Raw genomic sequence first — 57,671 nt, forward strand, 5'->3', positions numbered from 1 at the left:
GTAAAAATCAGTGCGAAAGATGTAAAGGTGTTTTACGGCGACAATGAAGCGCTGCATGGCATTAGCATGGATGTGTATCAGAACGAAGTGATCTCTTTTATCGGCCCGTCAGGTTGCGGTAAATCAACCTTTTTACGCTGTATGAACCGAATGAATGACACGATAGAGCATTGTCGCGTCACCGGCAGTATTACACTGGATGGCCGCGATATTCATGAACCATCACTGGATGTGGTGCAATTACGTGCTCAGGTTGGCATGGTGTTTCAAAAGCCTAACCCGTTTCCAAAGTCGATTTATGAAAACATTGCGTATGGTCCTAAGCTGCATGGTCTGGCTGAACGCAAAGCAGATTTGGATGACATCGTAGAATCCAGCCTGCGTCGCGCTGGCTTGTGGAATGAAGTTAAAGATCGCTTAGATCAGCCCGGTACCGGTTTATCCGGTGGTCAGCAGCAACGTCTTTGTATCGCCCGCAGTATCGCCGTCAGCCCTGAAGTTATCCTGATGGATGAACCCTGTTCTGCGCTTGATCCTATTGCTACATCGATTATTGAAGAGCTGATAGACGAGCTTAAGCAGAATTTTACTATCGTTATTGTCACGCACAATATGCAACAGGCTGCCCGCGTATCAGACCGTACAGCGTTTTTCCATTTGGGCAATCTTATCGAGATTGGTAACACCAATGATCTGTTTACTAACCCACAGCAAAAACGCACTGAAGACTATATTACCGGTCGTTACGGCTAATTACTTATTGCCAAAGCTTAAGATTATTTCAGGAGACTGGCGTTATGCCAAATAGCAAAATCGGCGGCCATTATTCACAGGCTTATGATGAAGAGTTGCAACAAGCAGTCGTGCGGTTGCTGCAAATGGCTGCGCTGGCTCAGCAGCAGCTTGATGATGCCATGGCAGCGTTTATTGGCGCTGACACTGAACTGGCGCAGCAGGTTAAAGATTTCGACCGCAAGGTAAATAACTTTGAAGTAGATATCAGCGAGCACTGTCTGGATATCCTGGCCCGGCGTCAACCTGCAGCCAGCGACCTGCGCTTAGTGTTGTCTGTACTTAAAGCGATAAACGATGTAGAGCGTATCGGTGATTTGGCTAAACGTATTGCCAAGGCTCTGCTGAAAGAAGAGCAGGGCAACCGGCCGCAGCAATCCCAGCTGGATGAAATTGCGGTTATGGGACAGAAAGTGCGCTTAATGTTACAGCGTGCTTTAGCCGCGTTTGAGCAAATTGATGCTGAAAACGCCTTAGCTGTGCTACGCGAAGATAAAGCCATAGATGATGATTATGCCCGCATTATGCAGCATAACCTTAGCATGATGATGAATGATGCCCGGCAAATCGCCATCAGCTTGCAGATCTCAAATGTGGCTAAAGCACTGGAACGTGTCGGTGACCATGCGCGCAATATTTGTGAGCACACGATTTTCCTCAGTAAAGGCCGTAATGTTGCCCATCTTAGTGATGCCGAGTTGCAGCAAGTGGTCGATAAAAAGCGCGATTAACGCTGCTGGATCTCAGGAAAAAGGAGCTATGGCTCCTTTTTTTCTTTTTGGGCTGGCTATCTTGGCAATTTGATAAATACTTTTCCAAGTAGAACAGTTGCTTAGCTGGGCGAGTCATAAAAACATCATTTTAAGGTCATGAAATTGCCATATTGTCATTTTAGTGTCATAAATCAGTCATACTATGGCGGCGTCAAAAACAGCCAAGCCGGTTGCTGTAACATCAAGTACCGGCCTTAATTCAGGTGCAGAAAATGAAGAAAACGACAGTAGTATTAGCGGTGGCACTGGCTGCCGGTACCACAATGGTGCAGGCAAAAGAGCTGGAAGTATACGGTAAAATTAACGTGTCGGCGCAGTACAGCGATGAAGGTGAAGGCAGCTTCACTGAATTGAAAAGTAATGCTTCACGTTTCGGCCTGAAAGGCGATTATGCGCTCGAAGATGGTTTAACGGTGGTATACCAGCTGGAGTGGGAAGTTGACCCATCTGATGAAGCTAACGAAAAGAACATCAAGTCACGTAATCAATATTTGGGTTTAGCAGGCGCTTTCGGTGAAGTGCGGCTTGGACGACATGATACTGCACTGAAGATGTCACAAGGTAAGATTGACCTTTTCAGTGATTATGAAGGCGATATTAAAGTGCTGTGGAAAGGTGAAAACCGTACCAGCAATTCGGTCAGCTATTTTTCACCGTCTTTCTCTGGCTTTAGTGCTCAGGTAACCTATATCGCAGAAGATGATCCGGAAGCAGAAGACGGCATCTCGGCCGCGTTGTTATACGGTGATGAAAACCTGAAAGACAGTACAGTATATGCTGCAGTGGCTTATGATGCTGATGTAGCAGGTTATGACACCGTGCGTGCCAGTGCACAGGTTAAAGTGTCTGGTTTTAAGCTTGGTGCCATGTATCAGACACAGGAAGCAACAGATACCGGCCTTGAGCGCGATGGTTATCTGTTAAGCGTTGCCTACCCTGTTGGTAAGTTTGAACTGAAAGGTCAGTATCAGGCGATGGAAGATGATAATGGTTTCAGCGCCGGTGCGGACTACAAGCTTGGCAAAAATACCAAGTTATTTGCCTGGTACTCCAGTTTTGACTTCGATACTGCTTTAGATAAGGATTACCTGGCAGTAGGTCTGGAACATAAATTCTAAACGTTCTATTAGATACCCTGTAAAAAAGCCGGTTAACCATACCGGCTTTTTTTATTAGCGACAATCTCCGTTGTGTCACGTCCGTTTTTGTTACCTTTGCAGTACATCTTCGTCAATCTGTACAAAAAAAGATCTGTCAGATGCATTGACGTTTGCCTCGTTGTAAATTAGCTTTATGAAAGCGCTTACATAAGGTGATGTCGACCGCTTAATCGAACATCACGCTAAACACAGACACAAACGGGGCAAAGAGTATGAAAACAACAGCAAAGCTGGCTACTGTAGCCTGCGCTGTGATGCTGGCATCTGCATTACAGGGATGCGGCGGCAGTGCAGAAACAAAATCCAATTTCGACGACATAGATGTATCCCAACCGGTAACAGACTGGGTAATGGTGTGGAACGATGAGTTCGACGGCTCCACAATAAACAGCAACAAGTGGAACTATGAAATCAATTGTACGGGTGGCGGTAATAACGAAAAACAATGCTACACCGACAATGCTGAAAATGCCTTTATCAAAGATGGCGTGCTTAACATCGTGGCGTTGCCTGCCGCAGAAGGGGCAGAAAAGCCCTATACTTCCGCCCGTCTGACAACTCAGAACAAAGCAGATTTTAAATACGGCCGTTTTGAAATGCGTGCCAAACTACCCTACGGCCAGGGCAGCTGGCCAGCGTTCTGGATGATGCCGACAGACAGTGTGTATGGCGGTTGGCCACGCTCTGGCGAAATTGACATTATGGAGGCTGTTAACCTCAAAGTGGTTGGCGAAGACGGTGTTGCCGAAGCCAATGTGCACGGCACGCTGCACTATGGCCGTGAGTGGCCTAACAATGCCAGCTCAGGCAAAGCTTATCCGCTACCTGAAGGGATGAACCCGGCAGATGACTTTCATACCTATGCGGTTGAATGGCAGGAAGGCGAAATCCGCTGGTATGTAGATGGCTACCTGTTTGCCACCCAGCGTCAGTCAAAAGTACGTTACAACAGCAGAGGCGAGGCTGTGGGCCTGTCACACCGCGGTTGGTTTGCTGAATACTTTAATCAGTCCAGCGGCGAGCTTGAGGTGCATTGGGATGCCGCGCCTTTTGATCAGGAATTTTTTATGATCCTGAATTTAGCTGTAGGCGGCGATTGGCCAGAGAACGTTAACAATCTGGGTATCGATGCCGCTGCTTTTGCCGACGGCCAGCGCTTTGAGATTGATTACGTTAGAGTGTATGAATGCGCCGCTAATCCGTCAACGGGTAAAGGGTGTGAGACAGTGCGTCCGGGCTATGAAGATGAAGCTGACGCTCTCGTAATTGGTGTTGCGCCTATTCCTTCACCGCCATCTACCGGTATTCCACAAAACCTGACCATCTTCGGTGGTACGCCGAACCCGGACTGGGCAGCTTGGGATTGTTGCGGCGGTACTACCCCGGCGCTGGTAGTGGATGCAGAACGCGGCGATGTATACGAGTTTAGTGTTGCGGCTACGCCTACCGTAAATGGCTTTGTCAGCCGCAGTGAGTTCCTGACTGACCCCTCGGGTCAGGCAAAACCTTTTGACGCTTCACCAATCATTGAAAGCGGCAGTATCAGCTTTGATATGCAGGTGGTGTCAATGCCAAACAATGCTGCCGCTGCCTGGTTGTTTAAGGTAGAAAGTGCGGGCGCCTCTACGGCAGTTGAAATGCCGTTGTCGGCCAGTGCTGAAGGCGTATCACCGGCAAGTGGTCTGTGGCAAACCTATACCTTCCCGCTACAAATGCTGGCAGATGCCGGCCTGGACGTATCGGCTATTGATGTGGTGATGATCTTCCCGGCCTGGGGCTCAGGTGAAGGTGCAGTTTACCGTGTTGATAATGTAAAAATCAGTGCGGAAATTAGCTATCCAGAACTGGTTTTATTTGCTGACCAGCAAAATACTGACTGGCCAATGTGGGATTGCTGTGGTGGCACAACGCCTACAGAGCAAACTGACGACGCCGGTCATGGCACTGTGGCTGAATTTAGTATTGGCGCTACACCAACGGTAATGGGTTTTAATACCCGCAGTGCAGTGGGTGGCAGTGACAAACCTTTTGATGCCACGGCTATTTTGGAAGAGGGTGTGGTTCAGTTTGAAATGAAGGTAGTCAGTATGCCTTCTACGCCTAATGCTGCCTGGTTATTCAAGATAGAAGCCGATAACGCAGCCTCTGCGGTTGAGCTGAATTTAACTGAGAGCCTGGAAGGGCTGGCACCGGTAGCAGGCCAATGGCAAACCTATACTTTCCCACTTGCCAGTCTGGCCGCTGCTGGTCTGGATGTTTCGGCTATTGATGTGGTGATGATTTTCCCTGCCTGGGGCTCCGGTGAGGGTGCCGTCTACCGGGTAGACAATGCCCGTATTTATTTGCCGGGTGCAAATCAGGGGCCCGGCCTGACATTATTCGCCAGCGAAGCTGCGCAGGACTGGAGTATCTGGGACTGTTGTGGCGGAACAACACCGAGCGTTGAGCAGGATGATGATCAGCATGGTGCCACTGCGCAATTCATTATAGGCGCCACACCTACGGTAATGGGGCTGTTAGCTGACGACAATGTGTACTTCGATGCCTCAGCTTTGCTTGCTGGCGGAGTGGTTCGATTTGAGATGAAAGTTATTTCGGCACCGAATGACGCTGCTGCAACCTGGCTATTCAAAATCGAAGGGAATGATGCTGCGAGTGCTGTTGAATTACCGCTCAGCGCCAGTGCGGAAGGGCATACCCCTGTCGTAGGGCAATGGCAGACTTATACCTTTAGCTTACAGGACTTGTTTGACGCTGGTCTGGATATCAGTGCCATCGATGTATTGATGGTGTTTCCGGCCTGGGGAACGGGTAATGGCGCGGTTTACCGCTTAGACAATGTGGTGATTACGCAGCCGTAATCCGGTTGATCCTTTCAGGCATAAAGGCGCCGGGTGACTGCACCCGGCCGGAAATAACGAATAAAGCTCAGTAGGTCATTATGAAAAACGTAACTTTTACTAAAAGCCGCCTGGCTACCGCTATCGCCGTATTAATGGCAAGTTCACTGGTACAGGCGCAGGACACAAATATTGCAGATAACAGTGCCAGCGAAGAGATCGAAGTCATTCAAATCAGCGGTATCCGTGGCAGTTTAATCCGCTCAATGGATGTAAAACGCGATGCCAGTGGCGTCGTGGATGCTATCTCCGCCGAAGAAATGGGTAAATTCCCTGATACCAACCTGGCCGAGTCACTGCAGCGTATTACCGGTGTGTCGGTAAGCCGGTCTAACGGCGAAGGCAGCCAGATCACGGTTCGCGGTTTTGGTCCGGAATTTAACCTGATTACCTTAAACGGCCGGCAAATGCCGGGTACTGGTAACACCCGCTCGTATAACCTGGAAAACCTGGCGTCAGACGGTATTAGCGCAATTGAGGTGTATAAAACGGCCCGAGCTGAAAACCCAAGCGGTGGTTTAGGGGCGACTGTTAATATTATTACGGCTAAACCGCTGCAAAGCCCGGGCCTGCGGTACTCGGTATCTGCTAAAGGTATTTATGACTCGTCCAATGAGGAAGGTGACGACATCACGCCGGAGTTGTCTGCAATATTCAGTAATACGTTTGCTGATGAAAAGTTTGGTGTTGCAATTTCGGTATCACACCAGCAGCGGGATTTTCAGCGCCAGTATGCCAATATTCAGGGCTGGCAGGCGCAAACCAGCCTGCCTGTGCTTGATGCCGCCAACGTGATAGATGCGCGGCCGGAAGATGCCGAGGGGAACAAAATTGGTCCGGCGTTTTTTGCCAAAGATATGAACTACGGTATTGATGATGTAGAACGTGAGCGCAGCAATGGCCAGGTTACGTTGCAGTTTGCGCCGGTGGATAATTTTGTTGCCACCCTAGATTATACTGCTTCGCAAGCGACTACCGGTGTCAATACTATTGGCTGGGGGATCTGGAACGAGTTTGGCGGCAATATTAATGCGTACGAGTTGGATGAAAACGGCACTGCCGTTTATGCCGATATCAGCGGTAATGATGGCTCCTTCACTGTCAGTCGCAATACTACCGAAGTAACAGCACGCTCGGTAGGGTTAAATCTGGATTGGCAAGTTACGGAAGATTTTCACCTGAGCCTGGATTATCACGACTCGGATAACAAAACCGATAATGGCGCCGATAAGGGCCTCGGTAGTGATGGTCAGGTGATCATTGGCTCTGATCAGCTGGTCACGAAAATCTATGATTACCGCACCGGTGATATTCCGCAAGCTTCTATCCTGTGGCGTAACGGCACCAATGAGCTGACACCGGGTGAGATGGACTCTAACTTCAGCCAGTTTACTCACTCGCCGGGTAAGTCAGATATCAAGCAATTACAGCTCGATTCAACCTGGTATAACTCGGTATTTGATATTCCTCTGGCCAGCATTAAAGCCGGTGTGGCTTTTACCGACCAGACCATGGGCGGTCATAACGCCTGGAGCGGTCTGCGCGGTGGTGCCGGTTTTAGCCCCAGCTTTACCGAAATTTTCCCGGACAGCATGTTTACCCGCCACAGTACTGCCGGCTTTTTGGATGAGTTCAGTGGTGGCGGCCTGAATATGGCCTCGCCGTATTATTACACCTATAGTTTTGATGAAGCTGTGGCACGCCAGGCGGCTTATCTGACTGAGGGACTAATGGGGGCTGATGCCTATGTGGCGGATGCGTACTACGACGGCATAGACAGTGAAAGTTCGGTGCAGGAAGAAACGCTGAGTGTGTATTTGCAATCTGACTGGCAGTTTGACATTGGCCGTTTCCCGGCGCGGTTTAACGCCAGTGTGCGCTACGAAGAAACCGACGTCACCAGTACAGTACGTCAGACAGTGCCACAGCAGGTGGTATGGGCCTCAGCATCTGAGTGGATTACGCAGTACCTGCAAGGCGAAGATACCTTTTTAACCCTGACCGGTAAGCACGACGTACTGTTGCCGATGTTCGATTTTCGCATTGATCTGACCGACGATATCGTTGCGCGGGTGTCCTGGGGTAAAACTATTGCACGGGCACCGCTGGGCAATCTGGCCGGCGGGCGCAGTTTAAGCGGCAGCCCGAAAATTGGCTCCCGTACCGGCAGTGAGGGTAATACCAACCTGCAACCGTTTGAATCGACCAATTTAGATCTGAGCCTGGAGTATTACTATGCTGAGGGCAGCTATGCGTCAGTAGGTTATTTCAAAAAGGATGTGAAGAACTTTATTGCCAATGAAACGGTAGAGGCTCAGTTTGACGGCCTGCATGATATCTATCTGGGGCCGCGTTATCTTGAAGCCGAGCAGCAACTGATTGCCGCCGGAGATGCCAACCCTGATACCAGCGCCATTTATCAGCAGATGCTCGACAACGGCCACGGCAACGCAAACGGTGTTATAGAACCAACCGCCAATGATCCACTGATCACCTGGCTGGTTACCCGGCCTTACAACAGCAACGATAAGTCAGTCGATGGCTTTGAGGTTGCGGTGCAACATCTGTTTGGTGAAACCGGTTTTGGTGTAGGTGCTAATGCTACTTTTGTTGACGGTGATGTGAAGTTTGACGTTACCAGCCTTGAAGTGCAGTCACCGCTCAATGGTTTGGGTGATTCAGCTAACTTCCAGGCGTTTTATGAAAACCATGGCTTATCTGTCAAGGTAACCTATGCCTGGCGTGACAGTTATCTGATTGGTGTAGGGCAATCGCAGGGCTCGGCAGATGCACCGCCGCAGTTTGCCAAAACCTTTGGCCAGTGGGACATGAGCATAAATTACGACATCAACGACAACCTGACAGTGTTCTTTGAAGGCATTAACCTGAACAATGAAACCGAGCAGGGTTATGGCCGTTATGAGGAACAGTTCCTGTTTGCCCGCCAGTACGGTACACGCTATGCACTTGGTGTGCGTTACAGCTTTCAGTAAGCTGTTTTAGTTTGGTCAATAAAAAGGCCTGCCATGCGGCAGGCCTTTTCAATAGCAAAGCCGGTTTAGTATTTGTAAGAGAAGCTTAAGCTGTAGCTTTGGCCTTCCACACGTTTTTGCAGCACTTCGCCTTGCTGCAAAATCTCTACGTCTTCATCCAGCAGGTTTTTCAGGCCCAGTTTCACGGTCATGCTTTCCAGCGGGTTATAGCTGTAGGTAAAATCCAGTGAATTAAATGGCTGCTCGAAAGCGTCGTCTTTATTGTTGACGCCGGCAAAAGCGATACGTTTGCCAAACACGTTGTAGGTTAGCGTAGCATTGTGCTTGTTGTTGTCTGAGTCAAAGCCCAGCTGCAGGTTGGCGACATACTTAGAGTGGCCACTCAGGCTGCGTTTAAGATTTGTCAGGTTAGCCCCCGGAAAACGCTGGATAGTGATCTCAGACTCACTGACCGTCAGGTTACCGGCAACAAAGAAGTTGTCGGCAATGCTGCCAAACTCACCGCCGAACATATCCAGCTGCTGCAGAAACTCGGCTTCAGCACCATAGACTTTACCACTTTCGGCGTTACGGAATGACATCAGCAGGTTACCGTCAGAGCCGGACAATTCAACCGCTTCTATCGGGTTTTCCAGATCTTTGTAGAATACGCCGACACTGTAGTTACTGTTGTCGTAGTACCACTCTAAACGGGCATCAGCACTGTTAATATCGGTGCTTTGTAAGCCGGCAAAGCCTGTTACTTTAAAGTCGGTCAGCGGGTCAACGTATAATACCGGTGTCACTTCACGTAAGTCCGGGCGCACTACCGTCTGGCTGTAGCCAAAGCGGGCCTGCAGATCGTCGTTAATAAACCAGGTTAGTGATATTGCAGGGTAAAAGCCGTCTTCCAGTAATACTGAGTCAGTAATATCACCACTGATATCGCCATCAGCATTTAACGGCAGTGAAATCTGCTTAAAGTCTTCATAACGTACACCCAGGTTCAGGCGGAACTTGTAGTCGTAGTTCAGTTCAAGCGCGGCGTAACCGGCATCGATCATCTGGGCTGCCAGATAGTCATCAGCCTGGGTAGTGACGTTAGACACCTTAAAACGGTTGGCCGGGTTTAAAATATTCTCATCAGAGAAAATTTCCGAAAAACTGCCGGATAACTGCTGTAACGTATAGCCGACAGTATCAAAGTTAAACCGGTCGGTCTGCGCATCACGGCTGCGTTCAAAATAAGCGTAGCCGCCACTTAGCGTCATTTCAGCCTTGCCCAAAGTCAGCGGCAATTTGGCATTCCAGCTCAGGTTTTCGGTGTTGTCGTTCATGTCGCTGAAGCTGTAATTGACAGCATTCTGGTTACGACGCAGGAACGAAAAAACACTACCGTCGGCCTGAGTTTCGTTCAGATAACGAAACTCCACTTCACCCGGTGCATAACGGCGTGCTTTGGCATCGGTGTATTGCCAGTCAATCGCTAAATCCATTAAGAACGGAAAATTATGCCGGCCACGCACCTGATTGCTTAGCATGGTGCGTTCTTCATAGGTAATGTTGGTGTCAGTATTGGAACGGTTGTTCTCGTTAATCGTTTCGATACTGTCGCCGTTCTTAATTTTAATTTCGTCTTTAGTGTCACGCAGGTAAATAGTTGACGTTTCAATGCGGTGATCTACGCCAAGCTCTAAACCAAAGTTCAGCATGCCAGACAGTTTTACCTGATGCTCGGTACCTTTAATATCGTCATACCGGTTCAGCGGTACCAGGCTATCGCCTGATACAGAGTAATAGCGTTCCTGCTCTTCAATATTTTGCGTTGAACGGTCATAGCTGATGCCGGTCATCACACCGAAAACGACGTTTTGCGCCAGTTCAAAGCGGTTACCAAAGGATAGACTGCCATCAAAATCCGGCTTTACACTTTTGCGTTCAACATCGATGTCGCGGTTGAACGAGGTGCCCAGTTCGCGCACTATCGTTTCGGCCTGCGCCAGGTTACCGGCGTTGATGCCACCTAAAGCTTCGGCAATATTGATTGGCGTCAGCACACCATACTGTTGCTGCGCTGCAGCCAGTTCAGGTGAAATCCCACGCAGGCCATCGTCTTTACCGCGCCAGTCGTCACCGCCGCCAGCATAATCGTAGCCATCGTCACTGTTCAGGCTGTTGTAACCGACGCCTACTGACACATTAAAACTGCTTTGCAGTGGAATAGAGGTGGTGCGGATATTGACGTTACCGCCACCGAACGCTGCCGGTAGCTCTGGCGAATAGGCTTTTTGCACCACCAGGCTTTCAATAATACCCGCCGGAAACATATCCAGCGGAATAACATTACGTGTTGGGTCCGGGCTTGGAACCATGGCGCCGTTTAACAGTGTGCTGGAATAACGCTCACCTAAACCACGCACATAAATAAATTTATCTTTTACCAGCGTCAGACCGGTTACCCGGCGCAGTGCCGTTGCTGCGTTGCTGTCACCGGCACGGGAAATCTGTTCCATACCTAAAAGTTCGGCAACATAAGGTTGCTCACGGCGTTCTGCAGCTGCAGACGCGGCAGAGCTCATCAGACGGCCGGATACAGAAATACGTTCAACATCTTCTTCACTTTGTGCTGCCGGTTCTGTGGTGTCCTGCGCCAAAGCGCCAAAAGAAACCAGTGCGGTCGCCGTGCTAAGGGCCAGCAACACACTGCGGCCAACACGACTGAAATTAAACTTTTGCATGCTGCTCATCTGAACTTTGTCCTATCAGCTTAATTTTGTTACTTCTGCGTAGCGTTAAATGCCAGGCGGCACTTAACCTGATGGAATAAAAAAACACTGCCAGCAAGCACTGGCAGTGTTTAGCAGGTTTAGTCTTCTAAACCAACAGCCCAGCCTGCAGTCCAGTCATTACCTGGTTTTACTGCACCGACAAAGTCAACGGCGTCGAAGAAGCTGTCTACTGCTGTCATGTCTTTTGGCGCTGTTGCATCGATAGTAAAGATGCCATCCAACACGGCGGCCTGGTCTGCCGCTACGCTGTTGCCGGTCTGGCCCAGGAACCATTGCTCAGTCGTTGTGGTTGCGCTGACAGTGCCTTTGAAGGCTTCTGAACAGGCGATAACTGAGTTAGTCATGGTCAGTGAACCTGAGGCAGCTAAAGCACGAGACTCGTCAGATTCAATTTCCAGACACTCACCCATGCCAGCAGGGCCGGTGATAACAAAGTTAGCCAGTTGGGCATTGGTACCGGCGCGCAGTAACACACCTTCTGAATCGTCATCACCGTCGAAGGTGTTGCCGATAATGGTCATATTGGCAATAGTTGGGTTAGAAACCGGTGTCGCAGTGAAGTTGCCTGACTGGTTGTCGGCTTCGATACCACGGTTAGCCTTGGCACCATCAGCAGCATGTTTCACCAGTACGAACTGTAATTTACCGTTCCAGCCATCTGCCCAGTCAACTGAGTCATCGCCGTTAGCGGTTAATACAACGTTCTTACAGCTGATGCTACCGCCGAACATTTCGATACCGTCGTCCACGTTCTGGTGAACCTGGATATTGCTACATTTAGTGCCTGAACCTACACCAGCAAAAGTGATACCGTTCAGTTCATTGTCTGGCAACACTTCAAAACCAGCATGCTTTAGTACCACGTAGTTCAAGGTACCGCTGCTGTCAGCCGGGTTGTCACCACCGTAGTTGCCGGCGTCACCTTCTGCTGCTACCTGGCAGCTTGCTAAATCCGCTTGATTACATTTGTTTGATGGTGCTTTACCCAGTATTACCAGGCCACCCCACTGACCAGCAGCAGTTGGTGAACCAATAACATCCTGTACTGATGTCATCACGATAGGGTTAGCTGCAGTACCGTTAGCTTCAATTTTTGAACCGCGGGTTACTACCAGGAAATCAGCGCCTGATTTACCGAAAATACGTACGCCAGGCTGTACTGTTAAGGTTGCTGCAGTGGTGTTGTCCACACCAACACGTACACGGCCACTCAGTACATAGTCAGCACCGGCAGCCAATGTCACGTTAGTGGTGATGTCACCGGTCAGCTGGCAGTTTAAACGGCCGGTCAGGCTGTTAACTTCAGAGGTACCAGCAGGGCAGGCGGCTAAGTCGTCTTCCGGGTGAATACCAACAGTCCAGCCTTCGGTCCAGTCTGTAGTGCCGTCAAAAGCACCAATGTAATCTACGTTGTCAAACCATGGGTCAACGTTATTTGCGACATTGTAGCCATTACCCAGTGCCGGTGAATTGGGGGCTGGGATATAACCACCCAGCAGTGCATCACCGACGATATTGCCAGGCTGAGCACGGAACCATGCTTGTGCATCCAGGATAACGTTGTTGTTACCATCGACGCTGTTTTTAAACGGTTCAGCGCAGTCGATAATAGAGTTACGGAAGATAATTTCACCATTGCCAGCGTTGGTAACAGACTCATCGCTGTTAATCTCGAAACATTCGCCCATGCCAGCAGGGCCAGTGATCACAAAGTTATACAACTCTGCTGCGGTACCTGCGCGCAGTAATACGCCTTCAGAGTCATCTTCGCCGTCAAAGGTATTGCCGATAATGGTCATGTTAGCAATGCGCGGCTTTGACACCGGCAGTGCGGTAAAGTCGCTTGACTGGTTATCACCCTCAATACCACGGTTAGCTTTGGTATTGTTCGGGTTATGACGCACCAGCACGTGTTGTACGCGGCCAGTCCAGCCGTCTGCCCAGTCCAGAGAGTCGTCACGGTTGCCGGTTAATACTACGTGTTTCAGGTCAACAGTACCGCCGAAAAATTCTACACCGTCATCAAGGTTGTTATGTACCTGAATATAGTCGACAGTAGTGCCACGGCCTACACCGGCAAAGGTAATACCATTTAGCTCGTTATCAGGGATAACTTCAAAACCGGCATAACGTACCTGTACGTATTTTAAAGCACCGCTGCTGTCATCTTCATCAGCACCGCCGTATGGACCCGCTTCACCTTCGGCTTCTACCTGACAGTTAGCCAGATCAGCCTGATCACATTTATTAGTAGGCGCTTTACCCAGTAGTACCAGGCCGCCCCATTCTGCTGTTGACTCATCATCAGACAGACCAAGCATATCGTTTACAGATGTCATTACGATCGGCGCTGAAGCAGTACCTACTGCCTGAATTTTAGAGCCGCGGGCTACAACTAAATAGTCTGCGCCACTTTTACCAAACAGTGTGGTGCCTGGTTCGATGGTCAGTGTTGCGCTGTTAGCGTTATCGTTACCTACTGTGACCTTGCCATTTAATGACCAAACCACATCAGCAGTTAAGCGGGTATCAGCAGTAATGGTGCCGGTGATTTCACACACTGCTTTACTTACACCTGCCAGAGTTGAACCTTCAGTTGCAAATGCCGGGCAGCTGCTGGTTGGTGGAGGCGTACCGCCGCCATTATCACCGCCATCATTGCCATTACCGGCATTAACGACTAAGTCGCCACCACAGCCAGCCAGCATTAGTGCTGACGCTATTGCGCTTAGTTTTAACAGTTTGCGTAAAGCCATTACCATCTCTCCGTTGAGTTGTTATAGGTCGTGCCAATAAGTTGGGCGTACCCTACAACAGGGAAATGACGCTTTTATTACACTTAGATGGCTGTCACATAACGGTAATGGTCCAACCTGACTGCACTGGGGTTGCAGCGCTTTCTGTCAAAAAAAATTCATTTTAGTGTCATGTGTACTGGCAAAACTTAAGGTTTTAATTTGGTGAAGCTTGTTACTTATTTGTTTCTGTTTGCGTGGGGAGTCATCGGAGGGAATATTAACCTTACCTTTTCATAAAAATGTCATAAACTGCGGCAATACTATGCGCAGTAAATAGTTAGAGCAGCGCGGCAGCAACGCCGGCTTAAATCAGAGTGTGGTGGACGCTATGGCAAGAAAGATCCTGGTGGTGGAAGACGAAGCCCCGATTCGCGATATGTTGTGTTTTGTATTGGAGCAAAACGGTTATCAGGCGACAACGGCAGAAGATTATGATTCTGCTGTCAATGCGCTGATGGAACCCTATCCGGATTTGGTGTTGCTGGATTGGATGTTGCCGGGCGGCAGTGGCATTCAGGTAGCGAAGAAAATGAAGCAGCACGAGCTGACCCGTAATATTCCGATCATTATGATCACCGCCCGTGGTGAAGAAGAGGACAAAGTGCGTGGCCTGGAAGTTGGCGCGGACGATTACGTTACCAAACCATTCTCACCAAAGGAGCTGATGGCGCGCATTAAAGCCGTGATCCGCCGTGTCGCACCAACCAGCCTGGATGAGGTCATTGAAGTGCAGGGTCTGAAGCTTGACCCTGTTTCGCACCGGGTAATGGCATCTGATCAGGCACTGGATATGGGGCCAACCGAGTTTCGTTTGCTGCATTTCTTTATGACCCACCCAGAGCGTGTTTACAGCCGCGAACAGTTGCTGGATCATGTGTGGGGCACCAACGTGTATGTGGAAGACCGTACCGTCGATGTGCATATCCGCCGTTTGCGCAAAGCGATTTCTATCGCCGGGCATGATAGATTAGTGCAAACCGTACGGGGCTCAGGCTACCGTTTTTCAGCTAAGTAAGGTTAGTCGCCACTTCTATGCGTCAGCTGCTTTCAAAAAGGAAGGTGTACACCAGGCTCTTCCTTTTTTATTGTTTTATTGCTCTGGTGGGCCTTATTTCCAACAGCTTATTGCTGGCGCTGCTTATTTTCACCGTCGCGTTATTGCTCTGGCATTATCATCATTTATTTTTGATGGACAAATGGCTGTGGCGTGACCGTAAGTTGTCACCGCCAATAAGCGAGGGCATCTGGGGTCATCTGTTCGAAGGTGTTTACTACCTGCAGCGCCGTGACCGGCGTAAAAGACGCGAGCTGCGAAACGTGGTGCGGCGCTTTCGCGACGGCGCTGAAGCGTTACCGGAAGCCGTGGTCGTGTTGCGCGATGACTGGTCGATAATCTGGAGCAACAAGCTGGCGCAAATTCTGGTTGGGTTACATTGGCCGGCAGATGAAGGCCAGCGGCTGGATAACCTTATCCGGCACCCTGAATTCTTACAGTATCTTAAAACAGCAAAGTTTGAGTTACCCATTGAGCTGCCATCACCGGTCAATGATCAGCTAACGCTGGAATTTAATATCATGCCATACGGCATTGAGCAGTTTTTACTTATTGTGCGCGATGTCACCCAGCTAAAGCAGCTCGAGCAAATTCGTAAAGATTTTGTCGCGAACGTGTCGCATGAGCTGCGTACACCACTGACGGTACTGCAGGGTTATCTGGAAGTGATGGACGATGAACATCTGCCAGATAAGGCCATGTGGAAGAAGGCGCACAATGTAATGTTGGATCAGACCAAGCGGATGGATGCTTTAGTACAGCAGCTACTGACATTATCCCGCATTGAAGCCTCGGCCAGAGTACAGTTTGATGACGAGGTTGATGTACCGGCGATGCTGGCCAAACTGGAGCAGGAAGCACAGACCGTTAACCGTGATAAGCAGCACAGCATAGTGTTTGATATTGACCCGGAGTTAAAGGTGACCGGTGTTACTGAAGAGCTGCGTAGTGCTTTTTCCAATTTGGTGATTAATGCGATTAAATATACGCAAAACAATGGCGATATCCATGTCAGCTGGCAGCGACAGCATCAGAAAGCGGTATTTGCCGTCAACGACAATGGCCCGGGTATAGCACCACAGCATGTAAAGCGCTTAACCGAACGTTTCTACCGGGTAGATGAAGCCCGCGCCCGTAATACCGGGGGTACCGGCCTGGGGTTGGCCATCGTGAAGCATGTGCTGTCGCGTCATAACAGCCGGTTGATGATTTTCAGTGAACCGGGCAAGGGCAGTAGTTTCTCTTTTACACTGCCACCTGAGCTGGTGCTTGGCAACCGTAAACCAGCCAGAGCAAAAAAATAGTACGTGACAACTAAGATGCAGCGTTAACCGGAACGCCGGCTTTCAATGCTGCCCAGTGACGCTCTATCACCTTGTCTGCGGCCCTGCCCAATATATCCTGTTCCAACCCGTTTGCCTGACCGAGAAAGGTTTGCGCCAGCTCCCGGTCAGCCATCGCTGTAGCTACCAAGCTTGCCGCTTCGGCCACTGTCTGCGCGCCTTCGAAATAGCGCACGTGGTGGCTGTTATCGACAAGTAATTCGTCACTGTCATTACACCACTTGGTAAATACCCGTTTGGTCAGCTCTTGTGATCTGGCCTGAGGCCCGCCAAATACGATGTAAAAGGTATCTGTAGCCGCTTTGCGGTAGCGCTCGCAAATAACACCTAATTGCTTGTGCAAGTGTGTTACTTCATCGGTGGCGCTTAATGTAATCAATTTTGAAAACAGCGGTTGCAGTGCATCAGCATAGTGTTGGATATGCAGGTGAGTAACGCAATTTTGCTCGGCAACATTATTTAGCAGCTGACGAATGGCATTGAGCATATCTTGTCCTGCTGACGGCAGTGTCATGGCTTGTAGCTGCTGAAGGTAGTCCCGCAGTAGGGTAATTGCCTGTGGCAACGGCATATGCTGCAAACTATAACTCGCAGCCAGCGCACTGTGGGCCAGTGCTTTTAGCTGATGATAGTTATCACCGTTCACCGGATAATGTTTTATCTCACTGCCGCAGCAGCTTATCAAATCGCTGCCACTGCGGATAATCAGCAGCACCTCACCTGCAGTGATCTGCTGTTCAAAATAGTGCTTTCTTTTGGCATACAGCTGATAAAAATGCTGGTTAAGAGCCTGCAGTGGTGACAATACTGCTGGTGCGCCGGTATCTTCAGGTTGATTGCTCATTACATTGCCTGCGTATCAAGGTAAATGTTCACCACCGGTCACGCCTATCACTTCAGCGGTAACGTAACTTGACTCCTGCGACGCCAGATAAACGTAAGCCGGAGCGAGCTCTGCAGGTTGTCCCGGGCGGCCCAACGGTACGTGCTGGCCAAACTGCTGTAATTTTTCTGCCGGTTGGCCACCACTTTGCTGCAGTGGAGTCCAGATTGGACCAGGTGCTACCGCATTTACCCGAATGCCCTTGTTTATCAGCATTTTCGCCAGGCTTTTGGTAAAGCCGGTGATGGCACTTTTGCTAGAGGCATAGTCCAGTAAGCCAGCTGAGGGTTGGTAAGATTGAATTGATGTGGTGTTAATAATGCTGGCACCGGCAGGCATGTGCGGCACAGCAGCTTTACTCAACCAGAACATAGCAAATACGTTGGTCGCATAGGTTTTTTGGAACTGTTCGCTACTTAAATCGGCCAGTTCTGCAACAAATTGCTGTTTACCGGCGTTATTGACCAGAATATCAAGACCACCGAGTTTGTCTTTTGTCTGCTGCACCAGTGATTGGCAGAATTGCTCATCCGAAATATCCCCCTCAATCGCCCAGGCCTGAACATCAGCCTGTTTCAATTGCTCGAGTGCCGTTTCACCGTCCTGCCGTTCGCTGGGCAAATAATTAATGACCACATCTGCGCCTTCCCTGGCAAAAGCAATAGCCACAGCCCGGCCAATGCCCGAGTCACCGCCGGTGATCAATGCTTTACGTCCTTGCAATCTGCCACTGCCCTGATAACTGTCCTCACCATGGTCGGCACCGGGTGACAATTTTGCATCCAGCGCCGGGTCAGGTTGAGATTTGTCATAGTGGGTGTTGCCGGTGCTGTACTGAGTGCGGGGATCTTGCATACAAAACTGGTTACGCTTAGCCATTGCGCTTCTCCTTTTGCTGAAAAACAGTTATTTAGCAGCAAGCAGATTCTGTGCCTGTGTGACAACGTATACAGAAAGTTGAATGAAACCAAGTGTTAATAAGGGTTGTAGCAGTATGATTGGTCTTATTTCAGTTTGCAGACAATTAACAGGGTGAAGATTTTACCGCAGCTTCGGGTAAAACTTTCACCTGCAGTTGAAACTGTTAACGCGTTGTGCAGTAGTTTTTTCTAAAGCAATCGTTGTGATGATCATTCACCATGCCGCAGGCCTGCATATGGGCGTAGATAATGGTTGAGCCGACAAACTTAAAACCACGCTTTTTTAAATCTTTGCTCATGGCGTCAGACTCCGGGCTGGTGGCGCGGTAATCTGCCGGGCCGGCGATGCTGTTTTGTTGTGGGCTGCCGTTTACAAAACGCCACTGGTAGTTGCTGAAACTGCCAAACTCAGCCTGAATTTCCAGAAACCGGGCTGCGTTGTTAATCGCTGCCGCGATTTTCAGCCGGTTACGGATAATGCCGGGGTTTTGCATCAGCTCGGCCGCTTTTTGCTCATCAAAAGCAGCGACTTTTACCGGGTCGAAATTGGCAAAAGCAGCTCGATAGTTGTCGCGTTTTTTCAGCACCGTATACCAGCTGAGTCCGGCCTGAGCTGCTTCCAGCGTCAGAAACTCGAACAGCCGGTTATCATCATAAACCGGTACGCCCCATTCGGTATCGTGGTAGGCAACATAGTCCGGTTTGGTTAAATCTACCCAATGACAGCGGTGAGGTGTGTTCATTACTACTCCTTATTCCGTTGCCGGTGGTTTTGCCAGATAATCCAATGCCAGGCCGGTTAGTGCCCGCACGCCATTGACTAAAGCGTCTTCGTTCACATCAAACATCGGCGAATGGTTTGGCGCGACCTCGCTAAGTGCTTTGCCATCGGGAGAAATACCGAGGAAGAAAAATACCCCCGGGATTTGCTGCTGATAAAACGAGAAGTCTTCCGCGCCGGTAATAGGTTTTACCGATGCAACGCCTTTATCGCCAGCTGCCCATTTCAGGCTCGGCATCGCCCACTCTGTTAAAGCCGGGTCATTCCAGGTCACGGCGGCAAAGTTGTGTACATGAAATTCAGCTTCAGCACCACTGGCTTTGGCGATATGTTCACTGGTGTGCGCCATACGGTTGATCAGATCTTCGCGCATATCAGTGTCAAAAGTGCGGATCGTGCCTTCAAGCTTCACATCATCGGGAATAATATTCCAGCGAATACCACCGTGTACCTGGCCAAATGACACTACAGCCGGCGCTTTGGTGACATCAATCTGCCGCGCCGGTATCAGGTTAATCGCATTAATCAGCTGGCCGGTCACATTGATAGGGTCTATGCCACGCCATGGCGATGAGCCATGCACCTGCTTACCTTTTACTGTGATCTGAAAGCTGTCAGCGGCTGCCATAATACCTTCGGTCTTAACCTGTATCTGACCACTTTCGCCCGGCCAGACATGCAGGCCAAAAATCGCCGATGGCGCCGGGTTAGCAAATAAACCTTCGGCCAGCATCATCTTGGCACCGCCTTCTTCCCCCGCCGGTGGGCCTTCTTCGGCGGGCTGGAACACAAACATAATGGTACCGGCAATGTCGGCCTGCTGCTTTGCCAGTACTTCTGCTGCGCCCATTAACATAGCAACATGGGCGTCATGGCCACAGGCATGCATAACACCAGTTTGCTGGCCATTAAACTCGCTGACCACTTTAGAGGCGAACGGTAAGCCGGTTTGTTCGGTGACCGGCAGCGCATCCATATCCGCGCGTAGCGCCACCACAGGGCCGTCTTTGCCACCTTTTAAAATACCGACCACACCGGTATGCGCGATACCGGTGCGCACTTCCAGCCCTAGCTTTTCCAAGTGCGCGGCAACTTTTGCAGCAGTACGTACTTCGCGGTTCGACAGCTCCGGGTGCTGGTGTATGTCCCGGCGCCAGCTGATCACTTTAGGCATCACCTGCTCAATATGTTTACTCAGCTCCGGCCGCTGTTCTGCAGCAGTGTAAAAGGAGGTTAGCAGCGGTAATAAAACCAGACTTAACATAGACCTGCGCATAGTGACTCCATCTTGATAAGCGATGGCATTACCTTAAGCGCTCAGGCTGAAAAAGCCAAGCGCTTTGGCATTTATCGTGACGTTTACGCTAGCTTAATACAGTACTGCTGGCAGCCAGCTCAGGGCAATCGAGTACAAAGGCAATTTTCTTCAGCGCTTTTTGCTCTGCCGCCAGATCGGCAGCCAGCAAGCTTTGCTGGGTTAACCAGTCGCGGCCTAAATTCAGTTCCAGCGTCTGCATAGCGGCATTGGCAGTAAATTCCGGCAATAAATCATCGCGGCGCTTTTGGTTCAGCAGCACGGCCAGACGCAGCAAGACTAAAAGACACACCACCTGTGATAGCTGGTACAGGCTGAATACCGGCATGTCATCGAGCCGGATTTTACGGCGGTGAAACCGCACCAGCGTAGCGATAAGCTGCTGCTGTTCCTGGTTAAAACCAGGCAGGTTGGCGTTTTGCAGAATATAGGCTGAGTGCTTCTGCACCCCTGAGGAGTTAATGTGCAGGCCAACTTCGTAGAGTGTTGCGGCCCAGCCTAATAACATGGCGTCTTCATCATTAAGTTGCCACACGCTGCGTACCTGGCTGAACAGTTGCAGTGCGGTATTGCGCACCCGCTCGGCCTGCGCCATGTCCACATCATAGCGGCGCTGCATACTGGCGACGCTGTGTTCGCGGATATCCAGATGCTGCAGCCGGTCGCTCATTTCGTACAGCACGCCTTCGCGCAGCGCGGCATCAATGTATACCAGCTGGTCTATCTGCAATAAATTAAAGGCGGCAATCAAAATAGCCAGGCCGGAGCAAATCAGCAGTTTACGATCATCGGTTAAGCCTGGCAGATCAAGTTGGTAACTGTTTTCCTGCGCAACCAGATGATCTTTCAACGCCAACAGATGCGTCAGTTCCAACGCATTATTACTTAGCCCAAGGCCGATAATGATATCGCGAATGGTTTTAACGGTACCGGAGGTACCCACAGCCTGTTGCCAGCCTGCGGCTTTAAAGCTGCTGACAATCGGCTCCAGCTCCTGCTCTGCCTGCAAAATGGCGCGGGCAAAACGTTTTTCGCTGATACGTCCCTGCGCAAAGTGCTGCATCGCGTAACTGACACAGCCCATATTACGGCTGCTCAGGCGCAGCGGCTGTAGCCCCTCGCCAATGGCAAATTCGGTACTGCCACCGCCAATATCGATGACCAGCCGGCGGCCGCTGAAATGTTCGAAATGGGCCACACCCTGATAAATAAAACGGGCTTCTTCCTGGCCGGAAATCACTTCTATCGGAAACGGAAACACTGTTCTGGCACGGCGTAAAAATGTCGCGGCATTTTTCGCCCGCCGCAGCGTATAGGTAGCTATTACCCGCACCGATTGGGGGGCAAAGGGTTTAAGTGTATCGGCAAACTGGGCCAGTACGCTCAGACCGCGTTCGATGGCTTCTTCACTTAATACCAGCTGCTCGTTCAAGCCCTCGGCCAGCTGCACTTTTTGCTTTTCCCGGTGTAGTAGCTGAATGTCGCCATCTACCACCCGGGCAATCACCATATGGAAGGAGTTAGAACCCAGATCAACTGCAGCCATATAGGCTTGCTGATCGGGGCGCTCTGTATCATGTACCGTATCGTTCATTAAAGCCCGCTGTCGCTGTGCTGCCCTTGCTGGCGGGCAAAATACTCGTAGATCTGCTGCTGTGAGCGGATGCTGCGTTTATTGCCGCGTTTTACATAGGCGTTACTTTGTTTGGCATCAATAATACGTGCCTTTACATTGTCCCGCCACTGAATATCCAGCGTATCCAGCACTTGTTGCTTTAAGCGCACATCGTAAATCGGTACGCCCACTTCTACCCGTTGGTCAATATTGCGGGTCATCCAGTCGGCGGATGACAGATAAACATCAGTTTCGCCGCCGTTATGAAACACATAAATGCGGGCGTGTTCTAAAAAGCGGTCAAGCACCGAAATGATTTTGATGTTCTGGCTTTTACCGGCAACACCCGGCATCAGCGAGCACATGCCGCGCACGATAATACGAATTTTGACACCAGCCTGGCTGGCCCGGTACAGCAGATCGACAATTTGCTGGTCAACCAGATTATTCACTTTCAGGAAAATCTCGGCTTTGCGGCCACTAATAGCAAAATCAATTTCGCGTTGGATCAGTTGTATTAACCGTGGCCGGCTCCAGGTAGGGGAGACGATCAGATGGTTAAACTGATAGGGCCGGTAACTGTATTCAATAAACTCAAACACCTGACCAATTTCAGCAGTAATTTCCTGATGGCAGGTAAACAGGCTCATATCGGTATAAATGCGTGCGGTTTTCTCGTTAAAGTTACCGGTACCAATATGGCCATAGTGCATCAGCTTGCCTTTCTCCATCCGACTTATCAGACAAAGCTTGGAGTGTATTTTCAGCGTGGTTAAGCCAAACACTACCTGGATACCGGATTCGGTCATTTTACGCGCCCAGTTGATGTTATTTTCCTCATCAAAACGGGCTTTCAGTTCAACCACCACTGTGACTTTTTTACCGTTACGCACTGCATCAAGCAACGAGTGGATCACGCGGGAATGCTTGGCGACACGGTACATGGTCATTTTAATGTGGGTGACTTTAGGGTCGAACGACGCCTGGCGTACCCATTCGGTAAAATAGCCGAAGTTGTGGTAAGGGTAGTACAGCAAAATATCACCGGCCCGTATGGCATCAAAGCTGGTCGCGTACTGCTCAAACTCGGGGCTTTTCAGCGGCGGCAGCGTCGGGAACTCCAGGCTTTGATGGCCGATATTCGGAAAGCCGATAAAGTCTTTGAAGTTGCGGTAGCGGCTGCCGGGAATTAACGAATCTACCGAGCTGGTACCGAGCTGTTTGCTCAACACTTTTAGCATTTGCTCTGGCATGGCGGCATCATAAACCAGCCGCACCGGTTCAGATTTCAAGCGCTGGCGAATGCCTTTTGACATCTTATCAATCAGGCTTTGGTCCAGGGTATCGCTGATATTGTATTCCGCGTCACGGGTCAGTTTCAGCGAATACGCCTGAATAGCGTCAAACTCAAAGAAACCGGAGAATAAATCCGCTATACAATGCACTATTACATCGTCCAGCAGCAGGATCTGCCGGCGGTAATGGCCATTCTTCTTGCGGGTATTTAAATGCAGCGGTAATTCGATAAAGCGCGATAATTCATTGGTCGGTACCTGCACTATCGCATATTCCGGTTTATTGGCACCGGTCATTTCAACCATCAGATAAGTGGTGTTATCTTCCAGCGCCTTGGGCAGGCTGACCTCGTCGCCGGACAGGATCATCGGCGAAATATGTTTTAATACCTCATCTCGGAAGTAACTGCGTACCCAGCCAGATTGCAGCTCAGTCAGCTTAAAGTTATCAATCAGTTCAATATTGTGTTTGCGCAGTTCCAGCTGAATATCCAGATAGATGGCGTTAAAGCGGGCGCCCAGTTGTAATACGGTTTGCTGGATTTCATGCAGCAGGGCTTCGGCATCTTCCTGCTCGCTGCTCTGGTATTTTTTCAGCAGAATACGGCGTTTGACATCGGCTACCCGTACGCGGAAAAACTCGTCCATATTGTTGGAGTAAATACCGAGAAAACGCAGCCGCTCAATAGGTGGGTTACGTTCATCCGCGGCTTCCTGCAGCACACGGCCGTTAAACGCCAGCCAGCTCAGTTCACGCGGGTAAAGAGGAAATTCAGTGCCACTTGCGGCGTCGGTGTGTTCCATGGTCCAGCTCCCTGACTACAACTGGGGTTACTCTATGGCATTTTTATGACAGCAAGATGAATGCAGCCGCGAAGCGGCTGCAAAAAGATTTCAGATATCGGTTTCTATATCTACAACAATGTCAGTGGCGATGGCTTCCAGTGCTTTTACCACTTCATCACGGCTGACGGTTGATGGCAATTCAACAGTAGCAACGGCATTAAATAATGGTACGCCCCAGTTTGGCGCGCTTTGTTTACTGCTTTCAAAGTGCACTATATTTGTGCCTTTATGTTTAATCACGGACGACAACTCACGCACTATACCTGGCCTGTCATTGCCGGTAATGACGAATTTCAGGTGCTGCTGCTCATTCAGACTACTGGACATACCATGCTGAATGCGGATATCCAGCTCAGTAATTTGTTCCAAAGCACTGGTCAGGGCTGGCAGATCCTGCTCTGCGACTTCTATTTGCAGGATACCAGCGAAGTAACCTGCCAAATGACTCAGGTTGCTGGCCATCCAGTTACCATTATGTGAGCTGACAACGGTAGCCAGTTTCTCGACTAAACCAGCTTTATCTTTACCTATTATTGTAAGTACTAACTGCTTCATTCAATATCTTCCTGTCATACCTTAACAATGATTGTGGTTGTTATTGTCCCCAATTAAGACATAAAAAACGGATAACGCCATCAGAGTGTAGCCGCAGACGTTACATTTTTAAATGTATTGCCAACAATATATGTAAATTTAGTGATTTAGCGTTTGTCCGGTTTTTATACAGTGATGAAGTGCAATCGCAGCAAGACAAGAAAAATTAACTTTTAACTGCTGCCACGTTACTGGCACAGCCGGTCGCTTTCTGCCTATACTGAGCGCATAAGCAGTCGCTGGCTGACGAGGCTGGCAGAGTATTCACACTAATGGAGAGCGCAGTGGATAAGCTCAATTTAACAAAACATATTTCCAGTTCCTTCAATGAAGAAATTGATGAGGTTCGCAACCATGTTATGGCCATGGGCGGACTGATTGAGCAACAGTTGAATAATGCCTTGGCGGCAATAGCGACGGCAGATGCTGAGCTGGCGCAAAAGGTGATCGACACTGATTTAAAAGTCAACGACTGGGAGCTGCAGATAGACCGTGAATGCACCAGTATCATTGTTAAGCGCCAGCCGGCTGCCAGTGATTTACGCCTTATCATGGCGATTATGAAAACGATTGCTGATTTAGAGCGTATCGGCGATGAAACCCGTCGTATTGCCAGAGTTGCACTGGAGTCGTTTAACAGTGAACAGCAGGATTTACTGGTCAATCTGGATAATCTTGGCCACCATGTTGGCCAGATGTTGCATGACGTACTTGACGCCTTCGCCCGTATGGATATTGAAACGGCTTTACTGGTGCATAAAGAAGATAAGAAAGTTGACCGCGAATACGAAGCTATTACGCGTCAGTTGATGACCTATATGATTGAAGACCCGCGCTCAATTCCCAAAATCATGAATGTACTGTGGTCAGCCCGTTCTCTGGAGCGCATCGGTGATCGCTGCAAAAACCTGGCTGAGTATATTATCTTTTTTGTCAAAGGTAAGGTTGTGCGCCACAGCAGTGCCGAGAAACTGGAGCAAGAAGCACGTAGCTGATTTTCAAGTATTTTTACTGTACATCCGAAACGCCCTGACTAGACTTCAGTTCAGGGCGTTTTCATTCTGCATTCATTTTTCGTTTTTCTTGCGTTATGAATGCCGCTACAATGCGCGCCGACTACAGTCAAACCAACTAACGAGGCCAGGCTATGCCAGCTAGTACTTTTTTATCCGTGTTTGCTAAATCACCGATTAAGCCGATAGAGGAACATATCCGCAAGGTGCATCAGGCAAGCGAATTGTTGCTGCCGTTTTTCGATGCTGTATATCAGCAAAACTGGCAACTTGCTGCGGACGTACGCAAAAACATCGTGACGTTGGAAAAGGAAGCCGACAAATTAAAGCGCGAAATCCGCATTAACCTGCCACGTGGCCTGTTTCTGCCGGTAGACCGGACCGATATCCTGGAACTGGTCTCGCAGCAGGACAAAATCGCCAACAAAACCAAAGACATTACCGGCCGCGTTCTTGGCCGTGAACTGTTGATCCCAGTCAGTTTGCAGGAAGGCTTTAAAGCTTATGTTCAACGCTGCATTGATGCCACTAAACTGGCCAGTGAAGTGATTAACGAACTGGACGAGTTACTGGAGACTGGCTTTCGTGGCCGTGAAGTCGATCTGGTGATCAAGATGGTTGAACAGCTGGATATGATCGAAGGTGATACCGACGATATGCAGATTAAACTGCGTAAAGCTCTGCGTCTGGCTGAGCAGGAACTAAACCCCATCGATGTGATGTTCTTATACCGCACTCTGGAGTGGGTTGGTGATTTAGCCGATGTGGCGCTGAAAGTGGGTTCGCGTCTCGAGATTATGTTAGCTCGTTAATTATAAAAGGTTTTCCTGATGGATATTATACAGTCATATGGTCTGATCCTGGTGATTATCGCGGCCGTGTTTGGCTTTTTCATGGCCTACGGTGTTGGGGCAAACGATGTTGCCAACGCTATGGGTACCTCAGTCGGCTCTAAAGCGCTGACCATTAAACAGGCAATTTTCATTGCTGCTATTTTTGAGTTTGCCGGCGCTTATCTGGCAGGCGGTTCAGTAACCTCGACTATCCGTGGTGGTATTACTGATGCCTCGTTTTTTGTTGATACACCAGAGCTGATGGCGTACGGCATGATAGCCGCATTGCTTGCCGCTGCGACCTGGCTGATTGTCGCGTCATATTTTGGCTGGCCGGTTTCTACCACGCACTCTATTGTTGGCGCTATTATCGGTTTTGCTGCCGTAGGCGTAGGTGTTGACGCGGTACACTGGGATAAAGTCGGCGGTATCGTTGGCAGCTGGGTAGTCACACCAATGTTAGCGGGCGTTTTAGCATATATGTTCTTTATGAGTGCACAGCGGCTAATTTTCGATACCGATAACCCTTTGGCAAATGCGAAAAAGTATGTGCCTTTTTACATGGGGTTTGCCGCCTTTGTTATGACACTGGTGACAGTGCAAAAAGGCCTTAAACATATTGGTTTGCATATCAGTACCGCCGAAGGTTATTACATTTCTCTGGCCTTGGCTGCTGTGGTGGGTGTTATTGGTAAAGTGGTGATCAGTAAACTGAAGTTTGACCCGGCCGCTGATAAGAAGATGCAGTTTAACAACGTTGAGCGTATTTTCGGTGTGTTGATGATCACTACTGCTTGTTGTATGGCGTTTGCGCATGGCTCAAATGATGTCGCTAATGCTATAGGCCCGCTGGCGGCTGTTGTCAGTGTGGTTAGCTCTGGCGGTGAAGTGGCAGGTAAAGCGCAATTAGCCTGGTGGATTCTGCCACTTGGTGCCATCGGTATTGTTATTGGCCTGGCAACCTTGGGCGCGCGCGTTATTAAAACCGTAGGTACTGCTATTACCCATTTAACCCCGAGCCGGGGCTTTGCGGCAGAGTTGTCGGCAGCTTCTACCGTAGTTATCGCTTCAGGTACCGGTTTGCCTATATCGACGACGCAAACATTAGTTGGTGCCGTGTTGGGTGTGGGTTTAGCCCGTGGTATCGCCGCGCTTAACTTAGGCGTAGTACGTAATATCTTTATTTCCTGGGTGATTACGCTGCCGGTGGGTGCGGGTTTGGCGATAGTGTTTTTCTTTATTCTGAAAAGCATATTCAGTATCTGAATTACTGCGTAGACAGTTTAAAAAAGCCCTCAGTGTGAGGGCTTTTTTGTATCGGCTTGCCGTAGCTTATGGCTGGTATTCACTGGTCAGTGTTAAGCCTGTTACGGCGCGGTAAGCATACACAGAGATATGCCATACACCGGCCTGTGGTGCGTTGATGACACAGGTTTCGCTATTACCATTTTTATTCGGCCTGCAGTCATAGCTACCGCTGCTGGGCTGGCTGCCATATTTCACATATAAATCAGCATCACCACGACCACCGCTGATGTCTACTGTTAGTTGCGACATGCCTTCTGGCACGTCCAGCGTATAGTGCTGCCAGCTGCGGCGGGCAATATCAATATCTGTGATCGTCTCACCGCCGCCATCAGGTAGATCTGCCCCGCTGAAGCTGCCGGTCAGGCTGACGCCAGCAAAGTCGCTGTAACCGATTAGTTTGACGTAATAGATACCCGCTTGTGCCGGGTCGATAGCGCAGCTCTCGTTATTGCCAAATTCATAAGGCCGGCAATCCCAGTCTGACGCCGTAGGCTCACTGCCAAATTTGACATACATGTCGGCATCGCCTGTGCCGCCTGCCATTACAAAAGACAGCTCAGAAGCGTCTTGCGGTACCGTCAGGCTGTAAAGCAGTTCTTCACCGGCACCGCCCGAAATATCAGGCACTGTCTCTCCATTCTCCAGCTCAGTAGCAACCGGCGGCGGAGGCGGTTCAATATCATCACCATCGCAGCCGAATTCTGCCAGGTAATCCACCGCTGCTTTCGCCTGCACCAGGCCATAGCCATAAGACGTATCACGGCCGGCATTGCCTAAATCTTCCGCTGTCACGCCAAGCGCACTGCGGATCTGGGCATTGGTGCAGTCCGGGTAATGGCTCCAGACCAGCGCCGCCACCCCTGCCACATGCGGCGATGCCATCGAGGTGCCGTCCATCAGACCGTAGTTTGACGGTTCTGCAACAATATTGGCCTCGTTGGCCAACTCCCCAAGCAATAGTTGACCATCCTCCTGTGACACACTTAAGGCGATTATATTGGTGGTTGGGTTATCACCCAGCGTGCCGCTGAAATTGCCCGGCTCATTGTTGTAAATTACCGCGCCGATGCCGCCACCCGCCTGACAAGCCTCTACTTTCTGTGAAAAGGGGACTTCGCCGCGCTCAAGCAAACATATTTTGTCGGTAACATCAGTACAGGTGCTTGTGCCCAGGCCGCAACTGGCCAGCTCGGCATTGAAGTTAGCCATGGCCGAACCTTCCAGCGGGTTAGTGCTATAGCTAGTGGTGCCAATCGTTAACCCCGTGTCCAGGCCTGTACCGGTAGGGTAAGCGCTCAGCACCGCTACGCCCGGGCCAGCAAGCTCAACCTGACTGTTGCGTTGTGAAAAGTCAGCATGAGCTTTACTGTCGTCCACTGCTGCAACCGACACTACCGAGTCATAAGATGCCGGGTAAGACAGTGCGGTATTGCCATCATTACCTGCCGCAGCAATCAGCAGTACATTGGCATCATACGCAGCTTGCATAGCATTGCTCTCGGTCGTATTAGAGCCAGCGCCGCCAAGGCTCATATTAATAACCGAAGCACCGTTTTGTACGCAGGTGTCTACAGCATGCGCCAGCGTGGAGGAATAACCCCAGCCATCATCGTTAAACACTTTCACAATGTGCAGTTTCAGATTACCACTTGGCATAATGCCAACAATGCCTACATCGTTGTTCAGCGCGGCGATCGTGCCTGCAACGTGTGTACCATGGGCACCACCGGCATCAAACCAGTTGCCGGTACCTATATCGTTGCTGCCGCTGATATTCGCGTCGTTAAAGTCTTCATGCGGTAAGCCAAGGCCAGAGTCAATAACACAAACGGTTTGATTTGATGCAAACTGGTCGCTTACCAGATCTGCTTGTACCAGCGCATAACCGTAAGGCTGCTGTTGCATCATGGGGTAACGCGGCAGGTCGGCTTCAACATATTCGACAGCCGGATCCGCTTTGACCTGCTGCAGGGTTTTGGCATCAAGCTGGGCAGCGATAGCATTACGGGCAGCTAGTATATGATGTATCCGGGCGCCTTTTTGTTGCAGTAATGCACTGCTGGCTTGCAGCTGTTGCAGCGCAGCATTTTTTCCTGCCTTGTTCTCTGTGCGAAGCCCGGTTGTGTTTACTGCTGCTTTATATTTAATAATGTAGCGGCCCGCTGCAGCTTGTTCTGCTGCCTGTTTGATATTATCTGCCTCCGCGGCAGTTGCCATGCTGATACTGGCTGCCAGCATGCTGACAGTGGCCAGCAAAATATGAGGTGTTCTGGACATGTTCACCCTCCAGGTGATTGTTATCATTGTACTTTGTATTACCCGGTACAACGCGTACTGCTGGACTCGCAAACGGGAGGCGATGGATTGTCTGGCCGCACCACTTTCATTAGTACAGCCTGATAAATACGCTATAACAAATGAAAATATATAACAAACAAATATTTTACAAATATTTGATATTGTAATGTGCGGCTAGTGATAAAGCGGATGTTATCGCGCTAAACCAATGCACAGGCTTGCATGGCTGCAGCATCAGGCGTACAGTTTAAACACTTATATAAACGTTAAATGCATTTTTTAATCGGAAATTACAATGAAACGTTTGCCCAGCATTAAGCAGTTGCAATATTTACTGGCGCTACACGAACATCAGCATTTTGGTCGGGCCGCAGAGGCTTGTTTCATTGGCCAGTCTACACTCAGTGCGGCCATTGCTAATCTGGAAGAGACTATGAATGCGCAGTTGTTGGAGCGCGATCATAAAACGTTTATTTTTACCCCGCTGGGCGAAGATGTGGTGCGCCAATCCCGTTACATTATTGAGCAATGTGAAGAGCTGACCGATTTTGCCAAGTGTCAGGGTAAGCCTATGGCCGGGCCGTTCCGTCTCGGTTGCATTCCTACTATCGCGCCTTTTGTACTAAGCGAGGTGATGGCACTGTGCCGGGAACGTTATCCCGAATTGCAATTGCTGCTGCGTGAAGATACGTCAGATAACTCCTTGCATGCTCTGGCTGAAGGCCGGCTGGATATGGTGTTGCTGGCGCTGCCTTATGAAACCGGTGCTTTTCACACTGAAGTGCTGGCGCAGGATGCATTTAAATTGGTGTTGCATAAAGACTGGCTGGACAGAGGCTTTAATCAGGACATCAGCCAGTGGCCGGATGAAAGTATCTTTTTACTTGAGCGCGAGCATTGTTTAACCAATCATGCAGTAAAAGCCTGTGAGCTTGAAGACAGCCGTAAAGTGAACCCGTTTTTTGCCACCAGCCTGCATACCTTAACCCAGATGGTGAACAATAAACTGGGTGTGACCTTTATGCCAAAGATGGCGATTAACAGTGGTCTGCTCGATGGCACTGAACTGATTACCCAGTCGCCGGGTACTGCGGCTGCATATCGTGATATCGGTGTAGCCTGGCGGCCTACCTCAACCAAAGCGCACAGCTATCGTTTAATGGCCGATTTGATAGCCCAGGTGTTGGTACAAAAGTGCAAATAACGTCTGCGTTCTGCTAAAATGCCGGCTGTTTTTATACAGCCGTGCCCTCTGGTCGGTAAAGCCAAGGAACCCTCTATGTCTGCAAAAAGTATGCAAGTCAAAGACTTTTCGTTTGAGCTGCCTGAGCAGCTTATTGCCCGTTTTCCCAAAACTGAACGCTCATCCAGCCGCCTGCTGGCGATGGATAAACAAAGCGGTGAATTAAGCCACCATATTTTCAAAGACTTAGCAGACTTTTTGCAAGCGGGTGATCTGCTGGTGTTTAACAACACCAAAGTGATACCAGCGCGGTTATTCGGCCAGAAAGCCTCTGGTGGTAAAGTCGAAGTACTGGTTGAACGTATGTTGGATAACAAACGCTTTTTAGCGCATGTACGGGCCAGTAAGGCGCCTAAACCGGGTACCGAATTACTGCTCGAAGGCTCAGCCCGGGTCATGATGAACCAGCGCAATGACGAACTGTTTGAGCTGGAAGTGACAGGCGACGAGCTGGTACTGGAAATGTTAGAACGGCTGGGGCACATGCCGCTGCCACCTTATATCGACCGGCCGGATACCGAAGAAGACAAAGCCCGCTATCAGACCGTTTATAACGAAAAACCGGGTGCAGTGGCGGCGCCAACAGCCGGGCTGCATTTCGACCAGCCGCTACTGGATAAACTCAAAGCGAAAGGCGTTGAGTTTGCTTATGTCACGCTGCATGTCGGTGCTGGCACCTTTCAGCCGGTGCGGGTGGATAACGTACTGGAGCATAAAATGCATGCCGAGTATATCGAGGTGTCAGAGCAGGTGGTTGATGCAATAGCGGCCTGCAAAGCCCGTGGCGGACGGGTAGTGGCAGTGGGAACTACCTCAGTGCGTTCACTGGAGTCGGCCGCACAGCAGGGCGGTGGTAAGTTGATTGCCTACAACGGCGATACGCAGATTTTTATCTACCCGGGCTATCAGTTTAAGGTGATAGATGCGTTGATCACTAACTTTCATTTACCCGAATCAACACTGATTATGCTGGTATCGGCGTTCAGCAGCCGCGAGCATGTGATGAACGCCTACGAAACGGCTATTGCTGAGCAATACCGTTTTTACTCTTATGGCGATGCGATGTTTATCTACTAACAACAGCTTCGCATGCAAAGAGGGGATATCGAGGTGTAGGGCCTACGGCAGGGAAATCCTTATTCCGCCGCCTTCGACAGCACGTCCCAGTGCTGTCTCAGCCTCCGCGGCATCCCTGCCGCTGCTGCATAAGAACACCCCGCCATAGCCTTATACTTAACAGTATCACTCTGAAGGCTGCGCTATCGCTTAGTTTATCGGGATTTAGCTGCTATAATCGCGGCGCAAAAAAGCCGGACTGTTTCTCTGGCGTAAGAGGATAACAATGAAATTTGAATTAGATACCACAGATGGCAAGGCCCGCCGTGGCCGGCTGATCTTTGAACGTGGCGTGGTGGAGACGCCTGCTTTTATGCCGGTAGGCACTTATGGCACCGTTAAAGGCATGACGCCGGAAGAGTTGGAAGCAACCGGTGCGCAGATCTGTTTGGGTAATACCTTCCACCTAATGTTGCGCCCAGGCACTGAAATTATTAAAAAACACGGCGATCTGCACGATTTTATGCATTGGCATAAGCCTATTCTGACCGACTCTGGTGGCTTCCAGGTGTTTAGCCTCGGTGAGCTGCGTAAAATTACTGAAGAGGGCGTCAAATTCCGCTCGCCGCTGAATGGCGAGCGCATCATGTTAACGCCAGAGCGCTCGATGGAAGTGCAGCGTGATTTGGGTTCAGACATCGTCATGATCTTCGACGAATGCACGCCGTATCCGGCAACTGAGCAGCAGGCGAAAAAATCGATGGAAATGTCGCTCCGCTGGGCCAAACGCAGTAAAGATGCGCATGGTGATAACCCGGCGGCACTGTTTGGCATTATTCAGGGCGGTATGTACCCGAACCTGCGTGATGTATCGTTAAACGGTCTGGAAGACATCGGCTTTGATGGCTATGCCATTGGCGGTTTGTCGGTAGGCGAACCTAAAGCAGATATGATCCGCATTCTCAACCATACCACCGATAAAATGCCGGCCAATAAGCCGCGTTATCTGATGGGGGTGGGTAAGCCGGAAGATATTGTTGAAGCCGTGCGCCGTGGCATAGATATGTTTGACTGCGTAATGCCAACCCGTAACGCCCGCAATGGTCATTTGTTTGTCAGCACTGGTGTGGTAAAAATCCGCAACGCTAAATACAAAGACGATATTGGCCCACTGGACGCAGAATGCGACTGTTACACTTGTAAAAATTATTCCCGCGCATATCTACACCATCTGGATCGCTGCAACGAGATCCAGGGCGCCAGATTAAATACCGTGCACAATCTGCATCACTATCAGAAACTGATGCAAGGATTGCGCAGCGCGATAGCCGCTGGTACTTTGGATGAGTTTGTCGCACAGTTTTATACCAAACGTGGCCTGCCGGTACCGGCACTGGACGCGGTTGATACTAATAAAGAACACAATTAATCACAATTAAGGGGACACTTATGAGTTTATTTATCAGCAATGCGTATGCACAAGCTGCACCAGCCGGCCAGCCACAGGGTGGCGGTTGGGATCTTATCATCATGCTGGTGGCGTTTGGTCTGATCTTTTACTTCCTGATTTACCGTCCGCAGGCTAAGCGCGTTAAAGATCACCGTAACCTGATGGCTGCACTGGCAAAAGGCGATGAAGTGTTAACGCAGGGGGGGCTGGTTGGCCGCATCAGCAAAATAGCGGATGACAAAGACTATGTTGTCATTGCCCTGAACGACAGCACTGAAGTGACAGTGCAAAAAGCTGCTATCAGCGCGGTTTTGCCAAAAGGCACGCTGAAGTCACTGTAAGCCACACTGAAGGATAAACAGGTGTTAAATCAAAACCCCGTTTGGCGCTACCTGGTGGTTGTCGGCATGTTGTTGCTGGCACTGGTGTATGCGCTGCCAAATTTATACCCGGAAGATCCGGCGCTGAATATCAGCGCCACCCGCGGTGGTACTGTATCGGAAGACATTCGTGCCCAGATTGAGCAAGGCTTTACCGAAGCCGGTATTACCACTAAAGCGGTCGAGCTGGATAACGGCCAGGTGCTGGCGCGTTTTAACAGCACGGAAGATCAGCTGCAGGCCCGTGAAGTGGCCAGCCAGTTACTGGGTACTAACTACATTACCGCGCTTAACCTGGCACCGGCTACACCCGACTGGCTAACCAGCATTGGTGCTTCGCCGATGAAACTGGGCCTCGACTTACGTGGTGGTGTGCATTTTCTGATGGCTGTCGATATGAAAGCGGCGCTGGATAAAAATCTGAACGACATGGTGCAGACATTCCGCACTGATCTGCGTGAAGAGAAAATCCGCTACCGTACCGTACAGGCTGATTTAGCCAATGGTCAGGTACAGCTGAGCCTGCGCAGTGTGGAAGATGTTGCTGCCGCCGAAGCTGCGCTGAAAAAACGTGACCGCGAACTGGTGTTCACGCCAGGCGCTGACGAGCTGACAGTGCTGGTTAGCATCAGCGAAATCCGCTTAAAAGAAATCCGCGAATATGCATTAGAGCAAAACATCACCATTATCCGTAACCGGGTAAATGAAATTGGTGTTGCCGAGCCACTGGTACAACGTCAGGGCGCAGATCGTATCGTGGTGCAGCTGCCGGGCGTACAGGATACTGCTCAGGCCAAAGAAATCCTGGGTGCTACGGCATCGCTGGAATTCCGTCTGGTGGATGAAGAAGGTGACCTGGCTGCCGCGCTGGAAGGCCGTGTACCGCCTAACGCCGAGCTTTATTACACCCGGGACGGCCGTCCGCTGTTGCTGGAAAAGCGTATCATGTTAACCGGTGAGCATATTACCGGCGCCAGCTCAGCATATGACGAATACAGCCGGCCTCAGGTTAGCATTAAACTGGATGCCAAAGGCGGCAATATGTTATCCGCGGCAACGCGTGACAGCATCGGCCGGCGCATGGCGTCAGTGTTTATCGAATATAAACCCGGTACTGAAATTGGTGCCGACGGTAACCCTGTGCTGGTTAAACAGCAGGAAGTGATTAACGATGCAACTATTCAGGCGCGTTTAGGCCGTGATTTCCGTATTACCGGTATCAGCTCACCGGGCGAAGCGCAGAATCTGGCAACCTTGTTACGTGCCGGTGCCCTGATTGCACCTATTCAGATTATTGAAGAGCGCACCATAGGCCCAAGCCTGGGTAAAGAAAATATCGAACTGGGTGTTACAGCAATTCAGTGGGGTATGGTAGCTGTACTGATCTTTATGGTGATTTACTATAAAGCCTTCGGTATGGTGGCTAACCTGGCGCTGGTAGCTAACCTGATACTGATTGTCGGTGTGATGTCGATGATCCCGGGTGCAACACTAACCTTACCGGGTATGGCAGGTATTGTATTAACCGTTGGTATGGCGGTTGATGCGAACGTTTTGATCTTCGAGCGTATACGTGAAGAGCTGGCCGAAGGCCGTTCTGTACAGCAGGCGATTCATCACGGTTACGATCGTGCGTTTGCCACCATTGCCGACTCCAACATCACCACCTTACTGGTGGCGTTGATCCTGTTCGGTATCGGTACAGGCCCGGTTAAAGGCTTCGCGGTTACACTGGCAATAGGTATTCTGACCTCTATTTTCACTGCGGTGGTGGGTACTCGCTTGTTAGTCAATTTATTCTGGGGTGGCCGCCGCGTGCAGTCACTGCCGATATAAGGAGTACGGCATGCAAGTATTTAACTTTAAGCAATCGCTGAATTTTATGCGCCTTAAGTGGCCGGCAATAGTATTGTCGACGCTGCTGATTCTGGGATCTTTCGTGTCCTTCTTTACTAAGGGCATTAACTGGGGCCTGGATTTCACCGGTGGTACTGTTATCGAAGTTGGCTTTGCCCAGTCGGCAGATTTACCAGCGGTGCGCCAAACGCTGACGGCGGCTGGCTACGGCGATGCGGTAGTGCAGCTGTTTGGTACCAGCCGCGATGTGCTGATCCGGGTGCCTCTGCGTACCGACGTTGATCAGTCCACGCTGGGTGACAGTGTTATCAAAGCACTGAACGCTGCGCAAAGCGAAGCAGTTACCATGCGCCGTATCGAGTTTGTCGGCCCAAGCGTTGGTGAAGAGTTAAAAGAAGATGGCGGCCTGGCAATGCTGGTCGCGCTTATCGGTATTTTGCTGTACGTGACGATGCGGTTTGAATGGCGTTTGTCTGTGGGGGCAGTGCTGGCGTTGTTCCACGACGTAACACTGACCATGGGGCTATTCTCGGTATTGGGGCTGGAGTTTGACTTAACCGTGCTGGCAGCAATACTGGCGCTGATAGGTTACTCGATTAACGATACGATAGTGGTATTTGACCGTATCCGCGAGAGTTTCCGTAAACTGCGCGACACCAGTGTCGATGACACTATCAACGATGCGATTACCTCAACATTAAACCGTACTGTTATTACCTCATTAACGACAGTATTGGTGTTAGTGGTGCTGTTTTATATGGGCGGCGCGCTGATCCATGGTTTTGCCACAGCATTGCTGTTCGGTATTGCTATAGGTACTTACTCTTCTATCTATGTGGCCAGCGCCATTGCAGAAATTCTCGGCATCAGCCGTGAAGATATGCTGCCGCCGCCTCCGGTAGAGAAAGAAGGCGAAAATACTGACGCGCTGCTGTAACCTAAGCCGTAAAGATGCTAAAAATGCCAGTCAGTGACTGGCATTTTTTATGCGCACAGAATTAACAACAGGTGGTGACAGATGAGCAAACAACATGCGCCCGGCTTCGTGGCCCTGGTAGAACAGGCCAAAAGCGAGATTAATGAAATCAGCATTGACGAGCTGCTTGAGCATAACCAACCTTATGTACTGCTGGATATCCGCGAAGATCACGAATGGGATAAAGGCCATCTGCCCGAGGCGATGCACTTAGGCAAAGGTATTATTGAGCGCGATATTGAGCAGACGGTAGCCGACAAAAAGCAAAAAATTGTACTGTACTGCGGCGGTGGATATCGTTCGGCGCTGTCAGCGCAAACGCTGCAGCAAATGGGCTACCAGAATGTCTACAGCCTGGCTGGTGGTTACCGGGAGTGGTGTGAGCGCAACCTGCCACTGGAAGTGCCGGCGGTAAAATAACGGAGTATCTTATGCGAATTTTGCTACAACTGGGCTGTGCACTGGCTGTATTTTTGTCTGCTTCGGCGGCGGCTGACAGTTCAGTCTGGCGCATCAGTAAAGGCGCGCAGCAATTATACATTGCCGGTACCGTGCATTTGCTACCACCGGAGCAGTTTCCGCTACCGGACGAGTTTACCAAAGCCTACCAGCAGGCCGACGTGCTGGTGTTTGAGACAGATGTCAGACAACTGGAAACGCCGCAGGGGATGCAGTTGCTGATGCAGCATGCAATGTACAACGATGGCAGAAAACTGAACCAGGTATTGTCGGCTACAACGTTTAAACAGTTACAGCAGTTTGCCACGGCGCAGGGCGTCGATCTTAAAGCACTTAACGGCTTTAAGCCCGACTTTGTGTTGTTAACGCTGATGCAGGTTGCTTTGCAAAAAGCTGGTATGGCAGGCGAGGGGGTAGATATGTACTTCCTGAACAAGGCCGTAGCCGAGAGCAAGCCTCTGCATTTTCTGGAAACCGTTGACCAGCAGTTAAGTATTTTACTGAATGTGTCGGCGGCGAATGAAGATGTGTTTGTGCAGCAGAACCTGGCGCAGTTATCTGGGTTGGAACAGCAATTGACACAGATCATCAGTGCCTGGCGTAGCGGTAATACTGAAGAACTGTCTGAACTGGCAATGGCTTTTACAGACACTGCAGAGGGCAAACAGTTTTATCAGGCGCTGTTGGTGCAACGTAATCAGAACTGGATACCGCAGCTTAAGCAGATGCTGGCAACGAAAGAGGTGGAGCTGGTACTGGTAGGGGCGTTGCATCTGGCCGGCGACAGCAATGTGCTTGAATTACTGCAACAGCAGGGCTATCAGGTGACAAAGTTATAGCTGTAGTTCGGTGGCTAGAACCTGTTTACTCACGCTAACACGCCGTGAACCCATCCCTGGGGGCTCGTTTACGCCCATCCAGGGCTCCAACGGTTAGCTTAGAATAAACAGGTTCTGTGAAGTAGTCTGGAACCCCGATGCACAGCCACAGAGTGTCTGAGGATTTGCAGCGCAAATCCGAGTTGCTGTGGCGAGCACAGCGGGCGTTGCAGACTATGCTGTTTCACTGCGCCACTTAACGAGACAGTGATTCTGTCAGGTGTGGGCGAATGCCTTTTAACATACCGGCTAATACTTTTGGTGCCGCTGCCACGACGTTACCACTGCGCAGGTGGTTGTTGCCGCCAACAAAGTCGCATACCAGGCCGCCAGCTTCACGCACAATCAGCTCACCGGCAGCGATATCCCACGGCTTTAAGCCAATTTCGAAGAAACCGTCAAAACGTCCTGCAGCAACATAGGCCAAATCTAACGCAGCTGAACCGGTACGGCGAATATCAGCCGCTTCAGCCAGTAAGCCTGTCAGCATAGCGCTGTGCGCCGGGATATGGGTTTTGTTTTTAAACGGAAAACCGGTTGCCAGTATAGTGCCGCCCATATCAGGCAGGTTGTTTACGCGGATACGGGTGCCATTTAACTGCGCGCCGCGACCACGTGAAGCAGTGAATAGCTCACCACGCAGCGGGTCAAAAACCACTGCCTGATCAAGTTTACCCTGATGTTTTAAAGCGATAGACACCGCGAAATGCGGAATGCCTTTAATAAAGTTGGTGGTGCCGTCCAGCGGATCAATAATCCATTGAAACTCGCTGTCGTTGTTGCCGTAATTGCCATGCTCTTCGCCGACAATACCGTGAGTCGGGAACGATTTTTTCAGTACCTGAACAATCGCCTGTTCAGCTTCTTTGTCTACATTGGTGACAAAGTCGTTAGTGCCTTTTTGTTGTTTCTGAACCATATCAAGCTGGCCACAGGCACGGGCGATCACGTTACCCGCGCTACGGGCAGCGCGAACCGCGATGTTTAACATCGGATGCATAGCAATTACCTTATTTTGAAAAGAGCTGTGTAAATTTCGGTCAAAAGAGCGGCGCACATTGTAACGGCTGCGCGGCAAAAGTAAAGGCAAAACCTGCTTCGTTAAGCATTTTGCTGACTGTTTATCTTTGCTTACAAAACGTCACGCTGGAAACAGACATTTTCGGGTAAACTCTAGGTAGTCGTTCAGATAAAATTCAGCTAAACCGGTCAGAATTTAACCGTTGTCCGTTAATGATGGAACACAACGGTAAAGGAGCAAAAATGAAAACTGTATTAATGTCGGCGTTACTTATCAGCACGCTAAGTCTGTCGGGCTGTGGTGCTTTGCATACTGCTGTCGCCAAACGTAATTTAGATGTGCAGACCAAAATGAGCAGCTCGATTTTTCTCGACCCGGTAGAGCCAGAGCAGCGCACTATTTTTGTCGATATCCGCAATACCTCTGATAAACCTGAATTCGATCTGAAACCACAAGTAGTACAAAGCCTGCAGGCGCGTGGGTATCAGGTTATTGATAGCCCTAAACGCGCGCATTACTGGTTACAAGCCAATGTATTACAGGTTGGCCGCAGTAACGCCCGCGATACCAACAGCGCGCTTGCTGCCGGGCCGGGTATTGCCGCCGGTGCTGTAACAGGTTATGCCATTCACCGTGCAACCGGTGGTAGCTCAGGCGGTGCGACAGCCGGAGCCCTTGTTGGCGGCGCTATAGTCGGTACCGTGGTCGATGCGATGGTAGAAGATGTGTATTACAGCGTGATCACTGATATTCAGATCATGGAGCGCTTTGATGGCACTGTCAGTGAAAGCTCGCAGCATCAGTTAATCCAGGGCGATAGTGGCAGCACGACATCCAGCTATCAACGTCAGAGCGACATGCGTAAATATCAGACCCGCGTCGCCAGCTTTGCCAATCAGGCTAATCTGAAGTGGCCAGAGGCAGAGCCACAACTAACCCAGGGCCTGGTGCGCTCACTGGCGGGTTTATTCTAAATGCGTATAGCTGCACTGCTGCTTGCCGTATGGGCATTAACTGCCTGTACGGCGTTGCATACGTCAGTCGCTAAGCGCGAGCTGGATGTGCAAACCCGCATGAGTCAGACGGTGTATTTAGACCCGGTAGAACCGGAGCAGCGCACGATTTTTGTTGATATCCGCAATACCACCGCCGAATACCAGTTACCGCTGAATGACGATGTGCGCCAGTTTATGCTGCAGCGTGGTTATCATCTGGTGAACTCGCCAATCAATGCCCAGTACTGGCTGCAGGTAAATGTGCGTACCGTGCTAAAAGAGCGCCCTGACAAGGTATTAGCATCTGAATACGGTATGAGTGACGAAGAGATTCATGCGATGCTCAACCCTGGCATGGCACCGCCACCAGCCCCGGAAACACCCGAGCAGCGCAGCGAGCGCTACAGCCGCAATGCCGCCGTGTTTGTTGATACCTCAGTCGGCACCAATATTGATGGCAAAGATGTTGCCCGTGCGCTGGTGGTACTGGCTGCTTTTGCCGGTGCTGAGTATATCGGTAACCAGCTGGTACAGGATAAGTATTACACCATGCTGACCGATATTCAGATTGCCGAGCGCATCGCGCCGGACAGCGAGCAAAAAGTACAGGAATACAGCGAGCATCAGTTACTACAGGGCGACAGTGGTGCTTTTGAGCAGTTATGGCAACGTGACACTGATATGCGTAAATACCAGCTTAAAGTGGTGAGTTTTGCCAACAAAGCCAATCTGGACTGGCAGGACGCTGAACAGCCGCTACATCAGGGCTTACTGCGCTCGTTAGCCGGTATCTTCTGATATTCTACCAGTATTGTTCCACTGTAATATTGCCGGGGCTGCGGCGCAGGTTTTTGGTCAGTCCCAGGCCTTCCAGTACCGCTTTGGTATCGGTAATCATTTGCGGATTGCCGCATAACATCACCTGCGAGCGGTTAGTCAAACTTTGCTGACACGCGCTTTGCAGTTCCCCGCTTTGTATCAGCTCAGGCAAACGTTTACTCAGGGCGCCGCTGTGCGCTTCGCGGGTAACAATTGGCTGATAGTGCAGCTGGCCGGGATATTGGTGCTGGCATTGTGTTATCAGCTCGCGATAGACCAGATCGGCAATGGTGCGCACGCTGTGCACCAGTATGACATGGTTAAAGCGCTGCCAAAGCTGCGTTGTGCCAAGCATCGACAAGTAAGGGCCGATACCGGTGCCGCTTGCCATCAGCCACAGGTTATCACCAGCGGGCACTTCATCCAGCACAAAAAAGCCCGATGCCGGCTGGCTAACGTCCAGTGTGTCGCCCATTTTCAGCTGTTGCAGCAGTGGCGACAACTTGCCATCGGCAACTGTGCTGACTAAAAATTCCAGCTCAGTATTGCCGGGGCTGTTAACCAGTGAATAAGCACGCTGCACGCGCCCGTCGTGGGTATCGATACCCAAGCGCACAAACTGGCCGGCGGTGAAGTCAAAGGCACTGGTCTGTATTTTTACGCTGAATAAATTGGCATGCCAGTGATGGTTGTCGGTTACGGTGCCGCTAAGCCATTGCGCCATAGTCTGTGTCCTCAAGCTTGCTTTGGCTCTAGCCTAGCAAAGCTGAGCGGATACTCAAGCTAAGCCTTAATCGGTAACACATGCAGCGGCGGGTAGCAAAGGCAGATAAACAGCGACAGCTGTTTATCTGCGTTACAGCTTAGCTTTTTTTGCGCAGTAAACCGAATAAGCCGGCAGCCAATAGTAGCAGGCTGGCTGGCGCCGGTACCGGATTTGGCGGGTTAACCACTTCGGCTGAGGCCACGCCGTCCAGCCATAGGCTGTACATGCTGCCAACCGGGTCGCCATTTGGCGCGGTTCTGTTGTTGCCAAAATACCAGTCACCAATGCTGCAGCTGCTGGTATCGGCACAACTGGCATTGCTGGCTAAACCTGCAAATGGGTTGCCAGAGAACAGGTTTTGGCCAGCGATTGGAAAATTACTAAATACGCTCATCGTAAAATAGTAAGTGCCAGCACTTAACACTGTTTGAAAACCTGAATCATAACGGGTCTGGGTGGCCGGGTTGATATTTGGGTTATCATCATTATCCAGTAACAGATTACCTGCGCTGTCCCATAAGCTGGTAATAGGGTCGAAATTAGCATAGTCACCGAAAGAGTCGGTCCAGCCTCTGATATTGCTGTCGGTTTCAACAACAAACTCGGTAATAACCACAGAGTTAGGGTTGGCCAGTTCGCCAGTGAAATGAATCAAAGCGGCATTTGCTGTGGTGCTTAACACCAGGGCCGCGGGTAAAACGGTATATTTTAATAAAGCAGATACTGTGTTTTTATAACTTAACATGCGTTTTCCTTGCTCTTGTTATTCTTGGCTGAATTGTTTCAGCGGCGCAGCAAAGCGAAAAACATGCCATAAGTTAAATTGTTGAATTTAAAGTTGTTATATTGTTTTATTTGTAGCGATGTAAAATTTTCTGACAAATGATGGCAGAAAAAAATGTGTTTTAAGTCATTGTCTTAAGCAATATTGTATATTGTCCCTGTTAAAACTATTTTCCCGCATTAAGAAACACTAAAACAGCACTAAACTAAAGCGGCTACGCATGTTATGTTGGTTAGCAAAGTCATTTAGTCAGTTGAATATGAGTAACGCGTTTTTTTTCGGCGACTGGCAGGTTGAGCCTGCAGCTAACACAGTGCGCTGCGGTAAACAGGTGTATCAGCTTGAGCCCAAAGCCATGGATGTGCTGCTGCTGTTGTGTCGCCATGCCGGTGAAGTATTAAGCAGTGATGATATCGCCAGTAAGTGCTGGCCCGGAACTGACACCGGCGACAACCCTTTGCATAAGATAATTACCCAGCTGCGTAAGGCGCTGGGGGATAGTGCTACTGCACCTAAATACATAGAAACCATCCGTAAGCGCGGCTACCGTACCTTAGCTGAGGTGCGCTTTCCGCTGGGGCAGGAGCAAAGCGTACAACAACATAGCTGGCAGCAGGGTTCGCCTTTCCCCGGGCTGCAGGCCTACGATGCCCGCTATGCCAGAGTGTTTTTTGGCCGCGGCTCGCAAATAGATACTTTACTTAGCCGTATCGCACAGCAAATTCAGTTTGGCCGTGCTTTTTGTTTACTGCTCGGGCCAAGCGGCAGTGGTAAATCGTCGCTGATTAACGCCGGCGTTATGCCAAACCTTATGCAGCCAGGCGGCTACAATGGCGTGCAGGTGTTATCGTTTTCAAGTCTGGATTTGGCCGATGTTGCCCCCGGTCAGTTACTGACCGATTTAGCCAGCGCCTTGCTTGATTGGGAGCTTAACGATAAGCCGGTGTTTGCCGGCGACAGTGCGCAAAGCCTGGCTGAAGCACTGCGGCTGCAGCCAGATCAGATAATTGCGCGTGCCGTGGCAAACTTACCGAAAGCTGCACAGGCAAAAAGCCGTTTTGCACTCTTTGTCGATCGGTTAGAGGTGCTGCTGTCATCGCCGCTGTTTAGCAGCGCTGAGCGCGAACAATTTACCCAACTGCTGGAACAACTGGCTACCAGTGGTGCGGTACTGGTGTTAAGTGCCTGCCGCAATGAGTTTTATCCATTGCTGGTTGATTACCCAAGCTTAATTGCCGGTAAAGCCAAAGGCGCGCATTTTGACCTGGCGGCCCCGGGCCGCGCCGATTTGCTGCAGATGATCCGTTTACCCGCACTGGCGGCAGGTTTGAGTTTTGACACCGACCCGGACAGCGCCACCCCGCTTGATGAACTGCTATGCAGCGAAGCAGCCAGTAACCCTGATGCCTTACCCATGCTGCAATATACGCTGCAGGAATTATATTTGCGCCGCAGTAAAGACAATAAACTGCTGGTATCAGTCTATAAAACTCTCGGCGGCATTGAAGGCGCCATTGGCAAAAATGCCGAGCAGGCGATAGCAAAGCTATCAGCAGACGAAAAAGCCAGCCTGCCGCGCGTGCTGTCGATGCTGGTAACCCTGCGAGAAGATGAAAAAAGCATCACCAGCCGCAGTGGCCGGGTGGCGCAACTGCAAACCGATGCCGAGCGGGCGCTGGTGCAAACCATGGTAGAGCAGCGCTTATTTGTGTCGCACCTGCAAAACGGCGAGCCGTGTTTTAGCATAGCGCATGAGGCACTGCTTCGGCGCTGGCCGCGGGCAACCGCCTGGATAGCAGAGCATTTTGATAGCTTAAGCGTAAAAAGCCGCTTGCAGCATTTAACCCGGCGCTGGCATACCGAGCACTACAACAGTGCTTACCTGCTGGCTGAAGGTAAACCGCTGCAAGAAGCCTTGCAGTTAAAACAAAACCGTTTGTTCCAGCTTGATGCCGAAGAAAGCGAATTTTTACAGGCATCTGCGCATAAAGTGCGGCTTAAACGCTGGATAAGGCGCGGCACAGTGGCATTGCTGTGCGTGCTGACCTTTACTGCAATAACCATGAGCGTAAAAAGCTATAAAGCCGAGCTGTTAGCGCAGCAAAAGCGGCTGGCAGCAGAAAACCTGCTCGGCTTTATGGTAGGCGAATTCGCCGACAAGCTGCGCAGCATAGGCCGGATGGATTTACTCGATGGTATCAGCAACAAGGCATTGGAATACTTTACCGACTTTACACCCAGTGATGGCAGCTTAACCACAGAAGCTCGGCTGCAACACGGCCAAACGTTAGAGGCCATGGGCGAAGTGGCCTACTCGCGTGGTAAAACCGATGAAGCCACCGCTGCGCTGCAGGCAGCCCGGGTGCAGTTAGAGGCGGTATTGGCAGAGCAGCCGGATAATTTAGAGCTGTTAAAAACACTGGGCGCGAATGCTTTTTGGCTGGGGCAGATACAATACGACGCCAGCAACTGGCAGGCGACCCAGCCAGAGTTTGAACGGTATTATCAGTATAGTGAGCGCATGTTTGAGCTGGCTCCGGATAATGTCGACGCCATTATGGAACTATCATACGCTACCAATTCACTGGGCTCACTGGCGATGCAGCGCCAACAATTTGATATAGCTAGGGAAAATTTCGAAGAGTCTCTGCGCTTAAGATTACTGTTACAACAGCATCAGGTCGACGATGAGCAACTACTCGCTGATATTGCTAATGCTCGCTCCTGGTTAGCAAGTGCGACTTTGGCAGAAGGGAATGTGCATTTAGCTGTTGAAATTCATCGGAAATTGCAGGCTGAGCTAATCAGTAGCAGAACTAAACAAGAACCTTACCTACTTGATATTCTATCGAGCAGTTACCAAAAGCTAGCAGAGCTGCTGATTTATCAGGGTAAAATAACGGAAGCGCAAACAGCATCATCACAAGGTGAACAGGCTCTATCACAAGCGATAGAACAAGATCCTGAAAATAGCCGTTGGCAAAGGAATAGATATTTTCTGTATTTCCAAAAATTTAATGTAAACCCAAGCTCGAATGCGCCAGAGATAGAACATGAGCTTAATTTATTAACTGATGCGTTGGACGCACAGAAAAATGTACTGTCAAATACCAATCGTAAAGACATTTCGGCTAGGCTTTGGCTCTCTGCCGCAGCTCAGCTACAGGAGATTGGTCAGTTTTCGCTGAGCGAAAAATATGCTGATTTGGCACATGTCAGTTTTGCTGAGCTGGCAGAGGAATTTAAGTTAAACCGTAATTTTATGGCGGCGTTATCAGATAGCCAAATATTAAAAGCCAGAGCTGCTAAGGCTGCTGACAAACCTGAAGTTGCGACAGATTTGTGTCGCCAGGTGAAAGAACGTTTAGCAATAATCGTTAAGCAAAATAAAGAGCCTCGGTACGTTATTGCATATGCAAAATCGCTGGACTGTCTTGACGAGTTAAATAACTCTCCAGAGATTATTGCTACGTTACAGCAGAATGGCTTAGTAAATTATCACTTCTTATCCCAACCATAAGGAAATATGTTATGCCTAACACTCAAGCATCTGCGCTAATGCAGGTTATTGTTAATTTGGAAAATGGCGAGCCGGTATTTAGTTACAAGAATAGCGCTGGCCAGCCATGTGAAGGTGATGTGACCGTTACTGAAGCCGGCACTATCACTTATCAGCTGGTCGATAATACCGGTAAAGGTTTAAAGTTTGCAGGTGTCGGTTTTACCACACCTTTTGACGATATTATTGATGCGATCACTGTTAGCGCCGATGGTCAGTATGTGCAAATGCTTGATCTGGATCGTACACCGGGCCAAACCAAATTTCAGTTTGTTTTAACAAACACGACAAATACTCTGATGGTGCTGAGTCCTGATCCAGAAGTAAAAAACGATCCTAACTAAACCAGTAATTATCATGGTTTGATATTTTTACAAGCCCCGAAAGGGGCTTTTTAGTCTTTTAAATTCAATAAGATAAATCAGAAGGTTGTCGGAAGGTTTGCGCGTATATAAGTCGCTAAAGTTGGCAGCAGTGAAGCCAATGAAAAGCGAGATACAACGATGAATAAGCCGCTTAGCCAACGCCAACTTTTACCCACTGCGCTAAATGATGACAGTGCATGGCCCGATAACACCGACACTGCAATGTCGGCAGATTTGGATGTCGGTGGCTTTATTCAGTACCTGGCTGAAGCCGTACTGGTGGTAAGTACCGATGGCGTGATTGAGTGCGCCAATGCCAAGGCTGCGCTGCTGTTAAACTGCGTTGCCAAACCGGTGATTGGCCGTCAGTGGACCGATTTTTTAGTCAGCCGCTGCCAACAGCAATACGATGGTTTGGTAAAACTGGTTTCAAAACGCATTTTATCGTTGCAGGCCGGGCCAACTGAAATGGCGCTGCGCTGTGCTGATGGTGAAATAAAAGATATTGAGCTGTCGGTATCGTTTTTACCTGAGCCAGAGCCGCGTCTGGTGCTGGTGATGCGTGATTTGACGCATTACAAAGCCGAATGTAACCAACTGCGTGAACTGGCGGCGACCGATGCGCTGACCGGGCTGGCAAACCGGCGGGCTTTTGATGATCAGTTGCAGCGCCATTGGCAGCAATGCACCGAGGCAAAGCGGCCGCTGAGTGTCGTCATTATTGATATCGACTTTTTTAAACAGTTTAACGACCGCTATGGCCATATTCAGGGCGATGCCTGCCTGCGTAAAGTGGCTGGGGCTATTTTGCAGGCCATGCCGGTAGATGCCAAGCTGGCGGCACGCTATGGTGGTGAAGAGTTTGCGCTTATTCTGCCTAACCATAATGAAATTAGGGCGTTACAGGTAGCACGAGAAGTGCAGCATGCAGTGCGCCAGTTACAGTTTACCGATGCTGGCTTACCCACCACACTGAGTGTGTCGGTAAGCCAGGGTATTGCCACTGAGATTAACGGCCAGTACCGCACCAGCATGGCGCTGTTGTGTGCGGCTGATACCGCGTTATACCGGGCAAAATCAGATGGCCGTGACTGTATTAACGCCAGTTGCTAAATAAGCCTGCTGTCAGGCAAATACGGTAACGGTCTGGCGGCTTATCGCTGCCAGTTTGCCATCGGGCTGCCAAAGCTTAGCGGCAATATGATGATAACCGTCGCTGCCGTATTCAATTTCGGCCAGATAACGCCACCAGTCAGTATTGGTAAACGGCAAATCGTGGGCGATAAATTCAATGGTCCAGGTTAGCGAGCTGGCAGGGGCTGGCTGGTTCAGTAACGTCAGGCTAACCGGTGGCCAGGCGTCGACCAGTGCCAGTAACTCCGGAATACCAGCTTGCTGGCTTTCATAGCCCGCCATGCGGATATCACCGCCAAGTACGCGCTGTGAACTGCCGGCAAAGGGCAAGGTGCCTTGCGCTATGCGGTAATCAAAATGGCGGGTAAACTCCGGCGCCGGGCCATGTTTAGGTAAACTCAGTACCTGCTGTTGTGGCCATTGTGGCGCAACATCGGCTGTCAGGCGAAAGGCCGAGTCACGGGCAGCGCCAAAACTGGCCAGCAGCACCAGTGCCACCTGACCATCCTGCTCAATTTCTGCTGTTGCCTGTATGACTGACTTGCCCTGACGTAATATACGCCGCTTTACCACGGCTGCGCCGGCATTTAATGGCGCAACAAAAGACACGGATACTGAACGCAGTGGCATACCCTGTGGAATCACGGGCAACAGATGCGCCATTGCCAGCGCAGCGGCCAAACCACCAAACACCGCGCGGCCCTGGCCCCACTGCCCGGGTACTGTAATATCTAAAGTGTCTGGTTTACCGGCAGCAAACTGCTGCATTACCTGATCAAACTGCATAGCGGGGCTCCTGAAAAACGTAATACTAATGTGCCAGCAACGACGCCAGCATTTTAAGGCTGAGTAATAACAATAAGATACCAAACAACCGCTTGAGCGTTGCCACCGGCAGTTTGTGCGCCAGTTTGGCACCAAGCGGGGCGCAGATAAAACTGGCCGCCGACATCAGCAGCACTGCCGGCACATATACCAGACCCACGGTAAATGGCAATTCAGCACCGCTTTGGCTGTTAAGCAGATAACCGGCGGTACCGGCGATAGAAATCGGTAAGCCTACTGCGGCAGAGGTGCCGATGGCTTTTTTTATTTCAATACTGCGCCAGCTAAGGTAGGGCACAGTAAGCGAGCCGCCGCCGATAGACACCAGAGCCGATACCGCACCGATACCGGCGCCGGCTGCTGCCAGTTCAGCATTGCCAGCTGTTTTACCGCCAGCCGTAGGCGTTTTCGCCCGCAACATAGTAAAGGCGACATAGCCCATAAACAGCGCGAAAAAGCCAGCCAGATACAGCGAGCTGATACGGGCGGCAACAAAGGTTGCGGCAAAAGTGCCGACGATAACGCCCGGTGTCATGGCTTTAACCACGGGCCAAATCACACCACCGCGGGCATGGTGCGCCCGCATGCTCGACAGTGATGTCATCACAATGGTGGCCATAGATGTACCCAGTGCCAGATGCACCACTGCCTCGGGTGCTATACCCTGGGCCAGAAAAATACTGGTTAGCAGTGGCACCATGATGCCGCCGCCGCCAATACCCAATAAACCTGCCATTACACCGGCAAAACACCCCAGCGCCAGAAAGGCCAATATCCACTCAATTGCCATCTTTGGCCTCCTTGTAAAAACTGGCAGGCAACATACCCTGATTTAACAAAACTGGCAAAAAATTGCGGTAGGAAAACCGCAACCGCAGAAGTTTGGTTGTTACGCTGCTGGCAGTCATAATTCTGCCTTAATGCCATGCTATAACTGCGCCCGCTATGGATAAATACTTATATTTTTTACGTCATGCAACAGCAGAAGTGATCCGGCCCAATCAGCTGGATATAGACCGTTGCCTGATTGAGAAAGGCCGCCTGCAGGCACGAAGGGTCGCGGCTTTTATGCAGCGCTATGCGATTACGCCTGAAGCTGTGTTCAGCAGCCCTTACCCAAGAGCGGTGCAAACGGCTGCGATAGTGCGCAAAGAAGCCGGTTTAGCACCGGTACAGGAACTGCCGTGGCTGGCGCTGGAGACGGGCGCTGTGACGTCATCAACGCTGCTTCGGCAATTGCTGCCTAACTTGCCAGCGCATACGCTGCTGGTGGGCCACGAGCCGGATTTATCGGCGCTGATCAGCCGCTTGCTGGATAGCGGTGGCAGTGCCTTTAAAATTAAAAAAGCCTCACTAACCTGCCTGTGTTATCAGCACGATAGCCAGAGCTTTCAGCTGGAATGGTCAATACCGGCCAAATTTATGTAGTTTTCTACCTGCAGCGTTAACCGTTATAGTGCAGGCTAAGGTTAACGCCGGGACTTATTAAATGGCCGATTTTCTGTTTGTTTATGGCACGCTACGCCGTGCCTGTGCTCATCCTATGCATGCCGTGCTGGCTGCTGACAGCCGGTATGTGGGGATCGCGCATTATCAGGGCAAACTTTACCGTGTAAGCCATTACCCTGGCGTAGTGCCCTCAGATAACCCGGCGCAGCAGGTAGTGGGCGAGGTATATCAGCTGCTTAAACCAGCGCAAACACTGGCGGAGCTGGATCGCTACGAAGAGTGCAGTGCAGATTTTCCGCCACCGCAGGAGTACCGTCGTGTATTGCAGCTGGTTACACTGGAAAATGGCGACAGTGTCAATGCTTGGGTGTATCTGTATAACCACAGTACCGATAAACTTACAGCGATATTGTCGGGTGATTTTCTGAATCAGGGCATTGAATGAGTATTTTTAAACAGCTGTTTCGTTGGCAGAAAGGTCGTCAGTTATCTGGTTATGACAAAATGCTGCTGGCAGGGGCATATTGGCCGATTAAGTTCGATTGTTACTTGCTGCGTTTTCCGCAAGGCTGCGAAGTGCCACCGCATAAGGATGCGGTATCTAGTGGTAAGCATTACCGGCTGAATATTGTGCTTAAACAAGCACGTAAGGGCGGTGAGTTTGTTTGTGCTACGCCAATTTATCAGAGCTCGCGTATTAAGTTTTTTCGGCCAGATTTATGCGAGCATGCGGTGACTAAAGTAGAACAGGGTAGCCGGTATTTACTGAGCATTGGATGGGTGAAATAAGCTTAGTTAATCAAGACTTCAAGGCGTTGGAGTTATTTATGGATGTTCAACAATCAATAAAGCATGCTTCTGGATTAGCTAGGCTAAATGACTTTAATGCAGCAATATTAGTGATGCAAGGTGTAGTTAAAGAGTTGTCGAAAACGTCCGGTAGCTCTATTCAACATTTTGTCAAAGTCGTTCCCTATTTCCAAAAGGCAGGAAGATATTCAGAGCTTCAAGAGTATTGTACTGATTCGTTAATTCCCGCAGTGAGAAATGCAGCTAAACTATCGTTTTCACATACAAATCAAGCAATAATTGATGCATTTTCCTCTCTTTACACTTCAAAAATATATGAAAAGCTTCAGTTAGCGGCAACTAGGGAAAAGTGTAAAGCAGATATGTCACTTTTCGATACGCTGCGAAATAAGTTTTTAAATGAATATCAAAGGCTGTTAATTATTGGAGAAAAACTGCAACTGCTAGAGGAATACAAGCAGGCGATTGATTTATTTGGCTCTGACCGTTCTAAATGGCCTGATATTATCCAAGAAAAATTTTTTGCGAATTAGAATGCTACTTTGGAATGCATAAAAGGCCGCATAGCGGCCTTTTAAAATGAACAGTGCAACGGGTATTAATGGCGGAAATGACGCACGCCGGTAAATACCATGGCCATACCGTGCTCGTCGGCGGCAGCAATAACTTCCACATCGCGCATTGAACCACCGGGCTGAATTACCGCTGTGATACCTGCAGCAGCTGCAGCGTCGATACCGTCGCGGAACGGGAAGAACGCATCAGATGCCATTACTGAGCCTTTTACTTCCAGGTTTTCATCAGCGGCTTTAATGCCAGCAATTTTCGCGCTATACACGCGGCTCATCTGGCCGGCGCCAACACCGATGGTCATACTGTCTTTTACGTACACGATGGCGTTTGATTTAACAAACTTCGCGACTTTCCAGCAGAACAATAAGTCTTTTAACTCCTGCTCGGTGGGCTGGCGCTTGGTAACAACTTTAAGGTCGCTGGCGGCAACTTTGGCCTGATCACGGTCCTGCAGTAACATACCGCCGTTAACCTGTTTGATATCCAGTGCGGTAGTTGCAGCGCTGAACTCACCACATACCAGTAAGCGTACGTTTGGCTTGGTGCCAACCACAGCAACAGCCGCGTCGGTAGCTGACGGGGCAATAATCACCTCGACAAACTGACGGCTGACAATTTCTTTGGCCGTGGTTTCGTCCAGCTCGCGGTTAAAAGCAATAATGCCGCCAAAAGCTGAGGTTGGGTCGGTTTTATAAGCGCGGTTGTAAGCGTCTAAAATGCTGTCGCCAATCGCCACGCCACACGGGTTTGCGTGTTTAACGATAACACAGGCTGGCTCGGCAAACTCTTTTACGCACTCAAGGGCGGCGTCAGTATCGGCGATATTGTTGTAAGACAGCGCCTTACCTTGCAGCTGTTTAGCGGTAGACACTGACGCTTCAGTCACGCCGTCCTGCACATAAAACGCAGCGCTCTGATGGCTGTTTTCGCCATAGCGTAAGTCTTGTTTTTTCACAAACTGCGCGTTGAAAGTGCGTGGAAACTTAGTCGCTGGCTCGGTTGGGGTGTCGTACGCTGGCAGCATAGCGCCAAAGTAGTTGGCAATCATGCCATCGTACTGAGCAGTATGTTCAAAAGCACTGATCGCCAGGCTAAAACGGGTGGCATGAGTGGTAGCGCCGCCGTTGGCCTGCATTTCAGCCAACACCATATCGTAGTCTTTAGCGTTAACGATAATGGTCACGTCTTTGTGGTTTTTCGCTGCAGCGCGCACCATGGTCGGGCCGCCGATATCGATGTTTTCTACCGCATCTTCCAGCGTACAGCCTGGTTTGGCAACGGTGCTGGCAAACGGGTACAGGTTTACTACCACTAAATCGATAGGGCCGATATTGTTATCTGCCATTACGCCTTCATCAACGCCACGGCGGGCTAAAATACCACCGTGAATTTTTGGATGCAGGGTTTTAACCCGGCCGTCCATAATTTCCGGGTGGCCGGTATAGTCAGAGACTTCAGTTACCTTAATGCCTTGCTCGGCCAGTAATTTGGCTGTGCCGCCGGTTGATAGAATATCCACTTGCTGCGCAGCTAAGGCGCGGGCAAATTCTACGATACCGGTTTTGTCTGACACACTTAGCAGTGCGCGGCGGATGGGTCTTAGTGTCGTCATGGTAGACTCTCATTTAGCTTGCAGAAATCGGTTTGCACTTTCAGCATAGTTTACAGAGGCTAGTTTACTCACGCTCACACGCCGTGAACCCATCCATGGGGGCTCGTTTCCGCCCGTCCGGGGCTTCAACGGTTCGCTTAGAGTAAGCTAGCCTCTGCCAAAATTCAGTTATAGTTCCATTTTCGCTGGTTACCTGAGTGCCGGTGTAAATGCGGGCTTAATGCGTAAAATTCCTCAGGTGCAGTAAATAAAAAAGCACCCGAAGGTGCTTAGTAGCGGGGCGAACCCCGCGTTGGCATTAGCTCATGCCGTACTGTTTCAGCTTCTTGCGCAGCGTACCGCGGTTGATGCCCATCAGGTTAGCCGCGCGGGTTTGGTTACCGCGGGTGTATTTCATCACTTCTTCCAGTAACGGACGCTCTAATTCAGATAATACCAGTTCGTATAAATCGTTAACGTCCTGACCGTTTAATTGCTGCAGGTAGTTAGCAACAGCTTTCTGAGCTGCAGTGCTTAAAGCTTGTGGCTTTTCCTGCGTTTGTACGTGGGCGTTAGTAATAAATGGCGAAGTAACGTTCGAATTAAACATTGCTTTTCTCTTTTACGTTAGGTTGCTGCTAGTTGATGAAAATAGTCATTTAAGGCGTCAAGCTGCTGTTTAGCGCACTCAATGCCATTGAATTCACTACGAAACACACCGAGCGCATCGTGCTCGGCTAAATACCAGCCCACATGTTTGCGGGCAATGCGGTAACCGGCCTGCTCACCATAAAGCTGGTGTAAGCCCTGCACATGTTCCAGCATGATCTGGCGCACCTCTGCTACTGCAGGTGGCGCCAGTTTGTCGCCAGTGGCCAGATAATGCACCACTTCGCGGAAAATCCATGGTCTGCCCTGCGCTGCACGGCCAATCATAATGGCATCAGCACCGGTGTAATCCAGCACATAACGGGCTTTTTCCGGCCCGGTAATATCGCCATTGGCAATCACCGGGATCGACACACTTTGCTTTATCGCGCGGATGGTGTCATATTCCGCTTCACCTTTGTACATGCAGGCTTTGGTTCTGCCATGTACAGCCAGTGCCTGTATGCCGTTATCTTCGGCTATACGTGCAATCTGGACGCCGTTTCGGTTGTCAGTATCCCAGCCGGTACGTATTTTCAACGTAACCGGTACTTGCACTGCATCGACTACGGCGCGGACAATTTGTTCCACCAGCTCGGGATACTGCAGTAATGCAGAACCTGCCAGCTTCTTGTTTACCTTCTTCGCCGGGCAACCCATATTGATATCGATAATGTCGGCGCCGATATCAACATTGTACTGGGCGGCGTCAGCCATTTGCTGCGGATCTGAGCCCGCAATTTGCACCGAGCGAATACCGGATTCCTGCCGGTGGCCCATACGATTCTGTGACTTTTCGCTCTGCCACACCAGCGGATTGCTCGACAGCATTTCAGATACAGCTAAAGCAGCACCAAAGCGCCGGCAAAGCTCACGAAAAGTGTGATCGGTTACTCCGGCCATCGGAGCACAAATTACCTTGTTCGCTAACTGATATGGACCTATGCGCACCACTGAATCCAAGGCTCTACCCGTAAGGGGCGCTAAGTTTACGGATTTTTGCCGACAAAGCAAAGGCTAATATTTAAACAAAAGTGTAAATTTACTGGGGTTTGCAGTCTTGACATTCGCTAAACGGCTGAAAATTGGTGTTTTGTAAAGCAAGCGCAACGGTGTAATGCGGTGTGGCGGAAATGAAAATTGTAGGGTTGTTTAATTTGTCACCAGTGACTTCGGTCTCGGATAAGGAGCAAACCGGTGTACCCTAAACCAACCGTTGGAGCCCCGGACGGGCGTAAACGAGCCTACAGGGACGTATTTACGGCGGGTTGGTGTGGGTATACCGGTTTGCGACGTTTCAGTAGCTTATGTTCCCAACCAATCTACCTGGCCGCGCGCCTGGCGCCGCTTAATCATCAGCTCTTCTACCAGCGGCGTTAAAATCAGCTCCATTGCCAGGCCCATTTTGCCGCCTGGCACCACCAGCGTATTAACGCGCGACATAAAAGAGCCGTTAATCATTTGCAGATAGTAAGGGAAATCGACATGCTTAATGCCGCGAAAGCGGATCACGACAAAGCTTTCATCCAGCGACGGGATGTCTTTGGCACTGAATGGGTTTGACGTATCAACGGTTGGTACGCGCTGAAAGTTAATATGAGTGCGCGAGAACTGCGGCGTAATATGGTTAATGTAATCGTCCATACTGCGTACTATGCTGGCTTGCACCGCTTCACGCGAGTGGCCGCGCTCGGAGGTGTCGCGGATAATCTTCTGGATCCACTCTAAGTTGACGATTGGTACCATGCCAATAAGTAGATCGACATGTTTGGCCACATCGTGCTCATCGGTTACCGCACCGCCGTGCAGGCCTTCGTAAAACAGTAAGTCGGTATTGGCGCGCAGGTCTTGCCAGGGGGTAAAGGTACCTGGCAGTTGGTTATAAGGCACAGCTTCGTCGAACGTATGCAAATAGTGACGGATTTTGCCGCTGCCGGTTTCACCATAGCTGGCAAAGAAGTTTTCTAGTGCACCAAAGTCGTTGGCTTCGGCGCCAAAGTAGCTGATATGACGGCCTTGCTCTTTCGCTTTACGGATGGCGACTTCCATTTCAGGGCGGCTGAAACGGTGAAAACAGTCGCCTTCGACAAAGGCGGCATCAATATCCAGAGTACGGAATATATGCTGAAACGCGGTCGTTGTCGTCGTCGTGCCTGCACCGGAAGAACCGGTAATGGCAATAATTGGGTTTTTATGTGACATAGCTGCCATCCGCTGCTTTAACTGAACCTAACCTTAAAGCAACAGGCAAAGCGGGTGCAACTGTTTATTGGTAGGCGGGGCGCGGTAATGCCGGCATTTAGCGCTAACTATATGCCGGCTAACGTAAAATCAGAACTGAAAGGTGGCGACCAATGGGTCGTGATCAGATGAGCGGTACGGTGTCGGCGCATACAACGACTTCTGTTGCTGTTCACTTTTATACTCAGTGTTATAGTCCAGCAGTGTTGGCTCATCGGCGTTTATCGCCCAGTGTTGCATGCTCTGCAGCTGCTTTGCCAGCGCCTTGCTAGCCAGCGCATGATCAAGCGAGCCGGTGCGCCCACGGTACACATAAGAGTAACTGTTACCTTCAGCTGCCGTCAGATATTGCCAGCTATTGCTGGTCAGCATCTGTAATGGATCTTCCATCCGGTAAGCGTTCAAATCACCGAGGATAATCTGTTTATCTGTTTTAACGCCGGTAGGCTGGCTGCGAAGCCAGTCGCTCAGCGCTTTGGCTGAAGCAGTACGTAGCGCATTCCAGCAACCCTGACCATCGTGCTGATCGGCATCAACAGCGGCGGCGTCTTTCGGGCAGCTGCCTTTGGATTTAAAGTGGTTAATGCTAACCGTCACCATTTCATCGCTGGCCAGATGGCGGAAGCTCTGGGCCAGTGGCGGCCGGCTGCCCCAGTCGAATGGCTTCGCTTTTAGCATGGCCGCTTTGCCTTCAACACTGACAGTGGCGGGGCGGTACAGTAAGGCGACTTTTATTGCATCATCACCCGGTTGTTCACTGGTAATAATAAAGCGGTATGGTTTAGCGCTGACTTTATTCAGTGCACCGGTCAGGCTGGCTAAAGCGCTGTGCTGGCCATAACCGTTGTTTTCTACTTCCAGCAAACCGATGACATCAGCGTCCAGTGCAGCAAGAGCGGTAATGGTTTTCGCCCGCTGGCGTTCAAACTCGGCTGCAGTGCTGGCGCCACGTTTAGTTGGAAACGCCGGGTTTTGGCCTGCACCATTAAAGAAGTTCAGCACGTTAAAGCTGGCAATACGCAGCGCATGCGCTGGCTTGGCAGCTGGCTTGTCCGGTCTTGGGTTTTGCGCCTGATATACCGGTTGACGGCTTGGCACTATCCGGTAGCCGCGGTCATCCTGCAGTACTATGCCTTCAACCTGGCTTAACGTATCACCAACCCGCAGGGTGTTGGCTGCACTGAGTGTATTACCGGCAAACATCACCGGGTCTGGGTTTTGTTTTAGCAGACCGTCATCCAACACCAGCATATGTAACTGTTGTTGTGCAGTCAGGGCCGCAGCTTCTGCGCCGGGGCGCATAATTTCTGTTGCCACCATTAGCCGGGCGTCTGCCAGCGTTATTTCGCCGTAGCGGCCTAGGTCATAGGTATCGTTTACGGTTAACGTTTGCTCAAACCGAACCAGCTCGCCTTCAAATTTTTCCCAGTCGCTTAGCTGTGCCAGCGGCAGTTTTACAGCCAGAGGGATGACATCAACTGTCGTCTCACACAGGGTTATGCTGCTGATA

The 57,671-nt window shown here is 50.3% G+C and carries 47 protein-coding genes (2 of these 47 cut by a window edge); 27 read left to right on the top strand and 20 right to left on the bottom strand.

The genetic code is table 11. The features are described from left to right. The 5 genes from pstB to LHL18_RS13075 form a co-directional block, all read left to right on the top strand. Positions 1 to 753 carry the 3' portion of a phosphate ABC transporter ATP-binding protein PstB gene (gene pstB / locus LHL18_RS13055; RefSeq protein ID WP_134057781.1) on the top strand. 18 nt of this gene lie to the left of the window's left edge, so 753 of the gene's 771 nt are visible here — the last part of the coding sequence; the start codon falls outside the window, past its left edge; it ends in the stop codon at positions 751 to 753. A gap of 44 nt (positions 754 to 797) precedes the next feature. Next, positions 798 to 1,523: a phosphate signaling complex protein PhoU gene (gene phoU / locus LHL18_RS13060; RefSeq protein WP_226767399.1), complete on the top strand. Its 726-nt coding sequence runs from the start codon at positions 798 to 800 to the stop codon at positions 1,521 to 1,523. 254 nt (positions 1,524 to 1,777) lie between these two features. Further along, entirely contained in the window at positions 1,778 to 2,683 is a 906-nt protein-coding gene (locus LHL18_RS13065; RefSeq protein WP_134057777.1) for a porin, read from the top strand. Between the two features lie 254 nt (positions 2,684 to 2,937). Next, on the top strand, positions 2,938 to 5,586 hold the full coding sequence (locus LHL18_RS13070) for a glycoside hydrolase family 16 protein (protein ID WP_226767400.1): 2,649 nt from the start codon (positions 2,938 to 2,940) through the stop codon (positions 5,584 to 5,586). Between the two features lie 80 nt (positions 5,587 to 5,666). After that, positions 5,667 to 8,618, top strand: coding sequence for a TonB-dependent receptor (locus LHL18_RS13075; RefSeq protein ID WP_226767401.1), 2,952 nt, complete (start codon positions 5,667 to 5,669; stop codon positions 8,616 to 8,618). Between the two features lie 65 nt (positions 8,619 to 8,683). Here LHL18_RS13075 and LHL18_RS13080 read toward each other — a convergent pair whose 3' ends face one another. Both LHL18_RS13080 and LHL18_RS13085 read right to left on the bottom strand, forming a co-directional pair. After that, positions 8,684 to 11,335 (bottom strand): TonB-dependent receptor domain-containing protein, encoded by a 2,652-nt coding sequence (locus LHL18_RS13080; protein ID WP_226767402.1) that lies wholly within the window; start codon positions 11,333 to 11,335, stop codon positions 8,684 to 8,686. A 128-nt stretch (positions 11,336 to 11,463) separates the two neighbouring features. Further along, positions 11,464 to 14,142 carry a hypothetical protein gene (locus LHL18_RS13085; protein WP_226767403.1) on the bottom strand — a complete coding sequence of 893 codons (2,679 nt, stop codon included), beginning with the start codon at positions 14,140 to 14,142 and terminating at the stop codon, positions 11,464 to 11,466. A 370-nt stretch (positions 14,143 to 14,512) separates the two neighbouring features. Here LHL18_RS13085 and phoB point away from each other — a divergent pair, with 370 nt between their 5' ends. Together phoB and phoR are read left to right on the top strand one after the other, a co-directional pair. Beyond that, positions 14,513 to 15,199 carry a phosphate regulon transcriptional regulator PhoB gene (phoB, locus tag LHL18_RS13090; protein ID WP_134057767.1) on the top strand — a complete coding sequence of 229 codons (687 nt, stop codon included), beginning with the start codon at positions 14,513 to 14,515 and terminating at the stop codon, positions 15,197 to 15,199. Positions 15,200 to 15,216: 17 nt separating this feature from the next. Continuing rightward, complete coding sequence (gene phoR, locus LHL18_RS13095) at positions 15,217 to 16,542, top strand: phosphate regulon sensor histidine kinase PhoR (RefSeq protein ID WP_226767404.1); 1,326 nt, start codon at positions 15,217 to 15,219, stop codon at positions 16,540 to 16,542. Between the two features lie 10 nt (positions 16,543 to 16,552). Here the strand turns inward: phoR and LHL18_RS13100 are convergent, their stop codons facing one another. The 7 genes from LHL18_RS13100 to LHL18_RS13130 all read right to left on the bottom strand — a co-directional run bounded on the left by LHL18_RS13100 (position 16,553) and on the right by LHL18_RS13130 (position 24,791). Then, complete coding sequence (locus tag LHL18_RS13100; protein WP_226767405.1) at positions 16,553 to 17,425, bottom strand: hypothetical protein; 873 nt, start codon at positions 17,423 to 17,425, stop codon at positions 16,553 to 16,555. A 15-nt stretch (positions 17,426 to 17,440) separates the two neighbouring features. Continuing rightward, positions 17,441 to 18,343, bottom strand: coding sequence for an SDR family oxidoreductase (locus LHL18_RS13105; RefSeq protein ID WP_226767406.1), 903 nt, complete (start codon positions 18,341 to 18,343; stop codon positions 17,441 to 17,443). A gap of 205 nt (positions 18,344 to 18,548) precedes the next feature. Then, positions 18,549 to 19,127: a DNA-3-methyladenine glycosylase I gene (locus LHL18_RS13110; protein WP_226767407.1), complete on the bottom strand. Its 579-nt coding sequence runs from the start codon at positions 19,125 to 19,127 to the stop codon at positions 18,549 to 18,551. Positions 19,128 to 19,136: 9 nt separating this feature from the next. Next, positions 19,137 to 20,441 (bottom strand): amidohydrolase, encoded by a 1,305-nt coding sequence (locus tag LHL18_RS13115; RefSeq protein WP_226767408.1) that lies wholly within the window; start codon positions 20,439 to 20,441, stop codon positions 19,137 to 19,139. Positions 20,442 to 20,529: 88 nt separating this feature from the next. Next, on the bottom strand, positions 20,530 to 22,074 hold the full coding sequence (locus LHL18_RS13120; RefSeq protein ID WP_226767409.1) for a Ppx/GppA phosphatase family protein: 1,545 nt from the start codon (positions 22,072 to 22,074) through the stop codon (positions 20,530 to 20,532). Continuing rightward, positions 22,074 to 24,194, bottom strand: a complete 2,121-nt coding sequence (gene ppk1 / locus LHL18_RS13125; protein ID WP_134057755.1) for a polyphosphate kinase 1 — start codon at positions 24,192 to 24,194, stop codon at positions 22,074 to 22,076. The genes LHL18_RS13120 and ppk1 overlap by 1 nt, the downstream gene beginning before the upstream one ends. A gap of 90 nt (positions 24,195 to 24,284) precedes the next feature. Beyond that, positions 24,285 to 24,791, bottom strand: coding sequence for a glycine cleavage system protein R (locus LHL18_RS13130; protein WP_134057753.1), 507 nt, complete (start codon positions 24,789 to 24,791; stop codon positions 24,285 to 24,287). A 323-nt stretch (positions 24,792 to 25,114) separates the two neighbouring features. Between LHL18_RS13130 and phoU (LHL18_RS13135) the strand changes: the two genes are divergently transcribed. The 3 genes from phoU (LHL18_RS13135) (at position 25,115) to LHL18_RS13145 (ending at position 27,942) form a co-directional block, all read left to right on the top strand. After that, positions 25,115 to 25,825: a phosphate signaling complex protein PhoU gene (phoU, locus tag LHL18_RS13135; RefSeq protein WP_134057751.1), complete on the top strand. Its 711-nt coding sequence runs from the start codon at positions 25,115 to 25,117 to the stop codon at positions 25,823 to 25,825. Between the two features lie 152 nt (positions 25,826 to 25,977). Then, the gene (locus LHL18_RS13140; protein WP_134057749.1) at positions 25,978 to 26,655 is read left to right on the top strand and encodes a TIGR00153 family protein; all 678 of its coding nucleotides are present in this window, start codon (positions 25,978 to 25,980) and stop codon (positions 26,653 to 26,655) included. Between the two features lie 18 nt (positions 26,656 to 26,673). Beyond that, positions 26,674 to 27,942, top strand: a complete 1,269-nt coding sequence (locus LHL18_RS13145; protein WP_134057747.1) for an inorganic phosphate transporter — start codon at positions 26,674 to 26,676, stop codon at positions 27,940 to 27,942. A 66-nt stretch (positions 27,943 to 28,008) separates the two neighbouring features. Here the strand turns inward: LHL18_RS13145 and LHL18_RS19805 are convergent, their stop codons facing one another. Continuing rightward, positions 28,009 to 30,261 (bottom strand): S8 family serine peptidase, encoded by a 2,253-nt coding sequence (locus LHL18_RS19805; RefSeq protein WP_319004175.1) that lies wholly within the window; start codon positions 30,259 to 30,261, stop codon positions 28,009 to 28,011. A 316-nt stretch (positions 30,262 to 30,577) separates the two neighbouring features. Here LHL18_RS19805 and LHL18_RS13160 point away from each other — a divergent pair, with 316 nt between their 5' ends. The 8 genes from LHL18_RS13160 to LHL18_RS13195 all read left to right on the top strand — a co-directional run bounded on the left by LHL18_RS13160 (position 30,578) and on the right by LHL18_RS13195 (position 38,542). Continuing rightward, positions 30,578 to 31,486 carry a hydrogen peroxide-inducible genes activator gene (locus LHL18_RS13160; RefSeq protein ID WP_226767410.1) on the top strand — a complete coding sequence of 303 codons (909 nt, stop codon included), beginning with the start codon at positions 30,578 to 30,580 and terminating at the stop codon, positions 31,484 to 31,486. Between the two features lie 90 nt (positions 31,487 to 31,576). Further along, complete coding sequence (gene queA, locus LHL18_RS13165; RefSeq protein WP_226767765.1) at positions 31,577 to 32,602, top strand: tRNA preQ1(34) S-adenosylmethionine ribosyltransferase-isomerase QueA; 1,026 nt, start codon at positions 31,577 to 31,579, stop codon at positions 32,600 to 32,602. A gap of 265 nt (positions 32,603 to 32,867) precedes the next feature. Beyond that, a complete protein-coding gene (tgt, locus tag LHL18_RS13170; RefSeq protein WP_226767411.1) occupies positions 32,868 to 34,010 on the top strand; it encodes a tRNA guanosine(34) transglycosylase Tgt in 1,143 nt (380 codons plus the stop codon). A gap of 20 nt (positions 34,011 to 34,030) precedes the next feature. Then, positions 34,031 to 34,372 carry a preprotein translocase subunit YajC gene (gene yajC, locus LHL18_RS13175; protein ID WP_226767412.1) on the top strand — a complete coding sequence of 114 codons (342 nt, stop codon included), beginning with the start codon at positions 34,031 to 34,033 and terminating at the stop codon, positions 34,370 to 34,372. A gap of 21 nt (positions 34,373 to 34,393) precedes the next feature. Beyond that, entirely contained in the window at positions 34,394 to 36,247 is a 1,854-nt protein-coding gene (gene secD / locus LHL18_RS13180; RefSeq protein ID WP_226767413.1) for a protein translocase subunit SecD, read from the top strand. A gap of 10 nt (positions 36,248 to 36,257) precedes the next feature. Further along, entirely contained in the window at positions 36,258 to 37,205 is a 948-nt protein-coding gene (gene secF, locus LHL18_RS13185; protein WP_226767414.1) for a protein translocase subunit SecF, read from the top strand. Positions 37,206 to 37,286: 81 nt separating this feature from the next. After that, complete coding sequence (locus tag LHL18_RS13190) at positions 37,287 to 37,664, top strand: rhodanese-like domain-containing protein (RefSeq protein WP_134057733.1); 378 nt, start codon at positions 37,287 to 37,289, stop codon at positions 37,662 to 37,664. 11 nt (positions 37,665 to 37,675) lie between these two features. Then, positions 37,676 to 38,542, top strand: coding sequence for a TraB/GumN family protein (locus LHL18_RS13195; RefSeq protein WP_226767415.1), 867 nt, complete (start codon positions 37,676 to 37,678; stop codon positions 38,540 to 38,542). 235 nt (positions 38,543 to 38,777) lie between these two features. Here the strand turns inward: LHL18_RS13195 and suhB are convergent, their stop codons facing one another. Further along, positions 38,778 to 39,581, bottom strand: a complete 804-nt coding sequence (gene suhB / locus LHL18_RS13200; RefSeq protein ID WP_226767416.1) for an inositol-1-monophosphatase — start codon at positions 39,579 to 39,581, stop codon at positions 38,778 to 38,780. Positions 39,582 to 39,844: 263 nt separating this feature from the next. On the opposite strand from suhB, the gene LHL18_RS13205 reads away from it, so the two are divergent. Both LHL18_RS13205 and traT read left to right on the top strand, forming a co-directional pair. After that, entirely contained in the window at positions 39,845 to 40,576 is a 732-nt protein-coding gene (locus tag LHL18_RS13205; protein WP_134057726.1) for a complement resistance protein TraT, read from the top strand. Then, positions 40,577 to 41,395 (top strand): complement resistance protein TraT, encoded by an 819-nt coding sequence (traT, locus tag LHL18_RS13210; RefSeq protein WP_134057724.1) that lies wholly within the window; start codon positions 40,577 to 40,579, stop codon positions 41,393 to 41,395. A gap of 4 nt (positions 41,396 to 41,399) precedes the next feature. On the opposite strand, the gene LHL18_RS13215 is transcribed toward traT, so the two are convergent. Together LHL18_RS13215 and LHL18_RS13220 are read right to left on the bottom strand one after the other, a co-directional pair. Continuing rightward, complete coding sequence (locus tag LHL18_RS13215) at positions 41,400 to 42,140, bottom strand: ferredoxin--NADP reductase (RefSeq protein ID WP_226767417.1); 741 nt, start codon at positions 42,138 to 42,140, stop codon at positions 41,400 to 41,402. A 139-nt stretch (positions 42,141 to 42,279) separates the two neighbouring features. Continuing rightward, positions 42,280 to 42,927, bottom strand: a complete 648-nt coding sequence (locus tag LHL18_RS13220) for a DVUA0089 family protein (RefSeq protein WP_226767418.1) — start codon at positions 42,925 to 42,927, stop codon at positions 42,280 to 42,282. A gap of 298 nt (positions 42,928 to 43,225) precedes the next feature. Here LHL18_RS13220 and LHL18_RS13225 point away from each other — a divergent pair, with 298 nt between their 5' ends. From LHL18_RS13225 to LHL18_RS13235, 3 genes are all read left to right on the top strand, one after another. Further along, positions 43,226 to 46,486 (top strand): nSTAND1 domain-containing NTPase, encoded by a 3,261-nt coding sequence (locus tag LHL18_RS13225; protein ID WP_226767419.1) that lies wholly within the window; start codon positions 43,226 to 43,228, stop codon positions 46,484 to 46,486. 11 nt (positions 46,487 to 46,497) lie between these two features. Then, the gene (locus LHL18_RS13230) at positions 46,498 to 46,869 is read left to right on the top strand and encodes a DP-EP family protein (RefSeq protein ID WP_226767420.1); all 372 of its coding nucleotides are present in this window, start codon (positions 46,498 to 46,500) and stop codon (positions 46,867 to 46,869) included. A gap of 159 nt (positions 46,870 to 47,028) precedes the next feature. Then, positions 47,029 to 48,003 (top strand): sensor domain-containing diguanylate cyclase, encoded by a 975-nt coding sequence (locus tag LHL18_RS13235; RefSeq protein ID WP_226767421.1) that lies wholly within the window; start codon positions 47,029 to 47,031, stop codon positions 48,001 to 48,003. 12 nt (positions 48,004 to 48,015) lie between these two features. Here the strand turns inward: LHL18_RS13235 and LHL18_RS13240 are convergent, their stop codons facing one another. Both LHL18_RS13240 and LHL18_RS13245 read right to left on the bottom strand, forming a co-directional pair. Beyond that, positions 48,016 to 48,810, bottom strand: coding sequence for an acyl-CoA thioesterase (locus LHL18_RS13240; protein ID WP_226767422.1), 795 nt, complete (start codon positions 48,808 to 48,810; stop codon positions 48,016 to 48,018). Between the two features lie 25 nt (positions 48,811 to 48,835). Continuing rightward, positions 48,836 to 49,639: a sulfite exporter TauE/SafE family protein gene (locus LHL18_RS13245; RefSeq protein WP_226767423.1), complete on the bottom strand. Its 804-nt coding sequence runs from the start codon at positions 49,637 to 49,639 to the stop codon at positions 48,836 to 48,838. A gap of 155 nt (positions 49,640 to 49,794) precedes the next feature. On the opposite strand from LHL18_RS13245, the gene LHL18_RS13250 reads away from it, so the two are divergent. The 4 genes from LHL18_RS13250 (at position 49,795) to LHL18_RS13265 (ending at position 51,641) form a co-directional block, all read left to right on the top strand. Further along, positions 49,795 to 50,277: a SixA phosphatase family protein gene (locus LHL18_RS13250; protein WP_226767424.1), complete on the top strand. Its 483-nt coding sequence runs from the start codon at positions 49,795 to 49,797 to the stop codon at positions 50,275 to 50,277. Between the two features lie 61 nt (positions 50,278 to 50,338). Further along, positions 50,339 to 50,743: a gamma-glutamylcyclotransferase family protein gene (locus LHL18_RS13255; protein WP_226767425.1), complete on the top strand. Its 405-nt coding sequence runs from the start codon at positions 50,339 to 50,341 to the stop codon at positions 50,741 to 50,743. Beyond that, positions 50,740 to 51,087 (top strand): 2OG-Fe(II) oxygenase family protein, encoded by a 348-nt coding sequence (locus LHL18_RS13260; protein ID WP_226767426.1) that lies wholly within the window; start codon positions 50,740 to 50,742, stop codon positions 51,085 to 51,087. The genes LHL18_RS13255 and LHL18_RS13260 overlap by 4 nt, the downstream gene beginning before the upstream one ends. Further along, the gene (locus LHL18_RS13265; RefSeq protein WP_226767427.1) at positions 51,075 to 51,641 is read left to right on the top strand and encodes a hypothetical protein; all 567 of its coding nucleotides are present in this window, start codon (positions 51,075 to 51,077) and stop codon (positions 51,639 to 51,641) included. Before LHL18_RS13260 ends, LHL18_RS13265 begins: the two co-directional genes overlap by 13 nt. Before the next feature lie 65 nt (positions 51,642 to 51,706). Here the strand turns inward: LHL18_RS13265 and purH are convergent, their stop codons facing one another. The 5 genes from purH to LHL18_RS13290 form a co-directional block, all read right to left on the bottom strand. Further along, positions 51,707 to 53,293, bottom strand: coding sequence for a bifunctional phosphoribosylaminoimidazolecarboxamide formyltransferase/IMP cyclohydrolase (purH, locus tag LHL18_RS13270; protein ID WP_226767428.1), 1,587 nt, complete (start codon positions 53,291 to 53,293; stop codon positions 51,707 to 51,709). Positions 53,294 to 53,591: 298 nt separating this feature from the next. Next, complete coding sequence (gene fis, locus LHL18_RS13275; RefSeq protein ID WP_092789540.1) at positions 53,592 to 53,882, bottom strand: DNA-binding transcriptional regulator Fis; 291 nt, start codon at positions 53,880 to 53,882, stop codon at positions 53,592 to 53,594. Positions 53,883 to 53,899: 17 nt separating this feature from the next. Beyond that, positions 53,900 to 54,874, bottom strand: coding sequence for a tRNA dihydrouridine synthase DusB (dusB, locus tag LHL18_RS13280; protein ID WP_455566976.1), 975 nt, complete (start codon positions 54,872 to 54,874; stop codon positions 53,900 to 53,902). Between the two features lie 351 nt (positions 54,875 to 55,225). After that, complete coding sequence (locus LHL18_RS13285) at positions 55,226 to 56,122, bottom strand: phosphoribulokinase (RefSeq protein WP_134057700.1); 897 nt, start codon at positions 56,120 to 56,122, stop codon at positions 55,226 to 55,228. 129 nt (positions 56,123 to 56,251) lie between these two features. Then, positions 56,252 to 57,671, bottom strand: the 3' portion of a protein-coding gene (locus LHL18_RS13290; protein ID WP_226767429.1) for an ExeM/NucH family extracellular endonuclease. The gene runs 362 nt beyond the window's last position; the window shows 1,420 of its 1,782 coding nt (coding positions 363–1,782); the start codon falls outside the window, past its right edge; its stop codon occupies positions 56,252 to 56,254.

The organism is Rheinheimera aquimaris (assembly GCF_020531985.1).
GTDB lineage: Bacteria > Pseudomonadota > Gammaproteobacteria > Enterobacterales > Alteromonadaceae > Alishewanella > Alishewanella aquimaris.

Bases quoted from the DNA above. Each gene is read 5' to 3' on its own strand.
- LHL18_RS13240 (WP_226767422.1), bottom strand. From the start codon at position 48,810: ATGCAGTTTGATCAGGTAATGCAGCAGTTTGCTGCCGGTAAACCAGAC.
- LHL18_RS13130 (WP_134057753.1), bottom strand. From the start codon at position 24,791: ATGAAGCAGTTAGTACTTACAATAATAGGTAAAGATAAAGCTGGTTTA.
- LHL18_RS13140 (WP_134057749.1), top strand. From the start codon at position 25,978: ATGCCAGCTAGTACTTTTTTATCCGTGTTTGCTAAATCACCGATTAAG.
- LHL18_RS13220 (WP_226767418.1), bottom strand. From the start codon at position 42,927: ATGTTAAGTTATAAAAACACAGTATCTGCTTTATTAAAATATACCGTT.
- traT (WP_134057724.1), top strand. From the start codon at position 40,577: ATGCGTATAGCTGCACTGCTGCTTGCCGTATGGGCATTAACTGCCTGT.
- LHL18_RS13215 (WP_226767417.1), bottom strand. From the start codon at position 42,140: ATGGCGCAATGGCTTAGCGGCACCGTAACCGACAACCATCACTGGCAT.
- LHL18_RS13085 (WP_226767403.1), bottom strand. From the start codon at position 14,142: ATGGCTTTACGCAAACTGTTAAAACTAAGCGCAATAGCGTCAGCACTA.
- LHL18_RS13260 (WP_226767426.1), top strand. From the start codon at position 50,740: ATGAGTATTTTTAAACAGCTGTTTCGTTGGCAGAAAGGTCGTCAGTTA.
- LHL18_RS13115 (WP_226767408.1), bottom strand. From the start codon at position 20,441: ATGCGCAGGTCTATGTTAAGTCTGGTTTTATTACCGCTGCTAACCTCC.
- LHL18_RS13065 (WP_134057777.1), top strand. From the start codon at position 1,778: ATGAAGAAAACGACAGTAGTATTAGCGGTGGCACTGGCTGCCGGTACC.
- tgt (WP_226767411.1), top strand. From the start codon at position 32,868: ATGAAATTTGAATTAGATACCACAGATGGCAAGGCCCGCCGTGGCCGG.
- yajC (WP_226767412.1), top strand. From the start codon at position 34,031: ATGAGTTTATTTATCAGCAATGCGTATGCACAAGCTGCACCAGCCGGC.
- LHL18_RS13105 (WP_226767406.1), bottom strand. From the start codon at position 18,343: ATGGCTAAGCGTAACCAGTTTTGTATGCAAGATCCCCGCACTCAGTAC.
- LHL18_RS13235 (WP_226767421.1), top strand. From the start codon at position 47,029: ATGAATAAGCCGCTTAGCCAACGCCAACTTTTACCCACTGCGCTAAAT.
- LHL18_RS13100 (WP_226767405.1), bottom strand. From the start codon at position 17,425: ATGAGCAATCAACCTGAAGATACCGGCGCACCAGCAGTATTGTCACCA.
- LHL18_RS13120 (WP_226767409.1), bottom strand. From the start codon at position 22,074: ATGAACGATACGGTACATGATACAGAGCGCCCCGATCAGCAAGCCTAT.
- phoU (WP_226767399.1), top strand. From the start codon at position 798: ATGCCAAATAGCAAAATCGGCGGCCATTATTCACAGGCTTATGATGAA.
- phoR (WP_226767404.1), top strand. From the start codon at position 15,217: ATGCGTCAGCTGCTTTCAAAAAGGAAGGTGTACACCAGGCTCTTCCTT.
- LHL18_RS13205 (WP_134057726.1), top strand. From the start codon at position 39,845: ATGAAAACTGTATTAATGTCGGCGTTACTTATCAGCACGCTAAGTCTG.
- LHL18_RS13080 (WP_226767402.1), bottom strand. From the start codon at position 11,335: ATGCAAAAGTTTAATTTCAGTCGTGTTGGCCGCAGTGTGTTGCTGGCC.
- ppk1 (WP_134057755.1), bottom strand. From the start codon at position 24,194: ATGGAACACACCGACGCCGCAAGTGGCACTGAATTTCCTCTTTACCCG.
- LHL18_RS13075 (WP_226767401.1), top strand. From the start codon at position 5,667: ATGAAAAACGTAACTTTTACTAAAAGCCGCCTGGCTACCGCTATCGCC.
- LHL18_RS13225 (WP_226767419.1), top strand. From the start codon at position 43,226: ATGAGTAACGCGTTTTTTTTCGGCGACTGGCAGGTTGAGCCTGCAGCT.
- suhB (WP_226767416.1), bottom strand. From the start codon at position 39,581: ATGCATCCGATGTTAAACATCGCGGTTCGCGCTGCCCGTAGCGCGGGT.
- LHL18_RS13265 (WP_226767427.1), top strand. From the start codon at position 51,075: ATGGGTGAAATAAGCTTAGTTAATCAAGACTTCAAGGCGTTGGAGTTA.
- LHL18_RS13190 (WP_134057733.1), top strand. From the start codon at position 37,287: ATGAGCAAACAACATGCGCCCGGCTTCGTGGCCCTGGTAGAACAGGCC.
- secF (WP_226767414.1), top strand. From the start codon at position 36,258: ATGCAAGTATTTAACTTTAAGCAATCGCTGAATTTTATGCGCCTTAAG.
- phoB (WP_134057767.1), top strand. From the start codon at position 14,513: ATGGCAAGAAAGATCCTGGTGGTGGAAGACGAAGCCCCGATTCGCGAT.
- LHL18_RS13145 (WP_134057747.1), top strand. From the start codon at position 26,674: ATGGATATTATACAGTCATATGGTCTGATCCTGGTGATTATCGCGGCC.
- LHL18_RS13250 (WP_226767424.1), top strand. From the start codon at position 49,795: ATGGATAAATACTTATATTTTTTACGTCATGCAACAGCAGAAGTGATC.
- LHL18_RS13195 (WP_226767415.1), top strand. From the start codon at position 37,676: ATGCGAATTTTGCTACAACTGGGCTGTGCACTGGCTGTATTTTTGTCT.
- LHL18_RS13070 (WP_226767400.1), top strand. From the start codon at position 2,938: ATGAAAACAACAGCAAAGCTGGCTACTGTAGCCTGCGCTGTGATGCTG.
- LHL18_RS13285 (WP_134057700.1), bottom strand. From the start codon at position 56,122: ATGTCACATAAAAACCCAATTATTGCCATTACCGGTTCTTCCGGTGCA.
- LHL18_RS19805 (WP_319004175.1), bottom strand. From the start codon at position 30,261: ATGTCCAGAACACCTCATATTTTGCTGGCCACTGTCAGCATGCTGGCA.
- purH (WP_226767428.1), bottom strand. From the start codon at position 53,293: ATGACGACACTAAGACCCATCCGCCGCGCACTGCTAAGTGTGTCAGAC.
- LHL18_RS13110 (WP_226767407.1), bottom strand. From the start codon at position 19,127: ATGAACACACCTCACCGCTGTCATTGGGTAGATTTAACCAAACCGGAC.
- fis (WP_092789540.1), bottom strand. From the start codon at position 53,882: ATGTTTAATTCGAACGTTACTTCGCCATTTATTACTAACGCCCACGTA.
- LHL18_RS13230 (WP_226767420.1), top strand. From the start codon at position 46,498: ATGCCTAACACTCAAGCATCTGCGCTAATGCAGGTTATTGTTAATTTG.
- LHL18_RS13160 (WP_226767410.1), top strand. From the start codon at position 30,578: ATGAAACGTTTGCCCAGCATTAAGCAGTTGCAATATTTACTGGCGCTA.
- LHL18_RS13245 (WP_226767423.1), bottom strand. From the start codon at position 49,639: ATGGCAATTGAGTGGATATTGGCCTTTCTGGCGCTGGGGTGTTTTGCC.
- LHL18_RS13255 (WP_226767425.1), top strand. From the start codon at position 50,339: ATGGCCGATTTTCTGTTTGTTTATGGCACGCTACGCCGTGCCTGTGCT.
- queA (WP_226767765.1), top strand. From the start codon at position 31,577: ATGCAAGTCAAAGACTTTTCGTTTGAGCTGCCTGAGCAGCTTATTGCC.